This window comes from Fodinicola feengrottensis (assembly GCF_039530045.1).
GTDB lineage: Bacteria > Actinomycetota > Actinomycetes > Mycobacteriales > HKI-0501 > Fodinicola > Fodinicola feengrottensis.
Window position 1 is genome coordinate 228,066 of sequence record NZ_BAAANY010000002.1, and the last position, 57,671, is coordinate 285,736.

The window sequence follows — 57,671 nt, forward strand, 5'->3', positions numbered from 1 at the left end:
CCGCCATGCGGCGGCCCGCGGATCGGCGCAGCGGAACTCCCCGCTGGCCACCCCCTCGACGATCAGGTCGGCCACCGTCTCCCGCCACCGCAGGTCCAGCCGCTGCGCCACGTCACCCAGAATCGGGTCACGCAGGCCGGCCGCGATAGCTTCGATCCACAGCGTCCAACCGGCCGCGTCGCCGGTCGGACCGTACTGCCGCAGCACCGCCCGGAGCCGTTTTTCGGCGCCACCACTGGTCTTCTTGAGGGTCCGATCCAGGGCCGCGAGATCTTGCTCAGCGGCCGCCGCGAAAGCCTGGGCGACCAGGTTCTCGATGGTGCCGAAGTGGTAGAAAATAAGTGCCGTACTCACGCCCAGCGCCTTGGCGATCTCGGCCGCTCTGGTGCCCGCGATGCCGCGCTCGCGCACCTGGTCCAGCGTCGCGGCAAGGATCTCGTCCCGCCGGACCGCCACCGCTTTCCGCTCCCGTTCCACCTCCGGAACAGTACCGGCGACCTTGACAACCGGCGACCCTGCCCACACAGTGACTCCAACAGTTTACTGATCGAGTAGTCAGTACGAGGTGTGGCGATGTCGACGAGCCCAACCCTGAGCCGGCAATGGGACAACCAGCGCAAAAACCTGCGCAAGACCTTTCGGCGCTTCGATGTGCTGGCCTTCCTGGTGTGCACGATGGTCGGCCTGGACACCATTGGTTCGGTCGCCGCACACGGCCCGCAGGGCTTGGTGTGGATGGTGATCCTCGCCGCGGTTTTCCTGCTGCCGTACGGAATGCTGGTGTCCGAGCTGAGCACCGCGATCCCGGTCGAGGGCGGGCCGTACGTGTGGACCAAGCTCGCCTTCGGCAAGTTCGTGGCGGCGATCAACCAGGTCATGTACTGGTTTTCCAACCCGGTCTGGGTGGGCGGCACGCTGTGCATTCTCGCGGTGACCACTTTCCAGACGTTTTTCTTCCCGCTGCCCGGATTCTGGGGTTACCTGGGCGGTCTGGTCTTCATTTGGGCGACCGTGCTGGGCGTGCTGGCCGCCCTCAACATCGGCAAATGGATCCCCACCGCCGGCGCGTTCGTACGCATCCTGATGCTCGGCTTCTTTGTTGTCACTGCGATTGTCTACGGCGTACAACACGGCATCCAGCCATTGACCGGCAGCGCTTTCGCGCCCAGCTATCTCGGATTCATCGCGCTCGTACCGGTGCTGATCTTCAACTACGTCGGCTTCGAACTCCCCAGCAACGCGGCAGAGGAGATGACCAACCCGCAGCGGGACATCCCCTTCGCCGTGCTGCGCACCGGCTTTGGCGCGTTCATCTTGTACGGCGGACCGATCCTGTGCATTCTGCTGGTGCTGCCGGCCAAACAAATCAACGGGCTAGGTGGATTCCTGGACGCGGTGAAGGCGGTTTTCACCGTCTACGGCGGAAGTGTCCACTCCGACGGCACGGTTGAGTTGTCCGGCGCCGGCGCGGTGTTCGCCGGCATCTGCGCTGCCGGCTTCATCATTGGCCTGCTCACCAGTGGCGTCACCTGGTCGATGGGCGGCGATCGGGCCCAGGCGGTGGCCTGCACGGACGGCGCCGGCCCGGCCTGGCTGGGAAAAATCTCACCGCGATTCGGCACGCCGGTCCGCATCAACGTGCTGTCCGGCATCCTGTCGACGATTATGATGGTGTTGGCGCGCGTACTCACCTCCGGCGACGGTCAGAAATACTTCTCCGCCGCCCTCGGCCTCGCGATCTCGACGACTTTCTTCACGTACATCGCGATGTTCCCGGCACTGACCGTGCTGCGCCGCAAACTGCCCGACCTCCCCCGGCCGTACCAGGTGCCCGGCGGCCGCATCGGCGCGTGGGTGGTTTCGTCGGTCACCGGACTGATCGTGCTGTTCACCGTGGTTGTCTTGCTGTGGCCCGGTTTCGGCGTCGGCTGGTTCGGCACGTCCGGCAGTCCGGACGACTCGCTGCCGGCGAGTTTCGCTGGGCAGCGGCTCGGTTACACTCTCAGCCAGGTGCTGCCCTTGCTCGCCATCATCCTGGTGGGCGTGATCTTCTTCGTGGTCGGCTCGTACCAGCTGCGCAAAGCCGACCGCGAACCCGACCTGATTTCGTAGGATCGTGGCCTAAACTCGCACTTCGCGAAAGTCCAGGCCGAGGAGATCGGCCACCGCGGCCAGTTCGGCGGCGCGGTGGCCGGTGCCCAGCGACCAGTGGTGGTCAACACCGGAAGCGCTCCAGGAATCAGTCCATTCTCCTGGATCGCAGCCGAAATCCACCCGTGAGGTGGTGTTGCCGATCCTCAGCAGCGGGCCAGGCACCACCGTGCCCTCGGAGGCGACCATCAGGTAACTGCCGTCTTTCGCCTGCCCGAGGCCGAAAGCTGTCACCGGCCCCTGCCGTACGTCGAATTCCACCGAGACACCCCAGCCACGTTTTCCGTGATAGACACCCAGCCCGCGCAGCAGCGGGCGGCGACCACTGATGGCCAGGTGAGCCGGGCCATCGTGGCCCATTTCCACGACGTTGTCGAGGAAGTTCAGCGCCTGCAGCTCGGTGAACGACCCACCGGCGCCGAGGCGGTCCATGATCAGCATGGCCAGCGAATTCCGCAGTTCGTACTCGCCAGCTGCCGGGACTCCGCGCGCGGTCAGCAGCGATGCGCCCAAAATCAGGCCGGCGCCCAGGCGCTCATGCTGCTCGCCGGCCAAACCTCGGTGATAGTAGGCCAACGAATCCAGACCGAAATCCTCGACCAGCCGGTCGAGGCCGACCGAGACCCGAGCGCCCCAAGCGAAATCGGTCTCATCGACGGTGTCATCGAGGTCGAAAACCGAACGCGCCAAGTCCATTCGGGCGACCGCTTCGGCATCTGACACTTTCTCGACCCGTACTCGAAGGTCATCCAGTTCCAACACCTCGACATGTCCGCCAAGCTGCGCGGAAACCGAGGTGAGGTCGGTGGAGACATCCAGCATGCCAGGGTAAAGATGGCCCATCAGCCCATGCCGGGCGTGCCGGAGCGCGCCACGCACAGCCGCTGCCCGTACCCACCGACCGATCCGGGTCCACGCCCGCTCGTCCTCCAGAAAGCCCGACACACTCCGAAAGTCGATGCCGGCCCGGCGAAAGGTGTTGGCCATTTCCGGCAACGGACAAGAGCCGCAGTAGGCCAGCCAGGCGCCGGTATCGAAGGTGTCGTGGTCCATCTTTTCGGTTGGTTGCAGGTTGATCAGCAGCACCGGCGCACCGCTTCGCTGCGCTACCGGAGCAAGCATCGACGCCGTCATGTACGTCGTCAGAAAACCGACAATCAGGTCACACCCGGCGACCCGCAGCCGCTCGGCCGCCGCCGCGCCTTCGTACGGATCGGAGATGAATCCGACATCGACCACCTCGAAGTCGTCCTCGCCCAGCGCCCGCAGTCGTTCTCCCACTCGCGTCGCTGAGCGCTGAAGCTGGGGAAGCAGATCGGGAAACTGTGGCCAGTACGCGCCGAGGCCGCCGGCCACCAGGCCAATTTTGGCCTTGCGTGGCCGCACCCGCGGCAGTGTCTCAGGCACTGAAGTCATCCAAACCTCCGCGAATCCGGGCCCTCGGGTGAAACCTTTCAGCAGCACGCTAGGGTGCGCGTACAGCCTCGTCAAGGCGCTCTCCGCACATCCCACCCGCGGTGAAATGATTCATGTCCAAAGGTGGCCAGTGATCGACACCCTTGCGTCTACCAGGCCCGCTGGTTAGCATCGCCGCCTAATACGTTTCAAATACGCCTGACGATGGCCGAAGCGGAGACGCACATGACGGGCGCCGGGGCACCCAGCATCAAGGATGTAGCCGCGGCGGCGGGCGTTTCGCTCGGCACCGTCTCCAACGTGCTGAATCGGCCGGAACAGGTCAGCCAGCGGACTCGCGCCCGCGTCGAGGCAGCAATTGCGTCCCTCGGCTTCGTCCGCAACGAATCGGCCCGGCAACTGCGCTCCGGCCGCAGTCGTACGATCGCCTTTGTCGTGCTGGACGGCGGAAACCCGTTCTTCACCGACGTTGCCCGCGGTGTCCAGCAGGTCGCCGACGCGGCCGGCATGGCGGTCTTTCTCTGCAACAGCGGCGATGATCCGAGCCGTCAGGCCGCTTACGTTGACCTGCTGGAAGAACAACGGGTCGGCGGCATGCTCATCACCCCCTTGGCCGGCGACGAGGAACGCATCGACCTCCTGCGCCAACGCGGCATGCCAGTCATCGTGGTCGACCGCGCCGGCGGTCCCGGCAGCTGCTCGGTTACCGTCAACGACCTGCTCGGCGGCGAACTCGCGGTCACCCACCTGGTGGACGGCGGTCACCGCCGAATCGCCTTTGTCGGTGGCCCCATCGGCATCGGCCAAGTCGCCGACCGACTCCGCGGCGCCCGGGAAACCCTGGCACAATCCGGAAAGGGCGACCTCGTCGTGCTGGAAACCACCGCCCTCAACGTCGCCGAAGGCCGCCGCGCCGGCGAACGCCTCGCCGGCCTACCCGCCTCCCGCCGCCCCACCGCTGCCTTCTGCGCCAACGATCTGCTGGCCCTGGGCCTCCTGCAACAAATGGTACGACTGGGCCGCCGCGTCCCCGACGACCTCGCCATCGTCGGCTACGACGACATCGAATTCGCCAGCGCCGCCGCCGTACCACTGAGCTCAGTCAGCCAACCACGAGAACTTTTGGGCCGTACGGCCGCGGAGCTCCTCCTCTCCGAAGCACGAGATGGCTCCACACATGAACACCAGCAGGTAGTCTTCGCCCCCGAACTCGTCGTCCGCTCTTCCACCATGTAACCGCGCGGCTCAAACAACCCCTTCGGCCTGGTAAGCAGACGCCTGCAAAGAGAAAAGAGTCGCGTACACCCCCTCGGACGCCATCAAATATTCATGCGTCCCCTGCTCCACAATCCTGCCCTTTTCCAACACGACGATCACATCAGCGTGCCGCACGTTGGCCAGCCGATGAGTAATAAGAATAGTCGTACGCGCGTCGCCATCTGACTCACTCAATCGCTGCAAGGACTGGAAAACCGCATGTTCGGCCCGGGCGTCCATCGCCGCGGTTGGCTCGTCCGCCACCAGGATCGGGGCGTCCCGGTAGAGGCCGCGGGCGACGCTGATCCGCTGCCATTGACCGCCGGACAGGTCGCGGCCGTTGCTGAAGCTCCGGGACAGTACGGTTTTTCCACCGTGCGGCAGTTCTTCGATCACCGCATGGGCGCCGGAATCGCGCCTCGCCCGGGACAGCGCTTCACCGGTCGGGTCGAGGCGGTCGAGGCGGCCGATGCGGATGTTGTCGTCCGCGGTCATCGGCCAACGCGCTGGATCTTGCAGGACCATGGTGATGCGCTGGTGGATCGAGAGTTCGTCGACGGTGGTCAGGTCGACGTCGTCCCAGCGGACGGTCCCGGTTGTCGGCTGATAGAGCCCGGTGAGCAGTTTCGCGAGCGTGCTTTTGCCCGATCCGTTCTCGCCCACCAGCGCGATCGTCTGTCCTTTGTGGATCGTCAGGTCGATGTCGCGCACCGCCGGCGCGTCCTGGCCAGGATAGGTGAATGACATCGCTTCGGTGCTGATCCGCTGCGGATCGGCTGGCGCGGCGAGGTCGGATGGTGTGGCCGTACGTTTTGCGGTCTCTTCCAGCAGAGTTGTATAGAGCTCCAGATACAACGTGTTCTCGTAGAGTGTATTGACGCCGAACATTGTGTTGGCAAGTGCCGATGCCGCCATCCGCATCGCCACCATGGCGGCACCTGCCAGCGCCAACGCAAGCGTGCCGGAATAGAGCAGCATCCCCAACGCCCCGAAGGCAACCCCGCTGCCGACCCCAGCGATCGCGCGTCCTACCAAGTGGACACGGGTTTTCGCCAGCTCAACCCGCCGCGATTCGGCGGTCAACTGGTCGCTGATCCGGCGATATTCGCCCAGCAGCGCCGATCCAGCAGTGCATGCGCGCATTTCGGCGGCGTTGTCGCGGTCGGTCAGCAGGTCGCTCGCAAGGCTCTGTCGCCGGTGCCGGGAAACCATCCGCAGGAAAGAACGATAAGAGAGCTTGGCTGCCCGCGCGGACGCCCAGACATTCGGTACGACGGCCAGCAAAACCAGTGGTGCCAGCAATGGATGCAGCAGCCCGGCGGCGACCACCGCGGCGCACAAGTAGATCACCGATCCGCTGATGTCCGCGATCGCCTTGATACTGGACCCAATGCTGTTGACCCCATGCAGCAGACTCTGCCGCAGCAAATCGGCGTAATCGCTGTCCTCAAAGGCAATCAGCGGCACCTTCGATACCGCCGTATGCACTTGGACCTGCGCGGCCTGCTCAACCTGAGGTTTCAACACCGCCTGCGCCGCGCCGCTGAGGGCTTCCAGCAAGGCCCGCGCCGAAAACGCCGCCACCACCTGGACAACGGCCGGGAGCGACGCTACCACGAGCGCCGGCGTCGGGCCCTTCGCCAACAACGAGGTCAGCACATCCGCGGTCGCCAGCAAGCCAAACGCCGTTACGCATCCGCTGACTATCGCCAACACGCCGGCCGCCGCCGTGAGCCACCGGGACGACCGCCATGCCAACCCGACCACCAGTCGTACGCCCGCGGGCAGCGCCCGTAAGGTGCGCCACAAACTGGTGGAGGCCACTTGCTGCTCGATGAGCGTCCATTTCGGCAGCGACAGGTCATCGACCCCGACCAGCGGCCGACCCGCGTCGGCCGTCATCAAGTCGCTCGCGGGCGCCAGGGTGCGCGCACGAGGCTTTCCCTGGTACGCAAAGCCAGACCGAGGACTCGCTGCTCCGGCGGGTGGCCGCAGCCCAGTAGCCGATTGCAGTGCATATGCACAAAACTGCGGGCGAGGTGAATCTTGGGCCGCAGAAGTTCGGCATTCTCCGCTAGCTGGTCCAGATCATCCGCCACCGCCCCGACAACAGTGTCCCTCGCGGCGAGGATTTCCCGCGCGGCCGGACCATCGGGTTGGTTGAGCAGCCAGTCCGGCTCTCCGAGCACCGACCGCAGAGCGGGCTGCTGCGCCCGGAACTCCTCCGAGGTGTCCTTGCGTTCCACCAATCCAGCGGCGTAGAGGCGCTCACGCTCGGCCGTGTCGAGGCCCAGTGCGGCCAACAGCCGGTCAACCGAGTAGATGGCAAGCTCGGTACGGTCGATGTCCGACTTTTGTTGTTCGAGCAGGCTCAGCAAATCCACCACGGCGACGCTGTCGGCCGCGAAGAGTCGCTCGGACACCACCATCGCGGCGGGACCGCCGTAGCGCTCCACCTCCTGGTCGTACGTGTCGAGGCAGAACCGTTGCACATAGCCGTGCGCCACCAGATCGGCTCCCCAGCGCAACAGGGTGGGCGCGAGCCGGTCATTCAACTTGTCGGGATTGCCGTGCCAACGCACCCGGATATGCGGCTCCGGATCCTCGTAACGCATGAAAAACCACGAGTCGGCGAGCCCATTGGCGGTCGCCTCGCTGGCGAGATCACGAATCGGACCAGCCAGCAGGTCCTGCTCGTACGGCGGCAGGTGGTAGAGCTTGGCGAACAGCCAGTCGCTGCCCGGTGGCCACAGCCTCGCCTGCGGGAGCGGTGGGGCGACCGGTGGTACGGCCGCGGCCCGCGCTCGCGCGGCACGCGGTTTTTCTTCGCTGTTCAACACAACGGGGACCACCAGCTCGCTCAGGTACGTGCCATCCGCGCCCGGCACCCAGGCGTGATCCGGCGCCGGCAACGCCTCGTGCAGCAGGACCGCGGGACCGTCGCCGCCGGCTTTCCTGCTCTCCGCCCGAAGTTGCTCGAGATGGTCTGGCTCATCCAGGTCGAGCAGCAGCCGGTTGTCGGCGAGGGCGAGATACGAATACCGCGGCGGTTGCCAGCGCTCCCGCCATTTTCCGAAAGAGGCGGCGAAAGCCTGCGGCGCCGAGCAGTCCAGGGTGCCGGCGGGAATCTGCCAGCGGGCCGGGGTGAGCACGGCACGGCCCAGTTGTACACGTGGGAGGAAGGGAAATCCGGCCGCGGGTCCCCAGTCGAACGAGCTGAAGGTTGTCCGGTGGTCACGGCTGACCTCTTCCAGAAACCGTACGATGGCCGGCGCATTCGAAGTGTTCAGCATATGCCCGGCCGTTGGCACCACCTCCCGATCCGCGGCCGGCCAACGGATCACGAATCGACCGTCCCGAATGCCCACCGTCAGCTCGTTCACCGGCAACTGCCGGTCCAGTGCGGCGCCGGGCGTGGTGCCCAGCGCCAGCTCCCGGTCGCGGACCAGTGGGCGGATGGTGACGTTGGCGAGCCTGCAGCTGCGTGGCAAGTAGGTCACCTCGGCGCGGATCTTTTCGCTGTCCCGGGCTGTCTCCGCGTCCGCCACCGCCTGCAGCGCGGCCACCGCCGAAGCGCCGAGTTGGTCCGCGAACCGGCCGAGCACCCGGCCGGCCGAGCCGGCACCGAGATTCGGTCCAATCACCACTTGAAAATCGCCGGCATCCACCGCCGCGGCCGACCTCGCCAGCACGAAAGCCGAAATATCCAGCGAAGTCGGCGCGTTCGCTGGTTTCAGCTCCTCGACCTGGAGCTTGTCCATTGTCGCCGCGTCCAACTCGACGACCTGTTGGCCGTCTTTGATGGCATTCAACGCGAGATCGACCAGAGTCCGCTCTCGTACGGACGGTTGCTCACTATGCGAAGCACGGGCCGGCCGGTGCGAATGACCGGGCGCGCCGAGGCCCAGCTTGGGATCGAGCAGCTCCAGGATCGGCACCTCCCGCTCGGATCCGTATTTTGTCTCGAATTCAGACCGATACTCGTCGAGATGGATGGAGCCATTGGGCCGCGGCGACAACCGGAGCAAGGTCTCGGCAAGGGTGGCCACCTCGCTTGCCACCGCAGCACTGACCTGGCGATTTTCCAGTGAAAGCGCCAAGTCCGTCTGCAGCGGCCCTTTCCCGGCCGGGCCGTCCTTGCTCGGTACGACTTCGTGAGCGGCCTGCGCTTTGGCTGCCAGCTTGGCATAGCCGGGTGCGGCTTGATCGAGATCGAGCCGGTCCCAGTCGGCTATCTCGGTCAACAGGTCAGCCAGCGCGCCGGCCTCGGCGGCGGCGGTCGGGATGCTCGCCAGCTTCTCGGCCACATACCGGGCCGGATGGGCGATCGTCAGCGGCGGTCGCAGATCGGTCAGCAACACCGTTTGTTCCCACAGTTGCTGGACAAACGGTTCGACCTTGGAACGCGACGCACCGCTGGCCGACAGGTGGCCAATCAGTTCTTCGTACGGGATAGGCGTACGAGCGCATTCCAACGCCGTGCGTACGGCCCCGGTCGCTCGCAGGTTAACCGCGCGGCCGGCCTCAGCCGGATCGCCGATGGTCGCTCTTTCGGTGAGGAAGAGCCGATCGGCGCGGACAAACGCGGCCGGATTCGCGTACCAGTTCAGACCGGACCGCACTTCGGCACGTCTTTCCACGGTGGCGACGAAATCCATCAGCCAGCCCATGTCCGGCCTGGTATGGGTACGCGGGTGGTCGGCGCTCAGGGAGAGGTCAGTACGATCGCCCCATTCAGCCAGCCCGACGCCAGCGAAGGCCCCGAAAGGCGTCGGCCGAATGGACATCCGGATGAGATAGCGCAACAGTTTCCCGGCCAAACGCCGCTGCGCGGCCGCACTCGTTGGCGGGTTTTCCAGCGCTCGTACGAGATCGCCGGCACCGACCGCGAGGGCGCGCTGCATTCGGGGGTCGGCCGGCACCGCCGAGCCCGGAGCGGTTTCGGTTGGCCACTGACGCTCCGGTTGGCCGGCCAGCGCCAGATACTGCTCAACTGGGAGCACCGGCGTACGCACCATCAGCCAGTCCAGCGGCCGATACAGCGGCTGTCGGCTCGCTCGACCCACCTTTTTCTCCTTCACGCTAGTAACAACAGCCGGTCCCAGCCGGGCTCCCGGTCGCTGCCCGCGGCCAGCAGGGCAAGGGCGGCACCGGCCGCGCCGTCCAGCAGCCCCGGCCGGTCCACCAGCTCACCACCGGCCTCCGATGCGAAATAGCCGAGCGGACGTTCTGGTTGGTACAGGGCCAAAAGTCTCTCAGTAAGATCGATTGCCTCGGCCGCGAACAGGTCGTCGCCGGTGTCATTCCAGAACCGCAGGGTGATCTGCAGCAGACCGCCGACGCCGTGGCACAACCCTGGGGAACGGCCGACAATCCTGACTTTCCATGGCCGGCGATAGACGGCGGCCATCGCCTGCAGGGCCATCGATCGAAGCTTGTCATCGTCCAGGGCCGCGCCAGCCAACCACAGCACCCTGGCTATTCCGGGAGTGCCATAGCACCATCCACTCTGCGCCGGATAGGGCAGATCCCGAGTTTGCTGGGACGGCGGGACGGCGGCCGGCCAGTTCGGACCCCATTCGTCGTCAAGGCGGTGATTCAGGATCCATTGCACGGCCTGCTCAATCGCCACTTCCTGTCCTGGCACCGAAATGCCAGCGGTCGCGGCCAACGACAGCACTGCTACCGGCCCGGGAATGCCATGCGACAAGCCCAGGTTGTAGGCGCCTTCCCGGAATTCCTTGGCCATCGGGCTTTCCGGTACGAGCGCGTCGAACGGAGTGAACCAGTTGGGCCCGTCCGGCCCTTCGCCGGTGAGCACCACCAACCCGGCCAGTACGGCTCGCAACGACTGGACAGCTGCCGGATTTTCGGTCCTGCGAAGGAGATAGCCGGCCGTCCCGGCCAGCCCGGCGACGGCGTCGTACGCCCGGGACGGCAGGCCCGTTGGGGTCTTCGCCAACTGTTCGCCGCGAGCCCGTGCGATCGGTACGATCGCGTCGTCCGCTTTTGCCAGCAACTGCTGGTATCGGCTGCCGCCCTGCGAGAGCCAGTGGGCGGTGAAAGCGATTCCGCCCAGTCCGCCGAAGAGTCCAGGGTGGGCGCTCCAGGGCCCTTCGATGGCCCGGGTGGCATCGGCGAGCGCCGCGTGGGCGGCATGGTCCCAGCCGTGCCCCGGCCGCAGCCGGTCCAACTGCCCATGCAGCACAGCGGCGCCCGCCGACGATTCCAGCCCGGCCTGCGTTGGCGCGACCGGCGTTCCGAGGGCCTGCGCGCTGCCCATCGCGCGCAGGCGCTCAGCCACCTCGGTCGCGGTCGAGACCGCGATCGCCGCCAACGGCACGGGCAGCGGCGTACGCCACGGCGCCATCGGACCGGACGGCGCCGGCGCAGGTTTCAGGCTTGTCATGGAATTACCGGCAGTCCCAACCGTGGGTGTTGCAGAGTCCACAGGTCGCGTCGTGCGAGTCGTCGCAACCAACCGGACCGGAGGTGTGTGCCGGTCCGGACCACGGCGACTGGTAGTTCGGCTCCTCCAGCCGAATATCCAGGTCGAATTCGTCCAAGCCGTTGGGCATGTCATTTTCCTTTCGAGAGAAGAAGAACAGGCAAGCACTGTCCAGGTTGCGGCCTGCCGGAGCCGTTGGCGATGGGCGGCGACCGGGAAGATCCAGGAAAGGTTCCCGGTATCGACGGGAACACCTGAAGTCTTTCGAGGTCAGCGCCGCCAAGTTTCCCCTAAGGGCAGCGATACGCGCACAACCGTGAATCACTCGGGAAGGCGCACAACAGCCGGGCATCGAGGAAAGATGCCCGGCTGGAGGTCGAAAATCTAGACTTTGCGGCGACGAGCGGCGAGCGCGCCACCGGCCGCGAGCAGCACGCCGAAGGCGAAGATCAGCGTGCCCATCACGTTGACCTGGGGCGGCAGGCCGACCCTGGTGGCGCCCCAGATCCACAGCGGGAAGGTCTCGGTCGACCCGGCATTGAAGCTGGTGATGATGAAGTCGTCGATGGACAGCGCGAAAGCCAGCAATGCGCCGGAAAGAATGCCGGGCAGGATCATCGGCAGGGTGACCAACCGGAAGGTGTCCCACGGCCCGGCGCCGAGGTCGCGGGCGGCCTCTTCCAGTGAGGGGTCCAAAGTCGCGGCCCTGGCCCGTACGGTGATCGCCACGAAGGACAGCGAGAACATCACGTGCGAGATGAGAATGGTCAGATATCCCCGCGGAATGTCCAGGTTCAGGAACATGGACAGCAGCGCGGCACCCATCACCACCTCGGGCGCGGCGATGGCGGCGAACATGATGGTGTCCAGAATGCCGGCGCCGCGGAACCGGTAGCGGGCCAGCGCGAGCCCGATCAGAGTGCCCAGAGCGCCGGCGATGACCGCGGTGAGCAACGCGATCGTGACCGAGTTCAGCAGCGCCACAGTCAGGTCCGGAATGGCGAAGAGGTCGCGATACCAGTGCAGGGTGAAGCCCTGCCAGGTGTTGTTGAACCGACCTTTGGTGTCGTTGAAGCCAAACACGATCATGCCGGCGACCGGTACGAACAGCCAGGCCAGCACCGCCCAGGTCCAGACCCGCAGATATCCACCGGACCGGCGCGCCCGTGCGGCCCGCGCCGGCACGTCAGCGACGGCGGTCGGTGGCTCTTGCGTGAGTACGCTCATCGGGCCGCCGCCTCCATGATGTCCTTGGTGCCCAACGCTCGCGCGTACGCGAAAATACCGATCAACAGCAGTGCCATCAGAGTGAAGGAGAGCACCGAGGCGATCGGGTAGTTGCTGGCCACGAAATACTGCGACTGGATGACGTTGCCGATCATGGTGTTCGCGGTGCCACCGAGCACCTGGGAGTTCACGAAGTCGGAACTGGCCGGCACGAAAGTCATGATGACACCGGCGAAAACTCCAGGCAGCGACAGCGGCAGGATGATCTTGGTGAAGATCGCTGTTCGGCCCGCGTAAAGGTCACGACCGGCCTCCACTATCCGGTGGTCGACCCGGTCCAGCGCCAGGTAGATCGGCAACACCATGAACGGCAACCAGTTGTACGTGAGGCCCAACACCACCGCCGGAGCGGTCGCGAGGACATGGAAGTCCGCGGGCAGCAGCCCCCAGGACTTCAGCGGCGCCAACAAGATGCCGTTGTCTGACAGGAGAAAGCTCCACGCCGTCGTACGCAACACAAAGGAGACGAAGAACGGCAACAACATGAGCAGCAGGTACGTGGATTTGCGGGTGCCACCGTGGAAAGCGATCCAGTACGCCATCGGGTAGGCGAGCACGATCGCGAGGATGGTCGCCGCCAGCCCGTAGGCCAGCGACCGCAGGAGCTGGGTGTGATAGAGCCCGATCGCGTTGGTGTAGTTGGAGAAACTCCACGTCGGGCTGAAGCCGCTGACCACGTCACCGGTCTGCAGCGAGAGCGACAGCATGAAGACCGCTGGGATGACGAAGAAAATGGCCAGCCAGAGTCCGCCGGGCAGGACCAGGAAGTACGGTGAAAGCGTCGCGCGCAGCCTGTTCATCGCTCACCCCTGGATGATGGGCTGGAAGATGTCCTGGAAAGTACGGTCTTCGGTCGGCGTCAGCGGCCGGAAACTGTGCAGCCGCGCGTAGTCGGTCGCGGATGGATAGACCAACGGGCTGTCCGCGATCTCCGTCAGTGAGTCCTGGTCGTCACCGGTGGCCGCCGCCGCCTGCGCCCGGATCACCGCCTGGGTGGCCGGCACCGGGGTCACGTAGTTGATGTACTCGGCCAGCCCAGCGGCTATTTTGGGCTGATAGAAGAAGTCCATCAGCTGCAGCGCGTCGACCGGGTTCTCGGCCGTCAGCGGGATGCACATGTTGTCGGTCCACAGCGAGCCGCCCTCTTTCGGAATGACGAACTTGAGTCCGGTGCCTTCGGAGACGTTCTGTTGGAAGATGTCGCCGGACCATGCCATGGTGATCCAGATGTCGCCGTTGGCCAGGGACTTGATGTAGGTCTGGTCGTAGTACGCGCGGACAATGCCCTTGTCCCGCTGTTGTTTCAGGGTCGCGGCGGACTTTTTCCAGTCCGCCGGGCCGGCGCTGGCCGGATTGATGCCCAACTTGTACATGCCGAAATAGCCGAGTTCGTCGGTCGCCGAGAACATCCCCACCTTGCCGGCGTAAGCCGGATCCCACAGGTCGGCGATGCTGGTGATTTCTTTCTTGACGTATTTCGGATTGTAGCCAATACCAGTTATCCCGGACGTCCAGGGGATCGTGTAGAGATTCCCTGGATCGAAGATCTCTTTCTTGTACGTCGGCCCCGCGTACTGGGCGAAATTCGGCAGCCGGCTGTGATCCAACGGCACCAGATATCCGAGCAGCTGCATCTTGGTCAGCTCGATGCCGTTGGTCATCACCATCAGGTCGTAACCAATCGACTGGCCGGCCGCGAGCTGCGGCTGGATCCGGCCGAACCACGACGGGTCGTCCTGGATGACCTCCTGGTATTTCACCGTGGTGCCGGTGGCCTGGGTGAACTGTTTCAGCTGCGTACGCTTGTCATCCATGTAAAGCGGCCAGTTGGCGAAGTTCAGCTTGCCGTGCCGGCTCTGGCCGGCCCAGTACGAGGTGATTTCCTGTTGCGTCGGCGGCGGCTTCTGCTGTCCTTTTACTCCACACGCGGCCAACCCGAGCGACACCCCGCCGGCCAACAGCAACGACCGCCGGGACATGGTCAGGCCTCGGTGCAAGGCGGCCCGATTCACGCCGCCGCCTCGGCCGGACGCACCGGGGTCAGCGGGTACGAATGCCGGGCCTGCCAGTAAAGCCACACCCGGTCGCCGCGCTCGGCCACATCGGAGGCATCCGAGCCGTTCTGCAGGAAAACCGTCATGTCCGCGCCGGTGTCCGTACGCACCGCATAGCTCGTCGAGGTGCCGAGGTAGACAACTTCGGTGACATCACCGAGAATCCGGCAGCAGTCGCCGTCCGGCTTGGTCGCCGACAGCCGCACTTTCTCTGGGCGTACGGTCAGTTCGAGCTCTTCGCCGACAACCGCGGCGGTGGTCTCGACCAGCACCCGTTGGCCGTCACCCGGCTCGATCACCGCGTGCCCGTCGACGACTTTGGCCACCGCGCCGGACAAAAGGTTGGACGTGCCGATGAAACCGGCGACGAAACGGCTGGCCGGCCGTTCGTAGATCTCCCGCGGGCCGCCCAGCTGTTCGACCACGCCGGCGTTCATCACGGCGATCCGGTCGGACATCGTCAGCGCCTCGCTTTGGTCGTGTGTCACGTAAACGAACGTGATGCCGACCTCCCGCTGAATGCGCTTGAGCTCAATCTGCATGGACTGGCGGAGCTTGAGGTCCAACGCACCAAGCGGCTCGTCCAAAAGCAACGCGCGCGGCTTGTTCACCAGCGCCCGCGCCAAAGCGACCCGCTGCTGTTGGCCACCGGAAAGCTGGCCGGGCCGGCGTTTCTCCATGCCGCCGAGCTCCACCAGCTCCAGCATCTGGCCCACCCGGCTGGTGACCTCGGAGCGGCTGACCGCCTTGCGGCGCAAGCCGAAAGCGACGTTCTCGAAAATCGTCATGTGCGGAAACAGTGCGTACGACTGGAAAACCATGTTGACGTCCCGGCGGTGCGCCGGGATGGACGTGACGTCCTCGCCGAGCAGGTGCACCGAACCGGTGGTGGGCACCTCGAACCCGGCCACCATCCGCATCGTGGTGGTTTTCCCGCAGCCGGACGGCCCTAACAGCGAGAAGAACTCGCCCTGCCCGACTTCCAGGTCAAGCCGCCGGACGGCCGGCACCTCGCCGTGCACCGAGCCGTACGTCTTGCTGAGGCCCACCAAGCCGATCGCCGGCGGTTCCCCAGCGGCCACCACGGTTTTCACGTGGCCGCCGGATTTCGTTGCGGTATCACCCATTCTGGTCGCTCCACTGCTCGCGGTCAGGCGCCGAAATAGCTCATGACGTGCTTGACCCTGGTGTATTCCTCCAGGGAGTAGAGGGAGAGATCCTTTCCGTAGCCGGAGTGCTTGAATCCGCCGTGCGGCATTTCGGCGACAATCGGGATATGCGTGTTGATCCACACGCAGCCAAAATCCAGTCGGCGGGAGACCCGCATCGCGCGGGCGTGATCACGCGTCCAGACGCTGGACGCGAGGCCGTATTCCACCCCGTTCGCCCAGGCGACCGCCTGTTCCTCGTCAGTGAAACGCTGGACGGTCACCACCGGGCCGAAAACCTCCTGCTGGATGAGGTCGTCGTCCTGCCGCAGCCCGGAGATGACGGTGGGCTCGTAGAAAAAGCCGCGGCCGCCGACCGCGCGACCACCGGTCCGTACCTCGGCGTGCGACGGCGCGTTGGACACGAACGCACTCACTCGCGCCAGTTGGTTGGCATTGTTGAGCGGCCCGAAATCGGCGTCCGGGTTGTCCAACCCGCCGGTGATGGTACGAGCGGCGGCTTCGGTCAGCGCGGCCACGAAATCATCGTGTACGCCAGCACCGGCCAACACCCGGGTCGCGGCCGTACAGTCCTGGCCGGCGTTGAAATATCCGGCGGCGGCGATGCCGGCGGCCGCTTTTTCCACGTCCGCGTCGTCGAAAACGATGACTGGCGCCTTGCCGCCCAATTCCAGGTGCAGCCGCTTGAGATCTTTCGAGGCGGCCACAGCGACTTCGGTGCCGGCTCGTACGCTCCCAGTCACCGACACCAACTGCGGGATGCGGTGTTCCACCAACGCCCGGCCGGTGTCCCGGTCACCGGTGACGACGTTGAAAACGCCCGGTGGCAGGAATTCGGCGCCGATCTCGGCGAGCAGCAGGGTGCTGACCGGCGTGGTGTCCGACGGCTTGAGGACCGTGGTGTTGCCGGCCGCGAGTGCTGGCGCGAACTTCCAGGTCGCCATCACCATCGGGTAGTTCCACGGCGTCACCTGGCCCACCACCCCGATCGGCTCACGCCGGATCCACGAGGTGTGGTCAGCCAAATACTCGCCGGCGGCCCGTCCCTCCAGCACCCGGGCGGCGCCGGCGAAGAACCGCAGCGAGTCCAGGATCTGCCAGATCTCCTCGGATTTGGTGAGCCCGCGCGGCTTACCGGTGTTCTGGCACTCCAGCTCGACGAGCTCATCGGCGCGCGCCTCGATCGCGTCGGCGAACCGGAACAGCGCGAGGCTGCGTTCGGCCGGCGTGGCGTCCGCCCACCCTGGCGCGGCCTTCGCGGCGGCCTGGAAGGCCGCGTCCACGTCGGCCGGCCCGGACCGCGGCGCCACCGCGAACACCTCGCCCGTACACGGATCAACCAGCTCGTCCGTCCGGCCGTCGGCGGCGTTCACGTACGCCCCACCGACGAAGTTCTGCAGCTGACGCACCCATCCACCCCTCTCCTGTCACCGCCTGGAGAGTGTCGACTTTGACAGACTCGATGCCTGTCGACAAGTGATTCCGTTGAATTACTCCCCGCAACCGACGGAATCAATTGACCTGAGTGGCCTTGGACAGCGAACAGGTGCACAGCCAGGGCTTGGCTGTGCACCTGTTTCGTACGAGAGCGGTTAGTTGGTGGCCGGCGGCGTGACGCTGGTGTACGTCACGGACCCGTACTCCCGGCAGGTGCCTCCGCCCTGGACCTTGCCATTGAGGGGGATCGGGTCGCCTGCCTTGGTGCAGTTGATCCGGATGGCCAGCACGTGCGGCTTGGTCCCGTCCTGCCCACCGGCCTTCGCCGTGGTGAGAACCAGCGCCGGGTCGAACTTGAACGGGAGCTCGAACAGGTTGTCCAACGCCTGCGTCCACTTCGGGACACCATCGACGAGGATCTCGATGGTGCCAGTGTCCTTCTGCGGATTCGTGATGTCGATCTGGGGCACGGTGTAGACACCGCCCTTGACCGGCACCAGGGTGGCCAGGTCGCGGGGGTCGGTGGTGACGGCGCTCTGCTGGCCGTTGTTGGCGTGGGCAGCCAGCTGGGTGGACGCGTTCGCGACGACGGGCGCCTTGCCGCTGGGCGTGGCGCTGGGCGCGGGCGCGGCCCCGTCGGGGGGTATGCCGGCCTTGTCGAGCCGCCGGTTGGCCGCCGCTGCCGCCGACTGGGCGGCCTGTACGGCCGCCGCCGACTGGCCGGCGGCGTCCTCGGCCGCCTTCTGCGCGGCACTGTCGATCGCCGGTTTGGCCAGCAGGAACCAGGCCGCCGCCGCGAGGATGATCAGCGCCAGGATCGCGGCCACCCACTTGAGGATGTTCCGCGGCAGGATCGCCACCTGGAGCATGTTCGCGTCGAGCACGATCGGCGCGCCGTCGCCCGGCGACACCATCACCTGGAACGGCCGGGTGATCGGCTGTCCCCGCCAGTACGCGCGGCGGGCCCGTACGTCGATCGCGGAGAACAATGCCTGCCCGGGCTGCACGGTCAACATCGATGGGCGCGGCCGTACGGTCAACTGCCCGTCCGGGTCGCCGCCGGAAAGCTCGACATGGACGGGCACGTTGCCGGTGTTGTCCACCGCCACCTCGTGCCGGGCCCGCCGGCGTCCCCTCGACGTACGCGGACTGATCTCCGCGGTCGTCTGGAAGAACGGGCGGATCCGGACCAGGCCCTCCACCGCGGTGGCCGCCGCCGGGTTCTCGGCCGGCAGCACCCGTACGGCGTAGGGGACCTCACCGGCCGGCACCCGGGACGAGCGGGGCGGGGAGAACGTCACCGAGACCTCGGCGTCGTTGTCCGGGTAGATGTTGACCACCGCGGGTTCGATCGTGGCCCAGCCGGCCGCCGGCCCCACCACTTCGAACCTGTATTGCTCGATGATCGGGCTGCTGTTTCGGATGGTCACACCGCATGAGGCGGTGGCGCCCGGCTCGATGTCCAGAGTCGGCGCGTCTAGGGTCGCGTGGGTGCTCACGAAGGGCACCGTAGGGGGTAACCGCCGCCCGGGCACGTCTCAAGTGGGAACACCTTCGGGCAACAACAACCGCACTTTAAGGGCACCTTAACCGTCACGAGGATGCTGACGGCACAACGTTGGTGTCACCCGTGTGACCCCCTTCTGGCAGGTGGTTTAGATGATGGAACGGCTCGCGGTCCTCCTCCACGCGCGTGATCCGATCTCGTACGCGGGCATCAGGGGGCAGCTGGCACCCCGCCCGGAGGTCCGGATCGTCAGCAACGACGAGTGGGAGTCCGCGACGGTCGCGCTGGTGGTCACCGACCGGATCGACGAGGCGGCCATCCGGGCGCTGCGTGGGCTGCGGTGCCGGGGCATCAACCGGCTGGTCATCGTGGCCACCCAGATCGACGAGTCCGAGCTGGTAGCGGTGGTGGAGATCGGCGTCGCCGGGCTGGTACGACGCACCGACGCCACCGCCGACCACCTGGTCAAGGTGCTCAAGTCGGCCGCCGCCGGTGACGGCGCGGTGCCGCCGGACCTGCTCGGTAGGCTGCTCAACCAGGTCGGGCAGCTGCAGCGACAGGTGCTCGGCCCGCGCGGACTCACCTTCTCCGGCCTCGCCGAGCGGGAGGTCCTGGTGCTGCGGCTGGTGGCGGACGGACTCGACACCGAGGAGATCGCGCAGAAACTGTCGTACTCCCAGCGGACCGTCAAGAACGTGCTCCACGACGTGACCAGCCGGTTGCACCTTCGGAACCGCTCGCACGCGGTGGCGTACGCGCTGAAGCACGGCTTGATCTGAACGTTCATTAAGGCAGGGAGCGGTGCCCGATCGGGCACCGCTCCCTGCCCGATTCTCTGGCCAGCGTCCGGTGTCCCTGGACCGCTGGCCACGCAACGGTGGACACCGGTGCCGTCCGGGGTTGCCGACGACGAGGAGATGGGTTCCGACTGTGGCGAAGAAGGACACTGCCGTTCGTACTCGAACGAGAGTGGCGGCAGTGCTGGTCCTGGCGATGGTGGCCGCGCTGACGCCCGCGTCCGTCGCACAGGCGCAGTCGCGTCCCGGAGGTCCGCAGCACAACGCCTACGGCGACCTGCTCGCGTACGCCGGCGGCGGCAGCCCGACGCTGGCCAGCGGGTCCACCCACGCGAGCGTGCTGCCCGCGGCCCTCGCCGACAGCAGCGCCGACGACCCGAGCGCGGCCGGCTCGGCGCTGGTCTGGATCACCCACACCCCGGCCACCGGCGGCTCAAGCGAGACCGACGGCGACGTCATGTACTGGGCCGGCGGCACCGCCGCGCCCGTACGGCTGACCAACGACTCGTACGTCGACGAGCACCCCGCGCTCTCCCCGGACCACAAGACCGTCGCCTTCGCCTCCAACCGGGACGGCCAGTTCGACATCTGGCTGGTCGACACCAACGGCACCAACCTGCGCCGACTGACCACCAGCCAGGGCAACGACGACTGGCCGAGCTTCGGCCCCAACAGCGACCGGATCGCGTTCGCCAGCACCCGGGACGACCCGTACGGCGACATCTACACGGTGTCCACCGCGGGCGGAGCCGTGCACCGTGTCACCACCGAGCCGACCTCCGAAGGCGAGCCGGCATGGTCACCGGACGGCCGCACGATCGCCTTCAGCACCGACCGCTTCCGCAGCAGCTTCAGCGACAAGGCGCATTCGGACGTCATGCTGGTCCCGGCGGCCGGTGGCCCCGAGACCCGGTTGACCACCAGCATCGACTCCGGCGAGCCAGCGTGGTCGACGGACGGCACGCTGGCCTTCGTCAGCCGTACGGCGGACACCGGCGGGGACATCTACACCATGAAGCCGGGCCAGCAGAGCGCCACCGCGCTCGCGGTCGGCCCGGAACCGGACTCCCGGCCGACCTGGTTCACCGCCGGCGGCGCCGCCTCTGTCGTCTACGGCAGCATGCACACCAGCACCGACTCGGACATCTGGACCGTGGACCAGTACAGCCAGGACCCGGCCGGCAGCCAGCGGCGGAACCTGACCGCCACCCCGGGCACCGCCGAGTCCGATCCGTCTTTCTCGTACGACGGCACCCAGCTCGCCTTCACCCAGACCAACAGCGGCGGCCAGAGCCGCATCGTGCTGGCCAACAGCGACGGGACCGGCATCCGGGCCCTGACCGCGTTCACGTTCGACCAGTACGACTCGCAGCCGGAGTGGTCGGCGGACGGCAAGCTGGTCGCCTTCACCCGCCGGACCGGCAACGGGGACGGCAGCCACACCTTCATACGGATCGCCGAGGTCGGCGGGTCCGGCCGGCAGTGGCAGGTCCCGCAGACCGGCACCGGGAACTTCTACGACGACCACCCGACGCTCTCGCCGGACGGCACCACGATCGCGTTCCGCCGCTACCTGAACGGCCAGTCCCGGATCTATACGGCCGCTCTCACGCACAACTCGGACGGCTCAGTCGACATCGCCGAGCCGCAGCTGTTGCTGTCCGACGATTCGCACGAGGACTGCGGCGGCCAAGGGCCGATCGGCGACTCCGACCCGCAATACCAGCGCAGCACGTTCCAGACGCTGATCGCTTTCGTCGCCGAGAGTGGGCACCGCATCTGCGCGTACGACCCGAGCCTGCCCAGCGGAGCGCGGATCACCACCATGGGCCGCCCAACGGCGGACGGCAACCTGTCCGAGCCGGCGTGGACCGGCAGCCTGCTCGCCTTCACTCTGACGCCCTCGATCAACACCCTGGCCGCCCGGATGGCCGCAGCGGCCAAGCCGAAGGCCGAGCAGGTGAACGCCGACTCGTCGCTGTGGATCGTTTTCGGCGCCGAGCGCAACCACACGCCGACGCAGCTGCTGTCCGCGCCGGGTGGGGTCGACCACGCGAGCTTCCAGTCGATGAGCGGCGACGTGTCGCTCTCGGTCAGCTCCTCGCCGGAGCCTGCCAACCCCGGTGACCAGGTGCAGCTCACGTACAAGGTCACCAACAACTCGGCCCTGCCGGTCCCGCACACCTGGTTGCGGATGGACCTGCCGCCCGGTCTGCCAGTACGGTCGGTCACCCCGCAACCGGCCTGCCAGACCGACGGCACCGCCTGCGTGATCACCAACCTGGCCGCCAAGGGCTCCTTCACGGCGCAGGTGACAGTGACCGCGGCACAGGCGACGGCCGGCCGGGCCAGCGGCACCGTACAAGCGCAGTATCCGGACGGCGTCAGCGCCGAGACCCAGACCGCGGACATCCTGGTGACGCCGTCGACCGACTATCGCCTCTCGTACGCCAGCAATGACGCGGCGAACCTCTTCTACGCGACACCCGGCACCCCAACCAGGACGCCCGCGCTGACTGGTACGGCCGGGCTGTACGGCACCGACGTCAGCGCCAACGGCACCGCGCTGACGTGGGTGAGCAGGGCCGCCGCGAGCGGCAGCGCGAACGTCGGCGGCTCGCTCACGTACGCCGCCGACGCGGGGTCGGCCCCGGTCAAACTGAGCACCGACACGTCGTCGTACCGCCATCCCGTGCTGTCGCCGGACGGCAAGCGGATCGCCTTCTCGTCCAACCGCAGCGGCCAGTTCAACATCTGGGTCGTCAACATCGACGGCAGCGGGCTGATGCGGATCACCACCGGCTCCAACGACGACTGGCCGGCCTGGTCGCCGAACGGCCAGAACATCGCCTTCAGCAGTACGCGTACGGATGCGGCCGGCGACATCTATGTCACGCCGGCCGCCGGCGGCGCGACCACCCGGCTCACCTCGTCGGCCGGCATCGACATCCAGCCGGCGTACTCCCCCGACGGCACCCGGATCGCCTTCGCCACCACCCGGTTCCGCGGCGGCGCCACCAGCGGGCCGACCGATGTCGCGATCATGCCGGTCGTGGGCGGGGTGGCCACCCGAATGACCAGCGCGACGGACTCCAGCCGGCCGGCGTGGTCGCCGGACGGGACCCAGATCGCGTACGTGACCACCCACGACGACGGCGCCGGCGACATCTACGCGCTCAAGCTCGGCACCACCACCCCGGCCAAGGTCGCCACCCGGTCGGACACCGCCGAGACGAGCCCCACCTGGTGGACTCCCACCAGTGGCGCCCAGCCGGCCGTGCTTTACTCCGCCCTGACCAACGGCAACGACAGTGACATCTGGAGCAGCGCGCTCAACGGCGCCGGCCGGATCGACCACTCGGCCCGGCCCGGCCTGGACGAGAACGAGCCGGCGTACAGCAAGGACGGCAGGAAGCTCGCGTACACCGAGTTCGACTCGACGGGAGACAGCCGGATCGTGCTCGCCGCCGCCGACGGCAGCGGCGCGAAACCGCTGGCCGACTTCGGCGACACGCTGCTCAGCGACAGCTCACCGACCTGGTCGCCGGACGGCAAGATGCTTGCCTTCACCCGGACCCGCTACACCGTCTCGTCCACCGGCGAGTACACGACCGCGGATTCCTGGATCGTGATCATGCGAGTCGACACGACTCCGGTGGTGCTCCTGGACCGGCTGCCGCTGCCGGCTGGGACCACCGGCTTCGACGCCGATCCAGCCTGGTCCTCGACCAACCCCAACCAGCTCGCACTGGCCCGGTACGCCAATCCCAACCAGTTCGGGAGCAGCGCGGACGTCTGGTTGGCGACGCTGGCCATCACCAACACCACCGCCACCGTCACCAGCCAGCACAGGCTGACCACCTCGGACACCCAGTGCGGCACCGCCCGGAACTACACGCCGGCGTGGTCACCGGACGGCAAGCAGCTCGCGTACGTCGCTTTCGTCTCGGCGGGCGAGGGCAGCTTCACCCAGCTCTGCGCGATCGGCGCCTCCGGGTCTAACGACCGCAAGGTGCTTGACGACAACAGCAACGGCACCACGATCTCCGTCGCCGACCCGGCGTGGTCACCGGACGGCAATTACATCGCCTTCGGATCGTTCATCCAGGGGTCGGACCTCGCCGCCGCCGCCAAGCCGGCCACGACCAAGTCACGTACCACCAGGCGGGCCGCGGCCAAGCCGGCCGCCGCCCCGGGCGCCGCCAAGCCAGCCGCCGCGCAGGCGAGTCAGGTTTCCGGTAACGACACGATCATGCTGGTGAACGCCACGGGTGGGCCGGGCGTCCAGGTTCTCGGTACGCCCGGTGGCGCCGCCGAGCCGGCGTTCGAGCCGAAGGCACCCGATGACGTCGTCCCGCCGAACACCGTCGGGCTGGGCGTCTCGGCCACGCCGCAGCCGGGGTACGTGGGAGGGCCGGTCGTCGCGGTGACGTACACGGTCACCAACAACACCGACGCTCCGGTGCTGAACCCGGTCGTCGCCACCGGCCTGCCCACCACGCTGCCAGTTGCCTCGGTGAAGCCGTCGACGGTTTGTAACGCGACCGCGACAACCTGCACGCTGCCGACCATCCCGGCCTTCGGCAAGTCCACCTTCACAGTCAACCTGACCCCGGCGGCCGCGGTGAACGCGCAGGTGACGGGCAAGCTGTCGTACAACTTCACGGGCAGCCCGACGGCCAGCACGAGCAAGACCGTGCCGCTGGTGGTGATCGGCCCGAACCTGAAGACCGTCCCGTCGGTCGGCCCACCCGGGCTGGACCCGGTGGCCACCGGCAGCGGCTTCCCGCCCAACACGCAGTTGCTGGTGACCTGGGACAGCGGAGTCAAGATGCCGCCGTCGAAGGTCACCACGGACGCCAAGGGCACGTTCCGGATCCCGGTCCTGGTCCCGTACCACGACTGGCCGGGCAAGCGGAAGGTCACCGTCACCTTCGTCAAGACCGGCCAGACCATCACACCGACACAGGCCGGCTACATGGTCGGCGGCGTGCCGAACTTCCCCGGTGTCGACTAACCCTCAGGAGACAACGCGATGATTCACGAGGTCGATGAGGCTCTGCGTGAGCTGGTACGCAGCAGGGCGTTGCCGGGCAACGAGGTGGAGGTGGCGTTCGAGGCGCCGACCAAGGACTGGGCGGCCCGGCGGAACGCGCCGACCGTCAACATCTACCTGTACGACATCCGCGAGGACATGCGCAAACGGTCCCGCGGCATGATCAACGCGTACGACGACCTCGGCAAGATCGAGTCCCGGCATATGCCGCCCCGGCACATCAAGCTGTCGTATCTGCTGACCGCCTGGACCCAGCGGCCGGAGGACGAGCACCGGCTGCTGTCCGCACTGCTGACCAGCCTGCTCAGTTACGAGGAGATGCCTCGCGAGCTGCTGACCGGATCGCTCGCCCAGATCGGCCGGCCGGTCGCGGTGACGGTGGCCCTACCGCCGCCCGAGGACCGCTCTTTCGCCGACGTGTGGACGGCCCTTGGAGGTGAGCTGAAGCCCTCGCTCGACGTGGTGATCAGCGCGCCGGTGATGGCCGGCCGGGTCTTCCAGGCCGCCCAGACCGCGACCGCCGGTATGTCGCTCGTCAGCACCGACACCGAGACCGGCGAGTCCGACGACCCGCTGCGCCACCTGGTGGAATACCCCACCGAGGAGGAGATCGCGGCGGCCGCCGGCAGCACCATCGCCGGCACCGTGGTCCGGTCCGGCCGCGGCGGTGGTCGTACGACCGGCGCAGGCGCGACCGGCGGCGGTAGGGACGGCGGCGGTAAGGGCGGCGGTGGTTCCGCTGGGGATGGCGACTCCGGTACGACCGACGGCACTGGTGGGGCTGGTGGACTCAGTGGGCTGGGCGGTGCCGGTGCGCGTACGGGCAGTGGCCATCCGGCCGGGATTCCCGGGGTGCCCGGCGAGCCCAGCTATGGCGAGCCCGGCCCCGGTGGCGCACCCACACCGCGGATCGCGATCCGACGGCGGATGCGGATCGGTCAAACGGCGGCGAACCCGGCCGGTGGCATCTCCAGGGGCGGCACCTCCAAGGGCAGCGCTTCCAAAGACAGCACTTCTAAAGACGGCACCTCTAGAGACAAGGGAACTGAGAAGAAGTGACGACGGCACAGTCCGTCCTGGACCGGTTGGCGGTCCTGGAAGGCCGGGTCCGGCAGGTGCTGGCGGCCCGACAGGCCGCCGATCCGCGCGCCGATGACGCTTTTCGCGGTCTGTATCTGTCGGACGAGATGATCGAGACGCTGCTGGAGGAGCCGCGCGGCCCGCTGACCGGCGGTGAGCCGACCGGCCCGCCAGCCACCGCCGATCCCAGCCGGCTTGGCCGGCTGGCCGCCGGAGCCCAGCTGTCCGAGCTGGACACCGAGCTGTTGCTGATCGCGGTGGCGCCGGACGTGGACAGCCGGTTCGAACAGTTTTTCGGTTATCTCAACGATGATGTGACCCGCCGCCGGGCCACCGTCGGCCTCGCGCTGCGGCTCTGCGGGCTGCCGGAGAACTCGGCCATTGGCCGTACCCGGCTGACCGGCGACGCGCCGCTGATGCGTACTGGTCTGGTCGCCGTCGAGGACACCGACCGGCCGCTGCTGAGCCGGCAGCTGCGGGTGCCCGATCGGGTCGCCGCTTACCTGCTTGGCGACGACCGGCCCGACGCCACCCTGACCTCGGTGTGCTGGCCGGACGACTTGGCCGACCTGCCGGCGCTGCCCGGTGCCACCGAACTCGCGCGGGCGCTGCGGGCCGGAACTTCGTTGACGTACCTGCGAGAACTCGCCGGCGGCAGCGGGCTGGCGCTGGCCGCGGCCGCGCTGGCGCTGGCCGGTCGGCCGCCGCTGCCGATCAACCTCGAGGTGCTGGAGAGCGGTGAGTCGGACGGCTCCACCCTGCGCGGCCTGCTGGTCGAGGCGCTGCTCACCGGCGCCGGCATCATCGCCGGGCCGCTGGGCACCGACGGCGGCCGCGCCCTGCGGGTCACCGTCGAGCTGATGGTGCGAGCCGCCGTGCCGCTGATCGTGTTCGGCCCGAGCCGGTGGGATCCGCGCTGGTCCGACCGGGCGCCGCTGCGGGCGGACGCCGCGCCGGTCGGTCCGGCCCTACGGGACGAGCTGTGGCACGGCGGCCTCGACGGCAGCCTCGCCGTCGGGGTGGAGCCGACCGACGTGACCGCGCAGTTCATCCTCTCTCCCGTGCAGATCCGCCGGGCGGCCGCGGCGGCGCGTACGCTCGCGGTCGCCGACGGCGACAGCGGCGTACAAGCGGCCCACCTGCGTCAGGGCGCCCGCGACCAGAACGCGGCCGGCCTGGAGCGGCTCGCCCGCCGGATCGAGCCGGCGGTCGGCTGGGCCGACCTGGTGCTGCCGGACCAGGTGGCCGGCCAGCTCGGCGAGCTGTCCGCTCGGGCCCGGCACCGCGAGCGTGTGCTCACCGACTGGCGGATGCGGCCAGGTGGCGGCCGCGGCCGCGGGGTCACCGCGCTGTTCGCCGGCGACTCCGGCACCGGCAAGACGATGTCGGCGGAGGTGATCGCTGGCGACCTCGGGCTCGACCTCTACACCGTGAACCTCGCGACCGTGGTCGACAAATATGTCGGTGAGACCGAGAAGAACCTGGAGCGGATCTTCACCGAGGCGGCCGGCGTCAACGGCGTACTGCTTTTCGACGAGGCCGACGCGATTTTCGGCAAGCGTTCGGAAGTACGGGACGCGCACGACCGCTACGCGAACATGGAAAGCGCGTATTTGTTGCAGCGCATCGAAACCTTCGACGGCCTCGCCATCCTCGCCACCAACCTGCGGGCCAACCTGGACGAGGCCTTCACTCGCCGACTGGACATCGTGGTCGATTTCCCGGTCCCAGACGAGCCGCTGCGCCGCGCGCTCTGGGACGCCTGTCTCGGTCGTACTCTGCCCCGTTCGTCCGATGTGGACCTGGACTTCCTCGCCGCTTCCTTCGAACTGGCCGGCGGGCACATCCGGTCGGCCGCCGTCACCGCCGCGTACCTGGCCGCCGAGGCCGACCGCTCGGTGAGCATGGCCGACCTCGCCGGCGCGGTCGCCCGGGAATACCGCAAGCTCGGGCGGCTGGTGCTGGAACGCGAATTCGGAAAATACGTCGGAGTCCTGTCCGGGCGCAGTCAGAGCGCCTTCTGAGATTTATTGATCTTGGTTGGTCGGTCCGTACGAAACGGATAATCCGGACCGGCGTCCGCTATCGGTGGGCCGACTAACCAAGCGCCACCCGATCTGGGTGGAGGCCCACTTCACCAGGGGACTGCGACAGCGCCGTAGCGGCTGGCGAGGTGGATCTACGTGGAGTGCGGGTGCCTTCCCGGGCCATCCGGGAAGGGGTGACGGAAGGCTTGACAGGGGTCAACTCGCGATCCTTGACAGATCACGCTATGAAACCGCAGCGTCCCGTGTGTTTGCCGGCGACCGCGGGTGCCCGGCCGGGTCCGGGCGGCGTCGGGTGGGGCGATGGCGGTGCCCTATGGGGCACAAAGTGGTTCCCGGATACCCATCCTGTTGGTCGTGTCACCGGCCCCGTACGAAGACGAGGATTCCTACGGAGAACAAAAACCCTCGACCGGGAGGCTCGATGCCCACCTATCTGTCCCCAGGCGTGTACGTGGAGGAGGTCGACTCTGGTTCGCGCCCGATTGAGGGCGTAGGAACCGCAGTCGCCGCCTTCGTCGGCTTCGCCGCCCAGGGTCCCTTCAACACCCCGACGCTGGTGTCGAACTGGACGCAGTACGTCCAGAACTTCGGCGACTTCGTCGAGGGGACCTACCTCGCTCAGTCCGTCTACGGCTACTTCCTCAACGGCGGCGGCAACTGCTACGTGGTCCGCATCGGTGGTGAGGCCGCGAACGGCAAGGCCGCGCTGCCGGCCGGCCCGCAGGCTCAGCTCGGCGCCTACCAGGTGGTCGGCAGGGAGCTGACCGCCGGTGGCGGCGGCGACATCAGCGTCGAGGTCGGCCCGGCGACCGGGGAGAACCCGGCCGACGACCGCTTCACGCTGAACGTCAAGCGTGGCAACAAGGTCGAAGAGACCTTCGAGAACGTCACCACCAAGCGTGGCAAGGACAACGTCGTCACCGCGGTACGCGAGCGGTCGAAGTTGATCACCCTGACCGAGCAGAACACCGGCCCCGGTGTGGTCGCCAAGCCCGCCGGCAGCGCCACCCTGAAGCCGCCGCCCACCCCGGAGCCGGTGCCCGAGCGGGTGAACGCCATGGACTACGTCGGTGACGTGTCCGCGCGGACCGGTTTCGGTGGCCTGGAGACGATCGAAGAGATCACCATGGTCGCGGCGCCGGACCTGATGACCGCGTACGAGCGTGGCGCCATCGACGGCGAGACGCTGAAGGCCGTTCAGCTCGGCATGATCGCGCACTGCGAGCTGATGGGCGACCGGGTCGCGATCATCGACCCGCCGCCGAACCTGAACGTCCAGGAAGTGCGTAACTGGCGGGTGAACGAGGCCGGCTACGACTCCAAGTACGCCGCGCTCTACTACCCCTGGCCCAAGGTGCTGAACCCGGCCAACGGCAAGAACGAGTTCATCCCGCCGAGCGGCCACGTGGCCGGTGTGTGGGCCCGCAGCGACGACGAGCGCGGGGTGCACAAGGCGCCGGCGAACGAGGTCATTCGCGGCGCGGTGTCGCTGCAGACCTCGATGACCCGGACCGAGCAGGAGCTGCTCAACCCGATTGGCGTCAACGCGATCCGGTCGTTCCCGGGCCGTGGGGTACGCATCTGGGGTGCTCGTACGCTCTCGTCCGACCCGGCGTGGCGCTACCTGAACGTCCGTCGCCTCTTCAACTACCTCGAAGAGTCGATCCTGGGCGGCACCCAGTTCGTCGTCTTCGAGCCGAACGACGACGCACTGTGGGCCCGGATCCGTCGTACGATCGCCGCTTTCCTGGTGAACGAATGGCGCAAGGGCGCCCTGTTCGGCCTGACGCCGGACGAGGCCTTCTACGTCAAGTGTGACCGGGAGACCAACCCGGCCGAGGGCATCGACGCCGGCCAGGTCGTCTGTGAGATCGGCGTCGCGCCGGTCAAGCCCGCCGAGTTCGTGATCTTCCGGCTGGCCCAGTTCTCCGGTGGCACCAGCCTGGTGAACGAGTAACCGACCGCGCATCCGATTTTGGAGTAAGGAGAATCCACCATGGCACTACCCGATCTCGACAGAGCGGTCGGTTGGTCGTTCGGCCTGGAAATCGACGGCATCCAGGTGAAGGAAATTCAGGAGATCAGCGGCCTGAAGATGGAGCAGGACGTCATCGAGCTGAAGCACAACTCGTCGGCGGACGGCAAGTACGTCAACAAGAAGATGCCGGGCCGGGCGAAGGCGGGCGAGTTCACCGTCACCCGTGGCCTGTCCGACGACTCCTCGTTCGAGAAGCTGATCAAGGATGCCCGGCTGGGCAACATGGGATCGGCTCGTAAGAACGGCGCAGTCGTGGTCTACGACTACCAGGGCGCGGCGATCAAGCGCTACAAGATCACCGCACTGTGGGCCAAGAGCCTGGAAATCGGCTCGCTGAAGGCCGGCGGAACCGACGTGCTGACCGAGAAGCTCACGCTGACCTACGAAACAATGGAAGTGGAGTAGCGCGATGCGCCGCACCATGGTCCTCCCGGACGCCGCCGCGGTGGCGGCGTCCGGGGCCCCGCCCGCCGGCCCAGCCGCCGAGGCGGCTCCGCCGGCAGCCGCACAGACGCTGCGCACCGAGTTCGCGTTCGAGTTGCCTCGCGGCTACGTCGACGACGACGGCAAGGTGCACAAGCACGGCGTCATGCGGCTGGCGACCGCGCGGGACGAGCTGTTCCCGTTGCGCGACGACCGGGTTCGGGAGAACCCGGCCTACCTGACCGTGGTGCTGCTGGCCCGGGTGATCACCCGGCTCGGCGACATCACCGACGTACACGCCATGATCATGGAGGACCTGTTCGCCTCCGACCTGGCCTTTCTGCAGGATCTCTACCGGCGGATCAACAGCGAGGGCCACACCCGCGCCGCGGTCACCTGCCCGGAGTGCGAACACCGGTTCACCGTCGACGTGGCAGGTGGGCGCCTGGGGGAATCGTGACGTACGCGACCGACCGGCTGCACGAGGAGATCGCGTACGTCGCGTACCACTTCCACTGGTCGTGGGAGGAAATCCTCGATATGGAACACCCTGACCGTCAGCGGTTCGTGGCGGAGATCGCCCGCATCAACACCAGGATGAGCGAGAGTCGGTAGCAACCATGTGGCCATGGTCGTCACGCGTCCAGCGGACCGCCCAGGAGGTAACTCCGGGCGGTCCGGCGGCGCCACCAGCGAGTCAACCGGAGCCGGCGCCGTTCCGGGCCGCCGAAGCCGGCGACTGGCAGGCGATGGCGCCGATGGGGCGTACGTTCTCGGCGCACCCGCTGGTCAACCCGGTCCAGCGGTTGACCGACAACCTGACCAGCTGGCGCGATCCCACGTACCTCGCGCCGCTGGGCCACAGCATTGACCCCGGTGGCCCGTCCGGGGTCATCCCGGCGTCCCTGACCCCGCCGCCGCAGCTGCCCACCTCGCCGCAGGACATGCCGTTGGCGACGCCCGCGCCGAGCCAGCCGGAGGCTCGTCGCGGCGGCGCTTTCACCGCTATCCAGCGAATTTTCGGTGGCGATGCCACCGCACCCACTCGTCCGACCGTCGCCCGCTCGGTGCAGACGCCGGCCGACCCCGTTTTCGCTGACGCGCCCACCGCGTCGGCCGGTTCCACCGCGCCGACCGTCGGCGCGAGCCCGCAGGCGATGCCGGTCCTGGACCAGGCGCCGGCTCAAGCCGCGCAGCCGACCAGCCACCCCGACCTGGTGCTCGCCACCCCGGTCCAGCGGGCCGAGTCGCTCACCACTTCGACGTACCAGCCACCCACCCGGACGCTGACCGTACTGCCCGCCCCGACCCCCGCGCCAGTGGTCTCGCGAGCCGTCGCGGACCCGGGAGCTGACCTGCTCGGCGATCCGGTTTCGTTGGCGGACAACCAAAATCTCCCCGAAGCAGCCCAGGACTCGGCCGTGCCGACGCTTGGGTACGACACCGACTCCACGCCGGCCGACCAGCCGGCAGCGCCAGCGCCGACCACCAGTGCGCCCGGATCGATGCCGGGCATGCCGGTCGTACCAGCGGTCCAGCGGGCCGTCGACGACAACCCCCCGACACCCGCCGGGAGGCGCGTAGGGCTGGGCCCCGCGTTGAGCGGACCCAGTGCGAGCAGCCGGCCGACCGCGCAACGCGCCGCCGACTCCCCCTCCTTGCCGCTGGCTGCCCAGCCGGCACCGGACGAGGCGCCGACCGTTCAGCCCACGCTCGGGTATCAGCCACCGGTGTCCGGCCAGTCGGCCGGATCGACTCCGGTCGCGCCTTCGGTCCAGCGGGCCAGCGCCGCGGGTACGACCAGCCGCCGACCCGGCCTCGGTGCGCCACTGAACCAGGTGGGCGACGCCGCCGCTGGACCGGGGCCGGCGCTGGGCGGCTCCCCTGACCTGCCGCTCTCGGTGTCCCGGGCAGCGGACGGTGTCGGCTCGGTGGCCGGCCCGAAGTCCTTCTCCGAAATCGCCGCCGCGGCCGTCCAGCGGGCCGCCGCCGACGAGTCCGGCGACCCGGCGTTTGACAACGCGGCTTTGGACAGCGCGGCTTTGGACAGCGCGGCTTTGGACAGCGCGACCGACGAAGGCGCCCAACACCCGCCGGAAGTCGGCGCCCCGCCGGCGCTGCCGGTGGCTCCGACGCTCAACTCCAGCCAGCTCTCGGATCCGGCACCGGCCCGCGACCTCGCGCCGATGCCGGTCCAGCGCGTTCCGGCCGCCGGCTCGGATCCGCTGGTCACCCGCCCACCGGCGGACCGCCCGACGGTCGGCGCCACCGAGTCCACGATGTCCACAGTGGACAGTGGCCCGACGCTGTCGTACGCCAGCGGCTCCGCTCGTACGACGCCATCGGGTCCCGATCCGTTGGCCGGCCTGCCGGAGCTGCCGGTCGTCCAACTCGCCGCGGACGGCTCGTACCGCCCGGCCACCAGCAGCAGCACCGCCGCGACCTCGGCCACCCAGACCCTCGGCTCGACTGGAACGAGCGGTACTGGCGGCATAGACCTGGCCACCAGCACTGACCTCACCGCCAGCACCGACTTCAGCGCCGACAGTGGTGCGGCCTCTTCCGGCAGCAGCGACCTCCCGCTCGCCGCCGGTGAGCTGACCAGCAGCCCATCCGGCGGCCCTTCCGGCGCCGGTGCGCGGTCGCTGATGGAGAACCTGCCGGTGGTTCAGCTGGTCGGCGACCGCTCGCCGATCCCGGTGCTGCCGACCGCGGCTACCACCGCCGGCGCCGGCGCGACCGGCCCGGTCGCCGTACCGGCCACCAACAGCTGGAGCGCCAGCGCACCACCGACGGTGGTCTCCCGGGCCATCTCCTCCACGGTTCCCACTCCACCCGCGACCCCGAGTGCCGCGAGCAACGGCGCAAGGCAGGCGACCAACCGGCAGGAGGGGCTCCCCAACGCGGCTCCGGTCCAGCGGTCCGCCACCTTCGACCTCCCGACCGCCCCGATCGCCGGTCCCGCCGACACCATCTCGGCCCCCAGCGGACCCTTCGGCGGCACGGCCAGTCCAGCGCAGGCGCCAGCGAGTACGGCGGTGCAGCGGGCCAGTGGCCTGCCGGAGCTGACACTGCCGCCGGTGGCGCAACTCGCGTCGGCCGGGTCGGACGGCGGTGCGGCAACCGGAGCCGGTACGCCCGGACGGCGGCCAGCCGGGGCCCAGCCGCTGGTGTTGCCGCCGACCCAGGAGCAGCTGACCGCGCAGATGGTGCAGCGGTTCGCGGCCGGGCCGGAGCCGGTGGTGCAGACGTACCCGACCGAGACCATGACGGTGCAGGCCGCCGACGCCGGCCCGGCCCCGGCGGCGGCACCAACTCCGGCCGGCGGCGCACCAGCGGCGCATCCGGCCGCCGGCGCCCAGCCACCGGAGGAGCTGCTGAAAACGCTCTTCGATCCGCTGTTGCGCCGGCTGAAGGCCGAGCTGCGGCTGGACCGCGAGCGTCGCGGCCTGATCACCGACACCAAGCGTTGACCACGAGGAGACTGAACGATGGCTGATGATGTAGAGGCCCCGGTAGCGGTCTGTTTCGTGGTGAAGATCGACGACCAGAGCCTGGGTACGTTCGACAGCTGCGACGGCCTCGGCATGGAGTTCGTGATGGAGACCCGCGAGGAGGGTGGCCAGAACGGCATGGTGTGGCAGCTGCCCACCCGGATCAAGTGGTCGAACGTGAAGCTGACCCGGCCGGTGAGCAAGGACACCGAGAAGGTGACCAAGTACTTCGCCGCGATGGCCGCTGGTTTCCAGCGCAAGACGGCCGTCATCGAGGCTCGTACGCTGCACGGCGAAGTGGTCACCAGCTGGTCGCTGGCCGGGGTGATCCCGGTCAAGTGGAGCGGCCCGCAGCTGGGCATGGACAACAACAAGATCGCGATGGAGACCCTGGAGCTCGCGCACCACGGTTTCCTCGGCACCTGACCGGGCAGGGATAAATCATGAGTTCACCAGTCACCTTCAGCTCGCCCGGCACGCCGGCGGCCAGTACGTACGGCTCGACGCCGCCGGACAAGCTGATGCACGCCAGCCTCATCGTGATGGAGCCGCCGGCGTCCGCGACAACCGGCGAACCGGGCGCCCAGATCGACGAGATCAAGTTCCAGTTCAACCCCAAAGAGCTGTCGCTGACCAAGACGGCGAAGTGGAAGCGCAGCGACCAGCGCAACGCGAAGAAGAGCGCGCCGCCGGAGTTCACCGGATCGGACCCGGCCAAGCTGCAGCTGGAGATGTTCCTGGACGGCACCGAGAAGATGGACGACTCGGTGGTCAAGACCGTCGAGAAGCTGTTCCAGTGCTGCGTACCGACCGCGAAAAGCAACAGCAACACCAAATCCTCGCCGCCGTGGGTGAAGTTCGTCTGGGGCGGGATGCACAGCTTCCCGGGCGCGATCACCACGGTGACGGCGAAATACACCCTGTTCAGCTCGAGCGGCACCCCGATCCGGGCGCTGTGCACGCTGACCCTGGAGGAGATCTCCGGCACCACGCCTGGCCAGAACCCCACCTCCGGGTCGCTGGCCGGCCGGGACGTACACACCACCACGATTGGCGACACGCTCGCCTCGGTCGCCTACTCGGCGTACGGGAACCCCGAGCTCTGGCGTGACCTGGCCGAGGCCAACAACATCGACAACCCGATGGCGTTGCGGCCGGGCACCCGGCTGCTCATCCCCGCGCTTGAGGACCTGAACGTGGGTGGCCGTGGCTAACGAAAGTTTCGCCAACGCGCTGGTCGTCGAGGTCAACGGCGCCAAGCTGCCGGCCGACGTGGCCAGCATGATGGTGATGGCGTACGTGGACGACAGCCGCAACGTGCCGGACCTGTTCGTGCTGCGCTTTCGCGACCAGGACCAACTGGTGCTGCAGAAGGGCAAGTTCCAGATCGGCGTGCCGATCAAGCTCTCGGTGCAGACCGCCGACCCGAGCGGCCCGCTGCCGCTGTTCGACGGCGAGTGCACCGCGATCGAACTGGACGCGGACGTCACCGGCACCTTCACCGAGGTCCGCGGCTTCGACAAAGCGCACCGGCTGACCCGAGGGCGCCGGGTCGTCGCGTACCCGAACATGACCCTCAGCGACATCGTCAACAAGGTCGCCAGCCGGGCCCAGATCCCGGTCGGCAAGATCGACCCGGTGAGCGGGTTCGGCGGCGACCCGAACTCACAGGTCACCCAGGACAACATCAACGACGCCGAGTTCCTGCAGCGACTGGCCGACCTGGTCGGCGCGCAATACACCGTGACGGACGGGAAGCTGACCTTCAAGCTGCCCGAGCCGCCCAGTGACGCGCCCGACAAGACCGCGAAGTCGACCACCAACCCGCTGGTGCTGGAGCTCGGCCGCAACCTCGACTCGATCCGGGCCACCATCACCGCCGCCGAGCAGGTGCCCCAGGTGGAGGCGCGTGGCTGGGACCCCAAGACGAAGCAGGCGGTCACCCAGCAGGCGCCTCCCAAGTTGGCCGGCACCGAGGTCTCCGGGCTGGATCCGGTGGCGCTGGCCGGCAAGGTCGGCAGCCCGCCGATGCTGTCCGCCAACCCGGCACTGCGCAACCACGGCCTGGTCAAGGCCAGCTCGGACGCGATGGCCGCGCAGTTCGGCAACGCGTGCGCCGAGCTGGAGGGCGTCGCCAAGGGCAACCCCAAGCTGCGGGCCGGCGAGGCCGTGTCACTGGGCAACGTGGCGGCGCAGTTCGCCGGCAAATACACCCTCACGAGTACGAGGCACCTGTTCAGCCCGGAGGTCGGCTACACCACCGCCTTCACCGTGTCGCACCGCGAGGACCGGTCGTTCTACGGCCTGACCTCGGGCGCTGGCGGCGGCGCGAACGGCGTCACCGGGCCGGTGCCGGCGATCGTCAGCGACATCAAGGACCCGGACAAGGTCGGCCGGGTCAAGGTGACCTATCCGTGGCTGTCCGACGACTACACCAGTGGCTGGGCTCGTACGGTCCAGGCCACCGGCGGCAACACGTACGGCTCGGTGTTCCTGCCGGAGGTCGGCGACGAGGTGCTGGTGGACTTCGAGAACGGCGACTTCGACTACCCGTACGTGCTCGGCGGCCTCTACAACGGCAAGGACGCGATGCCCAAGCTCGCGACCGACCCGGTGGACAGCGCGGCCGGGCAGGTCGGCGTCCGGGCCCTGGTGTCGCGTACGCACCATCGGCTGGAGCTGATCGACAAATCGGACGTGGACGCGATCCTGCTGTCCACCGGCGACGACAAGCTGCTGATCAAGCTCGACCACAAGAACCAGAACATCGAGGTCACCAGCAGCAAGTCGATCGCGATCACCGCGAAGAACGGCATCAAGATCGACTCCGGTACCGGTCCGTTGGAGATGAAGGGCCAGAAGGTCACGGTGACGTCGACCACCGACGTACAGGTGGACGCCAACGCCGCGATCAAGATGAAAGCCACCGGCCCGGCCAGCCTGGAGGGCGCCACCATGAAGGTCGCTGGCACCGCCACCGGCGAGGTCTCGGCCGGCGCGATGCTCACCGTCAAGGGCGCCATGGTCAAGATCAACTAGGTCCGTCAACCCATATTTCCCAGCGAGAAAGAGAAAAAGCCATGCCACCAGCGGCGCGAGTCGGGGATCTCACCCCGCATCCAGGCGTCGTCACCGGACCTGGGGTGCCGACGGTGCTGATCGGCGGTATGCCGGCGTCCGTCATGGGCGATCTGCACACGTGTGCGTTCCCGCCACCGGCGGTGCACCCGCCGACCCCGCTCATTCCGCCGTGCTGCCCGACCGTGCTCATCGGCGGCAAACCGGCGGCACGGGTCGGCGACATGTCCGGCTGTGGCGCGCCGATCCTGCCGCCAGGCTGCCCGACCGTGATGATCGGCTGAGGGGCCTGACATGCGACACGAGTTCATTGGCGCCGGCTGGGCCTTCCCGCTGCACACCGACGCGACCGGTTCGATGGCGCTGGTCGCCGGCGACCGCGAGGTGGCCGAGGCGATCCGGCTGATCCTCGCGACGATGCCGGGCGAGCGCCCGATGCGGCCGGCTTTTGGCTGCAACATCCACGACCTGGTGTTCGCCCCGGCGGACGCGGCGACCGCCGGGCAGATCGCGTACGAGGTACGGGTCTCACTCGACCGGTGGGAGCCGCGGATCCTGCTGGACGACGTGGTCGTCAGCTTCGACCGGGTCGACGAGGGCATGCTGCTGATCGACATCCGCTACCGGCTGCGGGACAGCAACGACCCACGCAACCTGGTTTTCCCCTTCTACACCATTCCCGCCCACGACGGACCGGACGGCATCGCGGCCGAGCAGCGCCCGGCCGAGATCGCCGCCGCCACCGACGCGGTGGCGCTCAGCAAGGGAGACGCGTGATGGCGCTGCCCACCCCCAACCTGGATGACCGCCGGTTCCAGGACCTTGTCGACGAAGCGAAGCGGATGGTGCAGCAGCGCTGCCCGGAGTGGACCGACCACAACGTGTCGGACCCGGGTGTCACGCTGATCGAGACCTTCGCCTTCATGGTCGACCAGCTGCTCTACCGGCTGAACCGGGTGCCGGACCTGCACTATCTGAAGTTCCTGGACCTGATTGGCGTGCAGCCCTTCCCGCCGACCGCGGCCGTCGGCGACGTGACCTTCTGGCTCTCAGCCGCCCAGGAGAACCCCATCCGGGTGCCGGTCGGTACGCAGGTTTCCAGCGTACGCACCGAAATCGAGGACTCCGTCGTCTTCACCGTGACCAAGAAGCTGGACATCGTGCCCAGCAGCCTGGTCCGGTTGGCGTTGGCCGCGCCCGGCAACACGCCAGTGGACCGCACTGACGAGCTCGCCGACTCCGGCTCGATCCCGGTCTTCTCACCGGTCCCGCAGGTCGGCGACACGGTGATGTTCGGGCTGTCCAACGCGGTGCCCAGTTGCGCGGTGCTGATCCGGGTGGAGGCGCAGGCCGAGGGCGTCGGCGTCGACCCGCGGGACCCACCGTGGATCTGGGAGGCGTGGAACGGCCAGGGCTGGACGGTCTGCGAAATCGACTGGGACACCACTGGCGGGTTCAACAAGCCCGGCGACATCGTCCTGCACGTGCCTTCGACGCACACCCCGTCGGTGGTCGGCCGGGCCCGCGCCGGCTGGCTGCGCTGTCGCGTACTGGAGGCCGAGGAAGGCCAGCGGTTCTATTCCAAGCCGCCCAAGCTGTTCAGCGCGTCGGTCAGCACCATCGGTGGTACGGCCGCCGCCGCGCACGCGGACATCATCGTGAACGAGGTGCTCGGCGAGTCCAACGGCACGTCCGGCCAGCGGTTCACCTTTGGCCGGCAGCCACTGGTGGCCCCGGAGGGCCCGATGACCGCCGAGGTCTCCGGGCCGGAGGGCTGGCAGGAGTGGGTGCAGGTCACGTCCTTCGCCGAGTCCAAGGCCACCGACCGGCACTTCACCCTCGACCCGGTCGGCGGCGAGCTGATGTTCGGGCCAGCGATCCGGCAGCCGGACGGCGGCATGGTGCATTACGGCGCGGTGCCGCCCAAGAGCTCGGTCATCCGGGTGCCCGAATACCGTACGGGTGGCGGCCGGGACGGCAACGTGGCCCGCGGCATGCTGCAGGTCCAGCGTGAGCCGATCCCGTTCGTGAGCAGTGTCATCAACCGGCGGCCGGCGATTGGCGGAGTGGACGCCGAGTCCGTCGAGGACGCCGCCATTCGCGGACCTTTGTTGCTGCGTACGAAAGACCGGGCCGTCACCGCCGAGGACTACGAGGCGCTGGCGATCGAGGCCGCGCCGGACGCGGCCCGGATCCGCTGTGTACCGGTCGAGGAGGCCGGCACCGCCGTCCGGGTGCTCGTCGTACCAGCCGTCGGGGACACCACGGACCTGCGCTTCGCCGACCTCAAACCCAGCAACGAGCTGCTGACCCGGATCGGCGCGCACCTGTCCGGCCGGCGCTGCGTCGGCGCCCGAGTGGCCGTCGAGCCGCCGTTCTACCAGGGCGTGACGGTGGTGGCGCAGCTGACGGCGACCACGCGAGCGTCCGCGGACGCGCTGCGGGCCCGCGCCATTCGTACGCTCGACACGTACTTCAACCCGATCACCGGCGGCGCCGACGGCCGCGGCTGGCCGTTCGGTCGGCCCGTCCAGGCCGGCGAGGTCTTCGCGGTGCTGCAGCGGCTGCGCGGGGTGGAGCTGGTGGAAGGCGTCCAGCTGTTCGCCGCCGATCCGGTGACCGGCGACCGCGGCGACCCGCAGCAGCGTATCGACCTGGCCGCGAACGGGCTGGTCTTCTCGTACCGGCACCAGATCCGGGTGCGGTGACGCGATGCGTGACGCGGTCCAGGAACTGCCCAGCGCGTACCCGATCGGGGCGCAGCTGCCGGCCGTCTATCTGGAGGACGAGTTCACCCAGCGGATCACCGACGCGCTGGACGCGGTTCTCGCGCCGGTGTTCTCGGTGCTCGACTGTTTCGCCATGTACATCGACCCGCGGCTCGCGCCGCCGGACTTCCTGGACTGGCTGTCCGAGTGGGTGGCACTGCGGCTGGACGAGGGATGGAGCCCGGCCCAGCGCCGGACCCTGGTCACCCACGCGGTCCAGCTACACCGGTGGCGGGGCACCGCACACGGCCTGTCTACGATTACCAAGCTGCTGACCGGTGGTCAGGTGGAGATCGCCGACTCCGGCGGGGTGTCGATCTCCGAGACGGCCGGCTCGGCTTTGCCCGGCTCGTCGCCGGCGCAGGCGATCGTACGGGTAAAAGTGCCGGATCCGGACAAGATTGACCTCCGCCGACTAAAGTCAGCGGTTATCGAGACGATCCCGGCGCACGTTGCGGTCCGGGTCGAGGTGTTGTCGTCAAGCCAGCCGCAGAGCGGCGGCACGAGCACTGAGACGGGTGCTTCTGGATGATCGTATGCAAGACCTGCGGAGAGCAGAACGAGAACGAAGCTCGCTTCTGCGCGAACTGCAGCTCCTTCCTCGAATGGGACGGCCAGGCGGTGCCGACCGGGCCGGTCCCGGTGCACCTGCTGGACCGTACGCAGCCTGACCAGGGCACCGCGCCGGGCGCTGGGGCGCCGGCCGTTCCCGGTGCGCCACCGGGCGAGCGGCCGCCGATCCAGCCGACCACGGTGATCAACGTGCCGCGGGAGATGCTGAACCGGCCAAGCCGTGGCCTGTCCGGCACCACGCCGACGATGCCACCGCCGCCCCCCACACCACCGCCGCCGCCTCCGGGCGGTTATCCGCCTCCGCCGACCGCCCCGTCGGCTGGCGGCTATCAGCCGTATCCGCAGCAGCCACCAGCGCCGCCGCAGCCGTACCAGCCGTATCCGCAGCCAGCGGCGCGTCCCGCTGCCGGCCCGCAGGCCCAGCAGCCGGGCGGCCGGCAGCCCTCGGACGAGCAGACCCGGCGGCGCCGCCGGCCCGCTTCCTCGAGCACCCCACAGCCAGGCGTCGCGCCTGGTGAGATCCCCTGCCGGGTGTGTGGCACCGGCAACCCGCCGGATCGCCAGTTCTGCCGGACCTGCGGCACGTCCACAGTGGACAACGTGGCCCCGCCACCGGAACGGGTCGGTTTCTGGCGCCGGCTGTTCGGCGGCGGCGACCGGACCGTGGAGGCCGGCACCCGGCACAACCGGGTCCGCCAGCCCCTGCACCTGATCCGGCCGATCGTCATCCTGGTGATCATCATCGCTCTGCTGATCGTCGGCTTCGGACCGGCCCGGCCGGCCATCGTGGAGGGCGTCAACCTCGCCCGCGACCGCTTCGCCACCAAGTCAACGGTGTCCCCGGTGACTTGGACAGCATCGTCGAGCTACTCGGCGACGAACGGTCCGAAGATGGCGGTCGACGGTGGCGCCAACACCTTCTGGGCACCCCAGAAGAGTGCGAACCTCGGTCGCGGCGAGTGGGTCCAGATGGACTTCAACCCGCCCATCGGGCGACTGCTGCAGATCTCCATCGCCAACGGAGAATCGCAGCAAATTGCCGCGTACAAGGCCGGTGGCCGCATCGGCATCCTCACGGTGACAGTCAAGGACCAAAGCGGAAACTCAACCGACAAGACGATCAACTTGACCGATACCCAGATCATCCAACAGTTCTCGGTCACCGGTAACAACATCGCGAGTATCAGATTCACCATCGTCGATCCTATTTCGGCCAACGATGACAAACCGATCGCCATGAACGAGATCAATTTCTATCAGGACAACTCCCGGCAACCGGGTCGGTAGCAAGACGAGAACTGGGCATCTCCCGATGGGAGGTGCCCAGTTTTTGTTGCGTCAGGCGGGTTCGGCGATGCAGGCGGTGCCGATCCGGCGGAATCCCACGGTCGCGTAGACGCGGGCGATTTCCTCGCTGCCGGCGGACAGGAACACCAGCCGGGCACCGGTTTGGTACGCCTGCCGGGCCAGTGCCGCGGTGACCGCGGCGGCCAGCCCGCGCCGACGGGCGGCCGGCAGCGTACCGACGCCGACCACCTCGGCAACCTCCCCCGCTCGTTGGGTGGCACCGCCGCCCAACACACCCTCGGTCGCACTTTCGGCCAGCACGTGAACGCGCAGGCCGGCGGCCATCAACTCGAGGTCGGTCTGGCTCGTACGACGACCATCGGGCACTGCTTCGTCGCGCTCGGCCGTACCAGCCGCGCCGGTTTCGGTGCCGGGGTTGCCAAAAGCGACACCAAGCGCGGCCCGCAGCTGTACGAGGTCGTCCTGGACCGCTGGATCGGCCGCGTCAAGCAACCGGATGGTCGCGTTTTTCGGCGCCAGGTCTGACAAACGCTCCGGCTCGCAGACCATCAGCGGGGCCCGCAGGACAGCCAGCCCAGCGGCCTCGGCGAGGTCAAGCAGGCCCGGAGTGGTCTGGTGCACCCACTCGAAAGCCTCCGGCACACCGAGCGCGCGCTGCCTCGCTCGTACGACATCGAGGTCCGCACGGGTCGGCGACGCGCCGAGCACCGGCCGGGCGTAGAGCGGATACGCGCCCTCGTCCCGCTGCACGAACAGGGCCAGCCCACCATGCACCTCGACAGTCGCCTGCTGCCGGGGCACCGCGTCGTAGAAATTCTCAAGCTCGACGAAGAGGTCAGTGGTAGTCATCGCGGTCGACGCTAACCCACGTTGACCTGCGGCGCAGCACCTTTTTCCCGGCGCAGCAGCTCGAAACTGACCACCGCGGCGGCGGTCGACACGTTCAGCGACTCAACGTCGCCGGCCATCGGGATCCGCACCCAGCGGCCCACGTACGGCCGAACCTCCGCGCCGAGGCCGTGCGTTTCGCCGCCCAGCACGAAAACCATCCGCTCCCCGAACTCGGCGTGGAACAGCGACTCGGCGCCGTCGGAGTCCAGACCGACCAGCACGTACCCGGCCTCGGTCAGGCTTTCGGCGGCCTCCACCGCGCTGCCGCAGCGCAGCAGAGGTGCCCGGAAAACGATGCCGGCGGAGGCCTTCACCACCAGGGGACCCAGGCTCGCGACCCCGTGCCGCGGGATGATGATCCCGTCGATGCCGGCCGCGGTGGCGGCCCGGATGATCATGCCGACGTTGGCCGGCGTGGTGATCCCGTCGAGCAGCAGCAGCTTGCGCGGCTGCTCGCGGTAGCTCTCGTTCAGCGCCGCCGCGAGCGTCCGCATCTTTGGTGCCAGCACGTCCGCCAGCACGCCCTGATCCTGCTTGCCGTTGCCCGCGAGCCGCTTGATCCGGTCCGCGTCCACCCTGCGTACGGGCACGTTGGCGGCCTTGGCGGCGGCCAGGATGTCGGTCACCGACTCGCCGCGGGCCTGCTGCGCGAGCAGCACCTTGTCGACCGTCAGCCGCTGGTCGCGAAGCGCCTCGATCACCGGCTTGCGCCCGTACACCGTCAGGAACCGGTCCCTCGGCGACTCGTCTGAGGTCATCGGGTCAGCATCCCAGGGTCAGCTCAAGTGCGGGCCGATCAGGGTCAGGTCGGCCGGGCCAAGCCGGTGGAAGCCGTCCGGGGAGGCGGACCGGTCGGACTGCGCGATGCCGAGCTGGTGCCAGTACGGATAAAGCAGCCGCGGCCGGCTGACCCGCTCCAAGCGGTCCACCTCGGCCGCGCTGAGGTCGAGGTCGGCGGCCGCGAGGTTGTCGGCGAGCTGTTCGGCCGTACGCGCGCCGATGATCACCGACGACACCGCCGGCCGGGTCAGCAGCCAGGCGATCGCCACCTGGGCGGCCGAGACCTGGTGCGCCTCGCCGACCTCGACCAGCACGTCGACGATGTCGTAGAGCGCGTTCTCGTCCGGCACCGGCGGCTCACCCCAGTCGCCCAGGTGACGGCCCTGCGACGGCTGGGTGTCGCGGCGGTATTTGCCGGACAGCAGCCCGCCGGCCAGCGGGCTCCACACCAGGATGCCCAGGCCCTGGTCGACGGCGGCCGGCACCAGCTCGTACTCGGCCTCCCGGCACTGCAGGGTGTAGTGGATCTGTTCGCTGACAAACCGCGCCCAACCGTGCCGCTCTGAGACGCCCAACGCCTTGAGCAGGTGCCATCCGGAGTAGTTGGAGGCACCCACGTACCGCACCTTGCCGCTGGTGACGAGATGGTCGAGCGCGGCCAGCGTCTCCTCCAGCGGCGTGACGCCGTCCCACTCGTGCAGCTGGTAAAGGTCGAGGTGGTCGGTGCCGAGCCGGGTCAGGCTCGCCTCGGCCTGGTTGATGATGTGGTGCCGGGACAGCCCCACGTCATTGGCCCCACGGCCCATCGCGAACCGGACTTTGCTGGCGACCAACACCGCATCCCGCTTGCCGGCGATCGCTTTTCCTACATATTCCTCGGAAACACCGCTGGAGTACATGTTCGCGGTGTCGATCAGGTTGCCGCCGGCGGCCAGATACTGGTCGACCTGCCGGCTGGCTTCCGCAGCATCGGTCTGCCCGATCGCGGAAAACCCGCCCTTGCCACCAAAGGTCATCGTCCCCATCGTCAGGGTGGAAACGCGAAGGCCAGAGTTTCCCAGTTGTCGATAGCGCATAAATCCACCGTACGGCGTGCCGGCTGGCCACGCAGAATACGGTGTCCCTTCCCACTCCCGTCGTGCGACGATGCGATTCATGACCCTCGCCGCGCTGCTGGCTTTCGCTGGTACGACCCTGCTGCTGGTGCTCACGCCGGGACTGGACTCGATGCTGGTCATCCGGCACAGCGTGGCCGGCGGCATCCGCGCCGGCCTGGCCACCATCGCCGGCACGCTGGCCGGCACGGCCCTGTGGGCAGCCGCGAGTGTGGCTGGTCTCACCGCCCTGCTGACCGCTTCCCCGGTGGCGTACGACGCGGTCCGCATCGGCGGCGCCGGCTATTTGATCTGGATGGGCGTCTCGGCTCTCTACAAGTCTTTCCGGGCCGGCAAGTCCACAGTGGACGATGCCGCCGATCAGCCGCTGCGCCCGCTGCGGGCGCTTCGCCGCGGCATCGTCACCAACGTGCTGAACCCCAAGGTTGGCGTCTTTTTCATCAGCCTGTTGCCGCAGTTCCTGCCCACCACCGGAAACAACACCGGCTGGGCGGCACTGCTGGTCGGCATTCACCTCGGTCTGTGCGCCGCCTGGTATCCGGTGCTCGCGGTGGTCGGCGACCGTGCCCGTACGATCCTGCGCCAGGCCCGTTTCCGCCGCATCCTGGACCGAGTGACCGCCGGCGTGCTGGTCGGCCTCGGCCTCAAACTCGCCCTCCAAAGCGGCTGACGGAGCGGGCTTCGGTGAGCGGGCGGCTGTCCTGTCACAGCCGCAGATTTCGGGTGGATGCCCTATGCCTTCTTGGTCTTGCCGAACGCAGCGCGCAGCTGTGGACCGCGGACCATCACGGCGACCCCGATCAGCGGCAGGACGCTGATGCCCTGCATGACGGCGTACCCGGTCGGGCACATGCCGGGGATCAGATCGACGCCGATGACGGCGATCGGCATGATCGAGGTCACGGTCCGCAGTCGCTCAAAGCTCTTTTGGTTGTCCTGAGCGGCTTGGCTCGCCCAGTGGACCAGCAGCGGCGCGACCGCGAGCAGAATGCCGCCGCGGATCCGCATGAAAGCGCTCGCTGGCTGGTCCACGAAGAAGGTAAGCGCCGCGGCCGCGCCAAGGACGATCGCGCTGACCACGCCGTACAGCGTGATGGACTTCTTGACGGGTGTCAAAAGTCTCACGGGTCCGGGAGTCGTCGACCTCGATCGTGGTGTTGAACATTTCGTTTCTCCTCAAGTCGTTGTTGTAGTGACAACGCTAGGAAGAACGAGGTCGACACGGAATCCGTCTGGACCCCCAAGGGGGTGGGTCCAGACCCACTCTGACCCATGGCTATGGCTTGTTCACGCCAGCCAGAAAAGTGGCGGTGGTTTCGTCGGCGGGCAGGAATGCCTCCAGTTTCAGCTCCGCGATGGTGACATCCACGGCGGTGGCGAAGGTCGTGACGGTGGTCATCAGCCGCAGCTCGTGGTCGCCGGATCGCAGCCGCAGCGGCACCGCGAAACCGAGATGGTCCGCGGTGATGGGCAGACTCGGCACGTACGGCCGAAGTTCGGCAACCAGCTCCGCCATTCGCCCGTCCGGGTCGTGGACGCTGGCCTGGTCGAGGCGTTCCACGACGTGCCTGGCCCACTCGGCGAAGTTGACGATCCGCGGTGCCATTCCGTTGGGGTGCAACGCGATTCGGTAAGCGTTCGCCGGTTTTTCCAGCAATGCCGGTGCGACGCCTTCGGTCAGTACGCTGAATGCTTTGTTCGTCGCGACAATGCCGCCATAGCGGTCCACCACGATCGCCGGATAGGGCAGGTGGCCGGCCAGCACGTGGTCGAGCGCGGTCCGTACGGCGGCGAGGCGCGGGTCGTCGAGGTCGGTCTGCGGGTAGACGGGTGCGAAACCGGCGGCCAGCAGGAGCTCGTTGCGGTCCCGCAGCGGCAACTGGAGCGACTCGGCCAGCCGTACGACCATGCCGCGGCCGGGCATCGACCGGCCGCTTTCCATGAAGCTCACATGCCGCTGGGTCGTGCCGGCCCGGAGGGCCAGCTCCAACTGGCTCACCCGGCGGTCGGTACGCCGTGACCGGAGCGCCCGCGGAAATTCCATTCCCCAGTTGTAGCCCCGGCCGGGCCTGCTGACCATTCCCTGCCGGGAATTGCCGGCATTCCGCCGCGGCGGCAGGCTTCCCGGCATGACGAACGACTTGCGCACAGGTATCGTGCTGCCGACCCGGCAGGCCCAGTGGACCGACCTTTCTGACGCCCGCCAGCTGGTCTCTTTCGCTCAGGAGGCGGAAAAAATCGGGTTCGACTCGGTCTGGTCCAACGACACCCTGATCAATCCGGGCATCGAGGCGCTGACGTTGCTGGCGGCGCTGGCCCCAGCGACCGAGCGGGTGACGCTCGGCACCGCGGCGCTGCTTCCCGCGCTGCGGCGGCCAGTCCAGGCAGCGCAGACCATCGCGTCCATCGACCTACTGTCCGGCGGCGACCGGCTGGTGCTCGCGGTCGGCGCCGGCTTTCCGGGCCGGTCCGAACCGGAGTTCGCGGTCTCCGACGTGAGGTGGCGGACCCGTTTTTCCCAGCTGGACGACACCGTACGGCTCTGGCGGCAGCTGTGGTCCGGTGCCGGCCGCCCGGATTTTGCCGGCAGAGTCCTGCATTTTGATGATCTGCCCGCCGGGCTCACCTCGGCCACCCCTGGTGGGCCGCCGCTGTGGCTCGGTGGCGCGACCCCGGCCGCGGTACGCCGGACTGGACGGCTTTATGACGGGTGGCTCCCCTATCCGCCCGATCCGGCCGACTACCGCACCGGGCTCGCGGCCGTACGAACAGCGGCCAGCGAGGCCGGGCGCCTCGCCGATGACGTCACGCCCGCATTGTTTGTCACTGTCCTGGTGGACGAGGACCGGGAACGTGGGCTGCGGACACTGGACCAGTACTGCCTCAAAAACTACGGCAGGCCGCTGGCCGTCATCGGGACGATCCAGCTCGCGGTGACCGGATCACCGGACGAGATCGTGGCACAGTTGCGGCCGTACGTCGACGCCGGCGCCCGCCACCTGGTCTGCCGGATCGGCGCGCTTGACGTGAAAGCGCAATGGGAACAGTTGGAACCCATCGCCGCCCTGCCGCTCTGATTCCGTCAGGAAAAACTCGGTAGGGACAGTAATCGCGCCGACCACGCCAGTGCGACCGCCAGCCGCTGCCGCCGCAGGTCGAACAATGCCGGATTGCTCTCCCGGGCCGGCGTGAGCAGCGGCTGCTGGCCGGCAATCAATGCGGCGTGGCCGGCCGCGTGAGGCCCTTGGCGACTCTCCGGCGGCGGGCCGCCCTCGGCATGCAGAGCGACCAGCCAGAGATGGCGGTCGAGCCACGGATCCCCTATCGCCGCTGACGCCCAGTCGACCAGCACGAGACGGCCAGCATCCGCCCAGAGGTTGGCCGCGCGTACGTCCCGGTGGATCAGCTGGTCACCCTCGACCGGCGCGTCCTGCGCGGCGGCCCGCACTGCGCCGAGATGGGCATCCAGCCACCCGGAGGAGCAAATGTCCAGGCGCAGCAAGCGTTGTGGGTCCGCCGCGATCACGTCCCACGGATTGACCGCCGCGCGCAGTCGCGGAATTTTCGTTGACGCCGGCGAGCTGTGCACCTGGTCGAGCAGTTTTTCCGTCGCGTCGACCAGATCGGGAGTCCAGGCACGCACCCATCCCTGCGGCGACAGGCTTTCCAGTGCGAGCAGCGGAACCGGCTCGCGGGAGGTCGCCAGCACGCGCGGCAGATATGGCCTGCTTCCCAACGATTCGTACACGTCCAGCTCAGCGTTGAGCTCCGTACGGGCGGCCGGGTTGGCTGCCTTGACGAACACCGAGCCACCCCCGGCACGGTCCGCGATGCGACATACCGCCCCGGTGTGTCCGCCAGTCACCGGCCGCAGCCTGGTGAGTTCCGCACCCAGCGCGCCTCCAGCGAGGTCGCGGAGGTCTTTGTCGGTCAGCAAAACCGTGGTCGGCGGCCGGCCGGACAGCCGGGAAAGCAACAAGTCGACCACAGGCTCGTTGGCCCGCCGGACCGCCTCCCGGGACTCCGGATCCGGCCCGCCGAGCGACTCGGTGACCAGCCGGTAAACCAGCGCACGCAACAACAACTGGTCGATGCCGGGCTCGTCGGCCAGCTCGTCCAGAATCGCCGCCGGCGCCTGCGACCAGACCAGCAGGTCCACTGCCGCAACTGCCAGCGCGAAGCCGGCCGGCCGCCAGTACGGCGAAAAATCGATCACCGCCGGCGGCTGCTCGGCCGCGAACAAGACGTTGCCGGCGATGTCTCCGTGCACCAGCTGGCTGGGCAGACCAATCGGGTGTTCCGCGTCCTGCAGAGCGGTCACCAGCTCCGCGAGCTCCGGTGCCACCTCTACGGTCGTCTCGCCCCAGGCCACCCGGTCGGCGACGGCCCACCGGTTGCGCCCGCGGCCCAGCCAGCGCGGTGCCGCGACACCGTCCAGGGCAGCGTGAAAGGCGCGGCTGGTGGCGACCAGCGCAGGCCATCGGGCCAGCGGCGCCGGCTCGCCGGCGACCCTGGTCCAGGCCGCCCAGCTGTCCACGATCCACGACCCGTCGGCGGACCGAATCGGCCGGGGCACCCGAAAACCGGGGCCAGTCAGGTTGGCGAACACGCTGGCCTGCCACGCTCCGACCACTGGGTGATGGCCGGGCTTGAGGAGCACGTCGCCGATCTGCCAGCAGTTGCCGCCACCGCCTGGCAGCCGCCGGGCCACCCCGGAAACCCCAAAAGCGGCGCGTACGTCGGAAGGCGGTTCGTCAGTCATCGGCACCACACTCTTGCCCGACACGCGCCCCGTCAACCGAATAAGGCGCTCAGAGCTGGTAAGCGTCCCGCTCGCCGGCCGGCACCAGGTCGACGTAGTCGGGGTGTTTGGCGATCCAGCCGCGGATGAACGGGCAGTCCGGCAGCACCCCGAGGCCCCGCTCGCGGGCCGCGTCCAGGGCCGTACGAGCGAGTTGGCCTCCGACGCCTTTGCCGCCGAAGGCCGACTCCACCTGAGTGTGGGTGAAGGTGATCCGGTCGCCGGCCAGCACATATTGCGCGAAGCCGGCGAGGCTATCTCCGTCGTACGCCTCGAAACGACTCTTCGCAGGGTTGTCGACAACCTTTATTTCCACGACATCTCCTCACTCGCCTCTAGCCGGGTCCGCAGCTCGGCGAGCCGGGCGCGATAGCGCTCGACGTTGGCCAGCTTGATGTGTTCGTAGCCGCGGATCAGGTCCGGCAGGGCGGCGATCTCGACCGCGACCGGGTGCCCGCCTGAGCCGAGGTGCTGCAGCGACTCCTGGACGGCCTGGCGATACTCGGTGATCAGCTCGCGCTCCACTTTTCGTACGTGTGCATAGCCGAAAACGTCGAGCGGGGTGCCGCGAAGCCTGCGCATTGCCCGCAGCACGGTGAAAGCCGGCTTCGCGGTGGCGCCGAGGCTGATTTTCCGTTTCATGCCAAGGGCCCGCAGGATGGGTGGGTGCAGTTTGTACACGTACCGAGCGCCCGCACCAAAACGTGCCTTCACGTCCCGGTCCACTGCCGGATCCAGCGACAGGCGGGCCACCTCGTACTCGTCTTTGTACGCCATCAGCTTGAAAAGTTGCCGGGCGACCGTCTCGGTCAGCTCGGTCGAGCCGGTCGGTTCCTCGGCCTTGCGTACCTTTTCCACGAAGTCCACATAGGACTGTGCGTAGGCCGCATTCTGATACGAGGCCAGCTCTGGTACCCGGATCGCCAGGATCTCGGACAAAGTCAGCGCCGCGGCCGAAACGGATTCCGTTGGGTTCAGCGAATCCACTGTGACCCGCAACGCGGCCGGGTCGGCAACCGCCTGCCGGCCGCGCCGGAAGGCCTGCAGGTTGGCTTCCACCTTAACGCCATTGAGGGCGATCGCTTCTTCGAGCGCGGACGCTGGAAGAGGCAGGCAACCCGCCTGGAAAGCGGCGCCAATCAACAGAATGTTGGCGAACTGGTCGTCGCCGAACAGCGACTCGGCGAGCCCACGGGCGTCCACGAAAACGCCACTGCCGGCTCTGCTGGCCTCCCCGATCCGGGCCAGCACGCCATCCGGATCGGGGAAGGAGGTGGCCGTGTCGAGGATCATTTTTCCGGTCGGTACGCGGGTGGTCGACACCACCGCGACCGTCCTTTGTGGACCAGCGGCGGCCAGGTTTCGCGCGTCCGCGGCGACCAGCAGGTCCGCGCCGAGGTAGAGATCGCATTCGCCGGCGGCCAGTTTGTGCGCGACCTGGACCGGTTCGCGGCTGATTTTCAGGTCCGAGACGACCGCGCCGCCCTTCTGCGCCAACCCGAGCTGATCCAGGCCACGGACGTGCCGGCCGGCGATCACCGCGGCGGCACCGAGCACCTGGGAGAGGGTGACCACACCAGTGCCGCCCACCCCGGTGATCCGCATGCTGAAGTTTTCCTCGGGCACCTGCAAAACCGGCTCCGGGAGCGAGTCGGCGAGGTCAGGTGCGACCGGTTTTGCCGTACGAGCACCGGGTTCCACGGTCAGGAAGGACGGGCAGTCGCCGGCCAGACACGAATAGTCCTTGTTGCAGGACGGTTGGTGGATCTGGGTTTTCCGGCCGAACTCGGTCTCCACTGGTTGCACGGACATGCAGTTCGACTTGTCCCCGCAGTCGCCACAGCCCTCACAAACGCGCTCATTGATCATCACCCGAGTGCTCGGCTCCGGCGCCAACCCGCGTTTGCGTTTGCGGCGCAGCTCGGTCGCGCATTCCTGGTCGTGGATCAGAACCGTGACGCCCGGCACCGCGGCGAGAGTCTCCTGCGCCTGCGCGATCCGCTCCCGGCGCCACACCTGGACACCGTCCGGCAGCGCGACTCGTCGGTAGTCTTTTGGCTCCCCTGTGCTGATAATGATCCGTTTGACACCCTCGGCGAGCAACATCCGGGTGATCTCCGGCACCGACCGCAGGCCGATCGCCTGCTGGCCACCGGTCATCGCGACCGCGGAGTTGTAGAGCAGTTTGTACGTGACATTCACCCGCGCGGCCACGGTGGCCCGCAGGGCGAGGCTGCCCGAGTGGTGGAAGGTGCCGTCGCCGAGATTCTGCAGAAGGTGTTGGCGCTCCAGGAAAGGCGCCATCCCGATCCACTGCGCGCCCTCGCCGCCCATCTGGGTGACGCCAACGATCTCGCCAAAACGGCTGGAGCCGGCCGGGCCGTCGTGGTCCATCAACAAAACCATCGCATGGCAGCCGATGCCGGCCCCGACCAAGGAGCCCTCCGGCGCCCTGGTGGAGGTGTTGTGCGGGCAGCCAGAACAGTAGAACGGCGTACGCGCCAGCAGTGGCAACGAAATCCGCTTCCGGCGCGGCTTCGCCCGGTCGAGCCACGCTCGTACGGACGGAAAGTCGCCGTGCGCGAGCAGCCGGCCAGCGATCGCCTGGGCGATGATGTCCGGGTCCAGTTCACCGGACCGCGCCAACATGACCTGACCATCCGGGGTGACCTTCCCGGTGACCAGCGGCGCGCCGGCCCGACCGTACAACCGGTCCTTGACCGCGGCCTCGATGAACGACCGTTTCTCTTCCACCACCACGATCTCGGCCAGCCCGGCGGCGAACGAGTCCACAATGGACGGCTCGAGCGGGTGCACCATGCCCAGTTCCAGCAGCCGGACGCCCCGGCGGCCCAGCTCGGCGTCGTCCAGGCCGAGTTGGCGCAGCGCCTGCCGCAGATCGAGATATGTCTTGCCAGCGGCCACCAGACCGACCCGGTCATCGGCCGTACGAACGGTGATGCGGTTGAGGTCGTTGGCCACCGCGTATCGGCGGGCCAACTCCAGGCGGGCGCCGAAAAGAGTCGCCTCCAACCCATCCAGGAACGGCCTGACCAAGCGACCGTCCGGCTGGTGCCTATACGGCTTGCCGTCGATCTCCAGGTCCGGGATGACCGGCACGATCCGGTCCGGGTGGACCTGCGCGGTGGCCGAGCCGTCGGCCACGTTGGTGGCCACCTTGACCGCCACCCACAGGCCGCTGACCCGGGACATCGCGACCGCGTGCTGGCCGAGGTCGAGCACGCCCTGCGGATCGGCCGGCGACAGCACCGGCATGCCCAGGTCGGCCAGCGCCATCTCCGAGCTGCTCGGCACGGTCGACGACTTCGCCACCGCGTCGTCGCCGACCAGCGCCAGCGCGCCGCCGTCGGGGTGCGCTCCGATCAGGTTTGCGTGCCGAAGCGCGTCGCCGGCCCGGTCCAGGCCCGGCGCCTTGCCGTACCAATAGCCGGTGACCCCGGCAAATTTCAGGCCTTCGACGGTGCCGGCGACCTGGCTGCCCAGCACCGCGGTGGCCGCCAGCTCCTCGTTGACGCCCGGCTGGAAGACCACCTGCTGCTCGGCCAGCAACCGGCCCTGCCGCTGTAACTCCAAGTCATAGCCGGCGAGCGGGGACCCTTCGTACCCGGAGACGAAAGCCGCCGTGTTCCGGTCAGCGCGCGCGTCCGCTCGGCGTACGTCCAGCGGTAACCGCACCAACGCCTGGACTCCGGTCAGGTAGACCAACCCGTCGGTCCGCGAATACCGCTCGTCCAGCAGGCGTCCAGCCACCCCACACCTCCGTTTGGACCATCTCCCTGCACCCTAACCTGGGAAATCACCCACCTCACCGGCACGCGTGCCCAGGACGTGCCGGGCGTTCCGGACAATGAAACGCGGGTGGCACAGCTCGGTAACGTTTTTAGCGATAAACCACCAGGGCCTTGTAGGTGATCTTCGTCACTGGTAATGCTTTTCCCACCTTCCTTCTCGCGATCGGAGCCACCATGGCCAAGATCTCCCGTCGCCATCTCCTCACCGGATCAGCAGCACTCGGGGCCGGCGTCGTCGGCACCCTGGTCTTCACCGAATCGGCCCACGCCACCCCGGCGGCCGTGCCCGGTCACGCCAAGATCATGAGCGTCGTCCAACACACCGGAAACAAGGCGCAGGTTTCCGCCAATGGCAGCACCGAAACCGTCGCTGTCCACGGCTTCCCGGCCGGGTGGCAGCTGCGCCCCGGCGACCTGGTGCTCGTCAGCGGCGCCGCGAGCACCACGCCCAACACGGCGTTTCCGCTGGTCACCAGGCTTGTCGGCAGCGTACAAAGGAGTTCCGGGCAGGTCCGGGTTTCCTCCGCCGCGATCGAGCTCCGGCCGCAGACCATCCAACAGAGCGCCGCCGTCGGCGACCAGAACGTGCGCGGCCCGAAATACGAGGCGTACGTCATCGAGAACAGCCGCGACACCACGCTCGCTTGCGTGGCCCTGCGGCCGACGACGTTCTAGTGGCACTCCTGTCGATCCTGGTCACGATCGCGACCGCCGGCGTTCTTACCTGGGCAGGCTTGGAAAAGGTACGGACGAACGAGGATTTCCGGATCACTCTCACGGCTCTGGGCCTGCCGGTCCCAGCAGTGTGGATGGCCGCGTACGCGATGCCGACGGCCGAGCTGGCGACGGCCGCCGGCCTCGTGCTGCTGCCTGACCAATCGTGGCCGCGGGTCGCGCTGGCGGCCCTGGGCATCATTTTCGCGGCCGCTGGCGGTCTTGCGCTGCGGCTCGGACGGCCGGTCGCCTGCTCGTGCCTCGGCGCGACCGGCGGCGGCACACTCGGCTGGCGGCAGGTCGCCCTGTTGCCCGGGTGGCTCGCCGCCGCTGCCTTGCTTCAATGGCAACCAGTGGCCTGGACCTGGCAAGACGGCGTGCAATACCTAGCCGCTGTGGTGGTCGTGCTCGGCGCGGTCCGCGGCGCCGCGGTCGTACGAGCGTGGCGGTCCGCGGCCGGAGACCGCACGGCCATCGCCGAGGCATCGGTCGTTCAGCGGCCGATTTTCGACACCAGCCCCACGGACGGAGTCACCGAATGACCATTGCCCTGTCCGTCGCGGTCGTCATCCTCGGAGCCCTGCTGTTCGTGCTGCTGGGATCCCAGGTCGAGATGTACCGCGACATCGCCCAGCTTCGTGACCTGAGCGGCCTGATCGACCGGCCGCTGAAGGTTGACGTGAGCGCCGCAGTAGGTGCGCGGCCAAGCGCGTACGGGCTGCCCGCCGCACTGGACACCGTCGACGCCGGCCTCGTGCTGTTCCTGTCCGACAAGTGCGCGACCTGCCGGACCATCGCCACCTCACTCGGCAGCCAGTTCCCGGCCGACCTGTGGGTGGTGCTCGACCCGGCCAACCCGCGCAAGGACTCCGAAATCAAGGTCAACTATCCGCTGGAGCAAGAAAAAGTCACGGTGGATCACAGCCGAGAGATCAGCGCTTCGGTCGGGGTGACACTGACCCCCGCCGCGATCGTCGTGCTGGACGGCCGGATCGTCCGAGCCGCCACCGTGCCCTCCACCCGGCAGCTCACCGAAACGCTGCGCACGCTGCGCGGCGACCCGACTGTCGAAGCACCACCTGGAGCAGAACTTCCGTTGGTTTCCGCGGCATCGAGGAAGGACCACCCATGACCGAGCAGACGATCACCAAAACCATCGAGTCGCCCGCCAAGGTGGTCCGCGAGAACGCGCGCCGGCGGGGGGTACTGGGCATGCTCGGCGCCGGCGGAATGGCCCTGGTCGGCGGGCTCGCGGGCGTACTGGCGACCGCCGAGCCGGCCGCCGCCGACTGCCAGGGCTCGCCGTGCTGCCACCTCGCCAGATGTAACAAGTGTGCCGGCAGCTGCTGGAACTGGGGCTGCCCCGGCGGCTACACCCGGCAGTATTGGGGCTGCGTGGCCGGCAGCCGGCCAATCTGGTGCGGCGAATGCACGACGTCCACGAGTACGTGCTGGAGCGGCACCTTCTACTGCTCGATCTGGTGGGATGACAACGCCTGCTGACGACGCGCTGGTCGCAGCCGTCGCCGTGCTGGCGATGACCGCCGGATTCGCGCAGCTTTTCAGCCCCTGAGGCACTTCTTTCGTCGGAATGATCCGGCCACTGGTACGCCCGGTGGCCGGACCGGCGACCTCCCTCGGGCAGGGAGGACCCCAGCGGCACGGCTTCTGGCTGCGCCCGATCGGTGCGCTGGCGACAGGTTTCCTGCTGTCCGCCGCAGTGATTTTCGCCCTGACGCTGGGAATTGGCGCCGCTGTCGGAGTGCCCCTGGTGCCCTCGACCTTCCGGCTTCTCGGTGCGGTCGCGCTGGTTCTGGTGCTGTGCGGCTTCGAAATCGCGGCACTGCGGGGAAAGACCGTGTGCCGGCTGAGTTGGCGCCGGCAGACCCCGAAAAACCTGATTTACAAGTACGGCCCGGTACGCGGCCCACTGCTGTGGGGCCTGGACACCGGTCTGACCGTGACGACCTTCCGGATCTCGGCGGCCACCTGGGCCACCCTTGGCCTCGCGCTGCTGCAACTCGCCCCGGTCTGGACCGGAGTCGCGTACGGGATCGGCTTCGCGGCCCCGCTCGCGGCCGCCACCGTTCTGCCGCGCTGGCGACCACCGCTGGCCGACGGCACGATCCACGAGCCGCACTGGATCGCGGTCGCGCTGTCCCGCCGGTTGTGGGTCCCGCAGGCGATCAACCTCGTGGTGATGGTCGCCGTGCTCGCCCTGATCGTGAACCGTATGTTCTAACCCGGCGGCAGGTGCTCGTACGCCCAGATGGAGAGCTGTCGCATGATCGGGATCAGCGCCAGGCCGTGATCGGTCAGCTCGTACGACACCGACACCGGCGGGCCCTCGGCGACCTTGCGGGTGATCAGCCCCATGCCCGCGAGGTCCGACAGCCGGTCGGACAGCACCGAGTCACTGACCCCGTCGATGGCCCGCGACAGCTCACGAAAGCCGGCCGGGCCGGCCATAAGGCAGCCCAAAACGACCCCACTCCAACGCTTGCCGAGGACACTGAACGCGCGCGAAAGCTCAATGTCGGCGCGCGTACACGCGACCGGCGGATGCACGGGCTGTTCCACGTCCACAGAAAAGATACTAGCTCGATCGCTGTCACTTCGAAATTCCTAGCTGCTAGTCTTGGCGTTGGCACTTTTGAATGACGAGTATGGAGGCAGCAGTTGACCGAGAACAGGCCGAGCATCGTCGTGTTGGGCGGCGGCTATGCCGGGATCAAGGTGGCCAAGGCTCTCGACGAGGTCGCCGACGTGACCCTCGTCGACCCGACCGACGCGTTCGTACACAATGTCGCCGCATTGCGCGCGCTCGTCGACCCGCCATGGCTGGACAAGATTTTCCTGCCGTACGAACGACTTCTGAAGCAGGGTCGGTTCATTCAGGACCGCGCCACCGCGGTCGAGGGTCGGCGGGTGACGCTCGGTTCCGGTGCGGTGTTGGAGCCGGACTACCTGGTGCTGGCCACCGGTTCGGGCTACCCGTTCCCGGCCAAGAGCAACGAGCCGGACACCACCACCGCGCACGCGCAGTTCCGCGATGCACACCAGGCGCTGCGAGAAGCCGGACGGGTGCTGATCATCGGCGCCGGGCCGACCGGCCTGGAGCTGGCCGGCGAAATCAAGGCGTACTTTCCGGACAAACACCTCACCATCGCCGACGGGGCCAACGACATCCTGCCCGGCCCGTTCCATCAGGCACTGCGTGACGAGCTCCGCGACCAGGTGACCGCCCTCGGCATCGACCTCCGTTTGGGCGTACGACTAACCGAACTGCCAGCCGCCCCACCCGCCACCGCCGCACCCATCGCGGTCGCCACCGAAGACGGCCAGAAGCTCACCGCCGACATCTGGTTCCGCGCCTTCGGGGTCACCCCGCGGTCGGACTACCTGCGCGGCCCGCTCGCCGAAGCCCGAGACGCCGACGGCTACCTGCGAGTCGACGAATACCTGCGCCTCACCGACCGCGTCTTCGCCGTCGGCGACATCAGCGCCGCCGACCGCAACATGGCCTCGGTCGCCGGCCACCAAGCCACTTTCCTGGTGGCCCACCTGCAAGCCCTCATCGCCGGCGAAGGCGACCTGCCCACGTACGAACCAGCCCCCGTCGGCATCGCCGTGCCCCTCGGCCCCGACGGCGGCGCCGGCCAGTTCCCCGGCTCCCCCGACATCGTCGGCCCCACCGTCGTTTCCGAGGTGAAGGGTCGCCACCTGCGAGTAGAGCCAACGGCCGCCCTCTTCGACGCCTAGACCATCAGAAATCCATTTCCGGTGCCGCGGCGGCGGCGTCCTTGTCCGGGATTTCGGCCACGACCACCTCAGTGGTGAGGAAAAGGGCCGCGATCGATGCCGCGTTACGCAGCGCGGACCGGGTCACCTTTGCCGGGTCGATGACTCCGGCGGCGAAGAGGTCCTCGTACGCACCGGTCGCCGCGTTGAGGCCGTGGCCGGGTGGCAGCGACTTGACCCGGTCCGATACGACACCACCTTCCATGCCGGCGTTGGTCGCGATCTGCCGCAGCGGCGCTTCGACGGCTAGCCGTACGATCGCCGCACCGGTCGCCTCGTCGCCTTCCAGGCCCGTCGGGATCGCCTGCGCTGCCTGTAAAAGCGCCACTCCGCCGCCAGCCACGACACCCTCCTCGACGGCGGCTTTG

The 57,671-nt window shown here is 68.1% G+C and carries 49 protein-coding genes (2 of these 49 cut by a window edge); 27 read left to right on the plus strand and 22 right to left on the minus strand.

Translation table 11 applies throughout. The features are described from left to right. On the minus strand, window positions 1-477 hold the 5' portion of the coding sequence (locus ABD301_RS03535) for a TetR/AcrR family transcriptional regulator (RefSeq protein ID WP_279579563.1). It extends 117 nt beyond the left edge of the window; the window shows 477 of its 594 coding nt (coding positions 1-477); its start codon is at window positions 475-477; its stop codon lies beyond the left edge, outside the window. A 96-nt stretch (window positions 478-573) separates the two neighbouring features. Between ABD301_RS03535 and ABD301_RS03540 the strand changes: the two genes are divergently transcribed. After that, window positions 574-2,112, plus strand: a complete 1,539-nt coding sequence (locus ABD301_RS03540) for an APC family permease (protein WP_344307078.1) — start codon at window positions 574-576, stop codon at window positions 2,110-2,112. A 9-nt stretch (window positions 2,113-2,121) separates the two neighbouring features. Here the strand turns inward: ABD301_RS03540 and ABD301_RS03545 are convergent, their stop codons facing one another. After that, window positions 2,122-3,567, minus strand: coding sequence for an L-fucose/L-arabinose isomerase family protein (locus ABD301_RS03545; protein ID WP_344307080.1), 1,446 nt, complete (start codon window positions 3,565-3,567; stop codon window positions 2,122-2,124). 225 nt (window positions 3,568-3,792) lie between these two features. Here ABD301_RS03545 and ABD301_RS03550 point away from each other — a divergent pair, with 225 nt between their 5' ends. After that, window positions 3,793-4,803 carry a LacI family DNA-binding transcriptional regulator gene (locus tag ABD301_RS03550; protein WP_344307082.1) on the plus strand — a complete coding sequence of 337 codons (1,011 nt, stop codon included), beginning with the start codon at window positions 3,793-3,795 and terminating at the stop codon, window positions 4,801-4,803. Window positions 4,804-4,812: 9 nt separating this feature from the next. Here ABD301_RS03550 and ABD301_RS03555 read toward each other — a convergent pair whose 3' ends face one another. The 10 genes from ABD301_RS03555 to ABD301_RS03600 all read right to left on the minus strand — a co-directional run bounded on the left by ABD301_RS03555 (window position 4,813) and on the right by ABD301_RS03600 (window position 18,718). Further along, the gene (locus ABD301_RS03555; RefSeq protein WP_344307084.1) at window positions 4,813-6,726 is read right to left on the minus strand and encodes an ABC transporter ATP-binding protein; all 1,914 of its coding nucleotides are present in this window, start codon (window positions 6,724-6,726) and stop codon (window positions 4,813-4,815) included. Continuing rightward, a complete protein-coding gene (locus ABD301_RS03560; RefSeq protein ID WP_344307086.1) occupies window positions 6,726-9,890 on the minus strand; it encodes a lantibiotic dehydratase in 3,165 nt (1,054 codons plus the stop codon). Before ABD301_RS03560 ends, ABD301_RS03555 begins: the two co-directional genes overlap by 1 nt. Before the next feature lie 11 nt (window positions 9,891-9,901). Then, the gene (locus tag ABD301_RS03565) at window positions 9,902-11,233 is read right to left on the minus strand and encodes a lanthionine synthetase C family protein (protein ID WP_163567387.1); all 1,332 of its coding nucleotides are present in this window, start codon (window positions 11,231-11,233) and stop codon (window positions 9,902-9,904) included. A 4-nt stretch (window positions 11,234-11,237) separates the two neighbouring features. Continuing rightward, window positions 11,238-11,402 carry a hypothetical protein gene (locus tag ABD301_RS03570; protein WP_163567386.1) on the minus strand — a complete coding sequence of 55 codons (165 nt, stop codon included), beginning with the start codon at window positions 11,400-11,402 and terminating at the stop codon, window positions 11,238-11,240. Window positions 11,403-11,656: 254 nt separating this feature from the next. Next, on the minus strand, window positions 11,657-12,499 hold the full coding sequence (locus ABD301_RS03575) for an ABC transporter permease (RefSeq protein ID WP_344307089.1): 843 nt from the start codon (window positions 12,497-12,499) through the stop codon (window positions 11,657-11,659). After that, complete coding sequence (locus tag ABD301_RS03580) at window positions 12,496-13,359, minus strand: ABC transporter permease (protein WP_163567385.1); 864 nt, start codon at window positions 13,357-13,359, stop codon at window positions 12,496-12,498. Before ABD301_RS03580 ends, ABD301_RS03575 begins: the two co-directional genes overlap by 4 nt. 3 nt (window positions 13,360-13,362) lie before the next feature. Beyond that, entirely contained in the window at window positions 13,363-14,571 is a 1,209-nt protein-coding gene (locus ABD301_RS03585; protein ID WP_279579554.1) for an ABC transporter substrate-binding protein, read from the minus strand. Next, window positions 14,568-15,740, minus strand: a complete 1,173-nt coding sequence (locus tag ABD301_RS03590; RefSeq protein WP_163567384.1) for an ABC transporter ATP-binding protein — start codon at window positions 15,738-15,740, stop codon at window positions 14,568-14,570. Before ABD301_RS03590 ends, ABD301_RS03585 begins: the two co-directional genes overlap by 4 nt. 23 nt (window positions 15,741-15,763) lie before the next feature. After that, window positions 15,764-17,191 carry a gamma-aminobutyraldehyde dehydrogenase gene (locus tag ABD301_RS03595; RefSeq protein WP_344307093.1) on the minus strand — a complete coding sequence of 476 codons (1,428 nt, stop codon included), beginning with the start codon at window positions 17,189-17,191 and terminating at the stop codon, window positions 15,764-15,766. Between the two features lie 183 nt (window positions 17,192-17,374). After that, window positions 17,375-18,718 (minus strand): COG1470 family protein, encoded by a 1,344-nt coding sequence (locus ABD301_RS03600; RefSeq protein ID WP_344307095.1) that lies wholly within the window; start codon window positions 18,716-18,718, stop codon window positions 17,375-17,377. A 160-nt stretch (window positions 18,719-18,878) separates the two neighbouring features. Here ABD301_RS03600 and ABD301_RS03605 point away from each other — a divergent pair, with 160 nt between their 5' ends. The 17 genes from ABD301_RS03605 (at window position 18,879) to ABD301_RS03685 (ending at window position 41,368) form a co-directional block, all read left to right on the plus strand. Next, window positions 18,879-19,505, plus strand: a complete 627-nt coding sequence (locus ABD301_RS03605) for a response regulator transcription factor (RefSeq protein WP_344307097.1) — start codon at window positions 18,879-18,881, stop codon at window positions 19,503-19,505. A gap of 190 nt (window positions 19,506-19,695) precedes the next feature. Continuing rightward, on the plus strand, window positions 19,696-24,540 hold the full coding sequence (locus ABD301_RS03610; RefSeq protein ID WP_344307099.1) for a hypothetical protein: 4,845 nt from the start codon (window positions 19,696-19,698) through the stop codon (window positions 24,538-24,540). A gap of 18 nt (window positions 24,541-24,558) precedes the next feature. Continuing rightward, window positions 24,559-25,638, plus strand: coding sequence for a Pvc16 family protein (locus ABD301_RS03615; RefSeq protein WP_344307101.1), 1,080 nt, complete (start codon window positions 24,559-24,561; stop codon window positions 25,636-25,638). Beyond that, on the plus strand, window positions 25,635-27,683 hold the full coding sequence (locus ABD301_RS03620; RefSeq protein WP_344307103.1) for an ATP-binding protein: 2,049 nt from the start codon (window positions 25,635-25,637) through the stop codon (window positions 27,681-27,683). Before ABD301_RS03615 ends, ABD301_RS03620 begins: the two co-directional genes overlap by 4 nt. Before the next feature lie 445 nt (window positions 27,684-28,128). After that, window positions 28,129-29,664, plus strand: a complete 1,536-nt coding sequence (locus ABD301_RS03625; protein WP_344307105.1) for a phage tail sheath family protein — start codon at window positions 28,129-28,131, stop codon at window positions 29,662-29,664. Window positions 29,665-29,703: 39 nt separating this feature from the next. Then, a complete protein-coding gene (locus tag ABD301_RS03630; RefSeq protein WP_163567376.1) occupies window positions 29,704-30,150 on the plus strand; it encodes a phage tail protein in 447 nt (148 codons plus the stop codon). A 4-nt stretch (window positions 30,151-30,154) separates the two neighbouring features. Continuing rightward, window positions 30,155-30,628, plus strand: a complete 474-nt coding sequence (locus ABD301_RS03635) for a hypothetical protein (protein WP_344307108.1) — start codon at window positions 30,155-30,157, stop codon at window positions 30,626-30,628. Continuing rightward, complete coding sequence (locus ABD301_RS03640; RefSeq protein ID WP_344307110.1) at window positions 30,625-30,783, plus strand: DUF6760 family protein; 159 nt, start codon at window positions 30,625-30,627, stop codon at window positions 30,781-30,783. The genes ABD301_RS03635 and ABD301_RS03640 overlap by 4 nt, the downstream gene beginning before the upstream one ends. A 5-nt stretch (window positions 30,784-30,788) precedes the next feature. Beyond that, window positions 30,789-33,641 (plus strand): hypothetical protein, encoded by a 2,853-nt coding sequence (locus ABD301_RS03645; protein ID WP_344307112.1) that lies wholly within the window; start codon window positions 30,789-30,791, stop codon window positions 33,639-33,641. Window positions 33,642-33,659: 18 nt separating this feature from the next. Next, window positions 33,660-34,088 carry a phage tail protein gene (locus ABD301_RS03650; protein WP_163567373.1) on the plus strand — a complete coding sequence of 143 codons (429 nt, stop codon included), beginning with the start codon at window positions 33,660-33,662 and terminating at the stop codon, window positions 34,086-34,088. 17 nt (window positions 34,089-34,105) lie between these two features. After that, complete coding sequence (locus ABD301_RS03655; protein WP_344307114.1) at window positions 34,106-34,876, plus strand: CIS tube protein; 771 nt, start codon at window positions 34,106-34,108, stop codon at window positions 34,874-34,876. After that, on the plus strand, window positions 34,869-36,701 hold the full coding sequence (locus tag ABD301_RS03660) for a VgrG-related protein (protein WP_344307116.1): 1,833 nt from the start codon (window positions 34,869-34,871) through the stop codon (window positions 36,699-36,701). Before ABD301_RS03655 ends, ABD301_RS03660 begins: the two co-directional genes overlap by 8 nt. Window positions 36,702-36,742: 41 nt before the next feature. Continuing rightward, window positions 36,743-37,024 (plus strand): PAAR domain-containing protein, encoded by a 282-nt coding sequence (locus tag ABD301_RS03665; protein ID WP_163567372.1) that lies wholly within the window; start codon window positions 36,743-36,745, stop codon window positions 37,022-37,024. A gap of 10 nt (window positions 37,025-37,034) precedes the next feature. Next, window positions 37,035-37,517, plus strand: coding sequence for a GPW/gp25 family protein (locus ABD301_RS03670; RefSeq protein WP_163567371.1), 483 nt, complete (start codon window positions 37,035-37,037; stop codon window positions 37,515-37,517). Beyond that, entirely contained in the window at window positions 37,517-39,448 is a 1,932-nt protein-coding gene (locus ABD301_RS03675) for a putative baseplate assembly protein (protein WP_344307119.1), read from the plus strand. Before ABD301_RS03670 ends, ABD301_RS03675 begins: the two co-directional genes overlap by 1 nt. Window positions 39,449-39,452: 4 nt before the next feature. Beyond that, window positions 39,453-40,040 carry a phage tail protein gene (locus tag ABD301_RS03680; protein WP_344307121.1) on the plus strand — a complete coding sequence of 196 codons (588 nt, stop codon included), beginning with the start codon at window positions 39,453-39,455 and terminating at the stop codon, window positions 40,038-40,040. Next, complete coding sequence (locus ABD301_RS03685) at window positions 40,037-41,368, plus strand: NADase-type glycan-binding domain-containing protein (RefSeq protein ID WP_344307123.1); 1,332 nt, start codon at window positions 40,037-40,039, stop codon at window positions 41,366-41,368. Before ABD301_RS03680 ends, ABD301_RS03685 begins: the two co-directional genes overlap by 4 nt. Before the next feature lie 51 nt (window positions 41,369-41,419). Here ABD301_RS03685 and ABD301_RS03690 read toward each other — a convergent pair whose 3' ends face one another. From ABD301_RS03690 to ABD301_RS03700, 3 genes are read right to left on the minus strand one after another with little or no spacing between them, the layout of a single operon-like run. After that, window positions 41,420-42,238 (minus strand): GNAT family N-acetyltransferase, encoded by an 819-nt coding sequence (locus tag ABD301_RS03690; protein ID WP_344307125.1) that lies wholly within the window; start codon window positions 42,236-42,238, stop codon window positions 41,420-41,422. 11 nt (window positions 42,239-42,249) lie between these two features. Beyond that, window positions 42,250-43,038, minus strand: coding sequence for a TrmH family RNA methyltransferase (locus ABD301_RS03695; RefSeq protein ID WP_344307127.1), 789 nt, complete (start codon window positions 43,036-43,038; stop codon window positions 42,250-42,252). 18 nt (window positions 43,039-43,056) lie between these two features. Further along, a complete protein-coding gene (locus ABD301_RS03700) occupies window positions 43,057-44,136 on the minus strand; it encodes an aldo/keto reductase (RefSeq protein ID WP_344307129.1) in 1,080 nt (359 codons plus the stop codon). Window positions 44,137-44,215: 79 nt separating this feature from the next. Here ABD301_RS03700 and ABD301_RS03705 point away from each other — a divergent pair, with 79 nt between their 5' ends. Further along, the gene (locus tag ABD301_RS03705) at window positions 44,216-44,845 is read left to right on the plus strand and encodes a LysE family translocator (RefSeq protein ID WP_163567367.1); all 630 of its coding nucleotides are present in this window, start codon (window positions 44,216-44,218) and stop codon (window positions 44,843-44,845) included. Between the two features lie 62 nt (window positions 44,846-44,907). Here the strand turns inward: ABD301_RS03705 and ABD301_RS03710 are convergent, their stop codons facing one another. After that, window positions 44,908-45,300, minus strand: coding sequence for a hypothetical protein (locus ABD301_RS03710; RefSeq protein WP_344307131.1), 393 nt, complete (start codon window positions 45,298-45,300; stop codon window positions 44,908-44,910). Window positions 45,301-45,451: 151 nt separating this feature from the next. Next, entirely contained in the window at window positions 45,452-46,306 is an 855-nt protein-coding gene (locus ABD301_RS03715; RefSeq protein ID WP_344307133.1) for a helix-turn-helix domain-containing protein, read from the minus strand. On the opposite strand from ABD301_RS03715, the gene ABD301_RS03720 reads away from it, so the two are divergent. Further along, window positions 46,305-47,252: an LLM class flavin-dependent oxidoreductase gene (locus ABD301_RS03720; protein WP_344307135.1), complete on the plus strand. Its 948-nt coding sequence runs from the start codon at window positions 46,305-46,307 to the stop codon at window positions 47,250-47,252. The genes ABD301_RS03715 and ABD301_RS03720 overlap by 2 nt on opposite strands. A 5-nt stretch (window positions 47,253-47,257) precedes the next feature. On the opposite strand, the gene ABD301_RS03725 is transcribed toward ABD301_RS03720, so the two are convergent. Genes ABD301_RS03725 through ABD301_RS03735 form a run of 3 tightly spaced genes read right to left on the minus strand, consistent with a single transcriptional unit; the run spans window position 47,258 to window position 52,747 of the window. Then, on the minus strand, window positions 47,258-48,937 hold the full coding sequence (locus tag ABD301_RS03725) for a hypothetical protein (RefSeq protein WP_344307137.1): 1,680 nt from the start codon (window positions 48,935-48,937) through the stop codon (window positions 47,258-47,260). A 49-nt stretch (window positions 48,938-48,986) separates the two neighbouring features. Beyond that, the gene (locus ABD301_RS03730) at window positions 48,987-49,292 is read right to left on the minus strand and encodes a GNAT family N-acetyltransferase (RefSeq protein WP_344307139.1); all 306 of its coding nucleotides are present in this window, start codon (window positions 49,290-49,292) and stop codon (window positions 48,987-48,989) included. Beyond that, a complete protein-coding gene (locus ABD301_RS03735; protein ID WP_344307141.1) occupies window positions 49,283-52,747 on the minus strand; it encodes an indolepyruvate ferredoxin oxidoreductase family protein in 3,465 nt (1,154 codons plus the stop codon). The genes ABD301_RS03730 and ABD301_RS03735 overlap by 10 nt, the downstream gene beginning before the upstream one ends. A 215-nt stretch (window positions 52,748-52,962) precedes the next feature. Between ABD301_RS03735 and ABD301_RS03740 the strand changes: the two genes are divergently transcribed. From ABD301_RS03740 to ABD301_RS03760, 5 genes are all read left to right on the plus strand, one after another. Next, a complete protein-coding gene (locus ABD301_RS03740; protein ID WP_163567362.1) occupies window positions 52,963-53,463 on the plus strand; it encodes a twin-arginine translocation signal domain-containing protein in 501 nt (166 codons plus the stop codon). After that, complete coding sequence (locus ABD301_RS03745; RefSeq protein WP_344307143.1) at window positions 53,463-54,044, plus strand: MauE/DoxX family redox-associated membrane protein; 582 nt, start codon at window positions 53,463-53,465, stop codon at window positions 54,042-54,044. The genes ABD301_RS03740 and ABD301_RS03745 overlap by 1 nt, the downstream gene beginning before the upstream one ends. Next, window positions 54,041-54,634 carry a hypothetical protein gene (locus ABD301_RS03750; protein WP_344307145.1) on the plus strand — a complete coding sequence of 198 codons (594 nt, stop codon included), beginning with the start codon at window positions 54,041-54,043 and terminating at the stop codon, window positions 54,632-54,634. Before ABD301_RS03745 ends, ABD301_RS03750 begins: the two co-directional genes overlap by 4 nt. Then, window positions 54,631-55,005, plus strand: coding sequence for a hypothetical protein (locus ABD301_RS03755; RefSeq protein ID WP_344307147.1), 375 nt, complete (start codon window positions 54,631-54,633; stop codon window positions 55,003-55,005). The genes ABD301_RS03750 and ABD301_RS03755 overlap by 4 nt, the downstream gene beginning before the upstream one ends. A gap of 88 nt (window positions 55,006-55,093) precedes the next feature. Continuing rightward, window positions 55,094-55,744, plus strand: a complete 651-nt coding sequence (locus ABD301_RS03760) for a hypothetical protein (protein WP_344307149.1) — start codon at window positions 55,094-55,096, stop codon at window positions 55,742-55,744. On the opposite strand, the gene ABD301_RS03765 is transcribed toward ABD301_RS03760, so the two are convergent. Beyond that, window positions 55,741-56,088 (minus strand): winged helix-turn-helix transcriptional regulator, encoded by a 348-nt coding sequence (locus tag ABD301_RS03765; RefSeq protein WP_425551882.1) that lies wholly within the window; start codon window positions 56,086-56,088, stop codon window positions 55,741-55,743. The genes ABD301_RS03760 and ABD301_RS03765 overlap by 4 nt on opposite strands. Before the next feature lie 93 nt (window positions 56,089-56,181). Here ABD301_RS03765 and ABD301_RS03770 point away from each other — a divergent pair, with 93 nt between their 5' ends. Continuing rightward, window positions 56,182-57,264 carry an NAD(P)/FAD-dependent oxidoreductase gene (locus ABD301_RS03770; protein WP_344307151.1) on the plus strand — a complete coding sequence of 361 codons (1,083 nt, stop codon included), beginning with the start codon at window positions 56,182-56,184 and terminating at the stop codon, window positions 57,262-57,264. Window positions 57,265-57,268: 4 nt separating this feature from the next. Here ABD301_RS03770 and groL read toward each other — a convergent pair whose 3' ends face one another. Continuing rightward, window positions 57,269-57,671 carry the 3' end of a chaperonin GroEL gene (groL, locus tag ABD301_RS03775; protein ID WP_344307153.1) on the minus strand. It continues 1,205 nt past the right edge of the window, so 403 of the gene's 1,608 nt are visible here — the last part of the coding sequence; the start codon falls outside the window, past its right edge; its stop codon occupies window positions 57,269-57,271.

Excerpts from the sequence above, each read along its gene's own strand:
- ABD301_RS03540 (WP_344307078.1), top strand. The coding sequence starts at position 574 with ATGTCGACGAGCCCAACCCTGAGCCGGCAATGGGACAACCAGCGCAAA.
- ABD301_RS03545 (WP_344307080.1), bottom strand. The coding sequence starts at position 3,567 with ATGACTTCAGTGCCTGAGACACTGCCGCGGGTGCGGCCACGCAAGGCC.
- ABD301_RS03550 (WP_344307082.1), top strand. The coding sequence starts at position 3,793 with ATGACGGGCGCCGGGGCACCCAGCATCAAGGATGTAGCCGCGGCGGCG.
- ABD301_RS03555 (WP_344307084.1), bottom strand. The coding sequence starts at position 6,726 with ATGACGGCCGACGCGGGTCGGCCGCTGGTCGGGGTCGATGACCTGTCG.
- ABD301_RS03565 (WP_163567387.1), bottom strand. The coding sequence starts at position 11,233 with ATGACAAGCCTGAAACCTGCGCCGGCGCCGTCCGGTCCGATGGCGCCG.
- ABD301_RS03570 (WP_163567386.1), bottom strand. The coding sequence starts at position 11,402 with ATGCCCAACGGCTTGGACGAATTCGACCTGGATATTCGGCTGGAGGAG.
- ABD301_RS03575 (WP_344307089.1), bottom strand. The coding sequence starts at position 12,499 with ATGAGCGTACTCACGCAAGAGCCACCGACCGCCGTCGCTGACGTGCCG.
- ABD301_RS03580 (WP_163567385.1), bottom strand. The coding sequence starts at position 13,359 with ATGAACAGGCTGCGCGCGACGCTTTCACCGTACTTCCTGGTCCTGCCC.
- ABD301_RS03590 (WP_163567384.1), bottom strand. The coding sequence starts at position 15,740 with ATGGGTGATACCGCAACGAAATCCGGCGGCCACGTGAAAACCGTGGTG.
- ABD301_RS03605 (WP_344307097.1), top strand. The coding sequence starts at position 18,879 with ATGATGGAACGGCTCGCGGTCCTCCTCCACGCGCGTGATCCGATCTCG.
- ABD301_RS03615 (WP_344307101.1), top strand. The coding sequence starts at position 24,559 with ATGATTCACGAGGTCGATGAGGCTCTGCGTGAGCTGGTACGCAGCAGG.
- ABD301_RS03625 (WP_344307105.1), top strand. The coding sequence starts at position 28,129 with ATGCCCACCTATCTGTCCCCAGGCGTGTACGTGGAGGAGGTCGACTCT.
- ABD301_RS03630 (WP_163567376.1), top strand. The coding sequence starts at position 29,704 with ATGGCACTACCCGATCTCGACAGAGCGGTCGGTTGGTCGTTCGGCCTG.
- ABD301_RS03635 (WP_344307108.1), top strand. The coding sequence starts at position 30,155 with ATGCGCCGCACCATGGTCCTCCCGGACGCCGCCGCGGTGGCGGCGTCC.
- ABD301_RS03645 (WP_344307112.1), top strand. The coding sequence starts at position 30,789 with ATGTGGCCATGGTCGTCACGCGTCCAGCGGACCGCCCAGGAGGTAACT.
- ABD301_RS03650 (WP_163567373.1), top strand. The coding sequence starts at position 33,660 with ATGGCTGATGATGTAGAGGCCCCGGTAGCGGTCTGTTTCGTGGTGAAG.
- ABD301_RS03655 (WP_344307114.1), top strand. The coding sequence starts at position 34,106 with ATGAGTTCACCAGTCACCTTCAGCTCGCCCGGCACGCCGGCGGCCAGT.
- ABD301_RS03665 (WP_163567372.1), top strand. The coding sequence starts at position 36,743 with ATGCCACCAGCGGCGCGAGTCGGGGATCTCACCCCGCATCCAGGCGTC.
- ABD301_RS03670 (WP_163567371.1), top strand. The coding sequence starts at position 37,035 with ATGCGACACGAGTTCATTGGCGCCGGCTGGGCCTTCCCGCTGCACACC.
- ABD301_RS03675 (WP_344307119.1), top strand. The coding sequence starts at position 37,517 with ATGGCGCTGCCCACCCCCAACCTGGATGACCGCCGGTTCCAGGACCTT.
- ABD301_RS03680 (WP_344307121.1), top strand. The coding sequence starts at position 39,453 with ATGCGTGACGCGGTCCAGGAACTGCCCAGCGCGTACCCGATCGGGGCG.
- ABD301_RS03685 (WP_344307123.1), top strand. The coding sequence starts at position 40,037 with ATGATCGTATGCAAGACCTGCGGAGAGCAGAACGAGAACGAAGCTCGC.
- ABD301_RS03690 (WP_344307125.1), bottom strand. The coding sequence starts at position 42,238 with ATGACTACCACTGACCTCTTCGTCGAGCTTGAGAATTTCTACGACGCG.
- ABD301_RS03695 (WP_344307127.1), bottom strand. The coding sequence starts at position 43,038 with ATGACCTCAGACGAGTCGCCGAGGGACCGGTTCCTGACGGTGTACGGG.
- ABD301_RS03700 (WP_344307129.1), bottom strand. The coding sequence starts at position 44,136 with ATGCGCTATCGACAACTGGGAAACTCTGGCCTTCGCGTTTCCACCCTG.
- ABD301_RS03705 (WP_163567367.1), top strand. The coding sequence starts at position 44,216 with ATGACCCTCGCCGCGCTGCTGGCTTTCGCTGGTACGACCCTGCTGCTG.
- ABD301_RS03720 (WP_344307135.1), top strand. The coding sequence starts at position 46,305 with ATGACGAACGACTTGCGCACAGGTATCGTGCTGCCGACCCGGCAGGCC.
- ABD301_RS03715 (WP_344307133.1), bottom strand. The coding sequence starts at position 46,306 with ATGCCGGGAAGCCTGCCGCCGCGGCGGAATGCCGGCAATTCCCGGCAG.
- ABD301_RS03725 (WP_344307137.1), bottom strand. The coding sequence starts at position 48,937 with ATGACTGACGAACCGCCTTCCGACGTACGCGCCGCTTTTGGGGTTTCC.
- ABD301_RS03740 (WP_163567362.1), top strand. The coding sequence starts at position 52,963 with ATGGCCAAGATCTCCCGTCGCCATCTCCTCACCGGATCAGCAGCACTC.
- ABD301_RS03750 (WP_344307145.1), top strand. The coding sequence starts at position 54,041 with ATGACCATTGCCCTGTCCGTCGCGGTCGTCATCCTCGGAGCCCTGCTG.
- ABD301_RS03755 (WP_344307147.1), top strand. The coding sequence starts at position 54,631 with ATGACCGAGCAGACGATCACCAAAACCATCGAGTCGCCCGCCAAGGTG.
- ABD301_RS03760 (WP_344307149.1), top strand. The coding sequence starts at position 55,094 with ATGATCCGGCCACTGGTACGCCCGGTGGCCGGACCGGCGACCTCCCTC.